Annotated in this window: 53 protein-coding genes (1 of these 53 only partly in view); 27 read left to right on the top strand and 26 right to left on the bottom strand. The window is 57.6% G+C overall.

The window, feature by feature from the left end; all coding sequences use genetic code 11:
- Window positions 1-18: 18 nt before the first annotated feature.
- Window positions 19-1,428, bottom strand: coding sequence for a flagellar filament capping protein FliD (fliD, locus tag ACX3YF_RS03405; RefSeq protein ID WP_458973413.1), 1,410 nt, complete (start codon window positions 1,426-1,428; stop codon window positions 19-21).
- A 192-nt stretch (window positions 1,429-1,620) separates the two neighbouring features.
- Window positions 1,621-1,941 carry a flagellar hook-basal body complex protein FliE gene (gene fliE / locus ACX3YF_RS03400; RefSeq protein ID WP_196584845.1) on the bottom strand — a complete coding sequence of 107 codons (321 nt, stop codon included), beginning with the start codon at window positions 1,939-1,941 and terminating at the stop codon, window positions 1,621-1,623.
- A gap of 260 nt (window positions 1,942-2,201) precedes the next feature.
- Between fliE and fliF the strand changes: the two genes are divergently transcribed.
- The 13 genes from fliF (at window position 2,202) to fliR (ending at window position 13,345) form a co-directional block, all read left to right on the top strand.
- Entirely contained in the window at window positions 2,202-3,941 is a 1,740-nt protein-coding gene (gene fliF / locus ACX3YF_RS03395; protein ID WP_196584843.1) for a flagellar basal-body MS-ring/collar protein FliF, read from the top strand.
- Entirely contained in the window at window positions 3,934-4,932 is a 999-nt protein-coding gene (gene fliG, locus ACX3YF_RS03390; protein WP_130203863.1) for a flagellar motor switch protein FliG, read from the top strand. Before fliF ends, fliG begins: the two co-directional genes overlap by 8 nt.
- Window positions 4,925-5,647 carry a flagellar assembly protein FliH gene (locus tag ACX3YF_RS03385; RefSeq protein ID WP_130203864.1) on the top strand — a complete coding sequence of 241 codons (723 nt, stop codon included), beginning with the start codon at window positions 4,925-4,927 and terminating at the stop codon, window positions 5,645-5,647. Before fliG ends, ACX3YF_RS03385 begins: the two co-directional genes overlap by 8 nt.
- An 11-nt stretch (window positions 5,648-5,658) precedes the next feature.
- Window positions 5,659-7,035, top strand: a complete 1,377-nt coding sequence (gene fliI, locus ACX3YF_RS03380) for a flagellar protein export ATPase FliI (protein ID WP_422625971.1) — start codon at window positions 5,659-5,661, stop codon at window positions 7,033-7,035.
- 30 nt (window positions 7,036-7,065) lie between these two features.
- Entirely contained in the window at window positions 7,066-7,536 is a 471-nt protein-coding gene (fliJ, locus tag ACX3YF_RS03375) for a flagellar export protein FliJ (RefSeq protein WP_130203866.1), read from the top strand.
- An 8-nt stretch (window positions 7,537-7,544) separates the two neighbouring features.
- A complete protein-coding gene (locus ACX3YF_RS03370) occupies window positions 7,545-8,948 on the top strand; it encodes a flagellar hook-length control protein FliK (RefSeq protein WP_458973412.1) in 1,404 nt (467 codons plus the stop codon).
- Between the two features lie 123 nt (window positions 8,949-9,071).
- Complete coding sequence (gene fliL, locus ACX3YF_RS03365) at window positions 9,072-9,545, top strand: flagellar basal body-associated protein FliL (protein WP_130203868.1); 474 nt, start codon at window positions 9,072-9,074, stop codon at window positions 9,543-9,545.
- Between the two features lie 3 nt (window positions 9,546-9,548).
- A complete protein-coding gene (gene fliM, locus ACX3YF_RS03360; protein WP_196584837.1) occupies window positions 9,549-10,601 on the top strand; it encodes a flagellar motor switch protein FliM in 1,053 nt (350 codons plus the stop codon).
- On the top strand, window positions 10,594-11,070 hold the full coding sequence (fliN, locus tag ACX3YF_RS03355) for a flagellar motor switch protein FliN (protein ID WP_196584835.1): 477 nt from the start codon (window positions 10,594-10,596) through the stop codon (window positions 11,068-11,070). Before fliM ends, fliN begins: the two co-directional genes overlap by 8 nt.
- Window positions 11,067-11,492, top strand: a complete 426-nt coding sequence (fliO, locus tag ACX3YF_RS03350; protein WP_458973411.1) for a flagellar biosynthetic protein FliO — start codon at window positions 11,067-11,069, stop codon at window positions 11,490-11,492. The genes fliN and fliO overlap by 4 nt, the downstream gene beginning before the upstream one ends.
- Window positions 11,489-12,256 carry a flagellar type III secretion system pore protein FliP gene (fliP, locus tag ACX3YF_RS03345; RefSeq protein ID WP_130203871.1) on the top strand — a complete coding sequence of 256 codons (768 nt, stop codon included), beginning with the start codon at window positions 11,489-11,491 and terminating at the stop codon, window positions 12,254-12,256. Before fliO ends, fliP begins: the two co-directional genes overlap by 4 nt.
- Window positions 12,257-12,281: 25 nt before the next feature.
- Complete coding sequence (fliQ, locus tag ACX3YF_RS03340; RefSeq protein WP_130203872.1) at window positions 12,282-12,551, top strand: flagellar biosynthesis protein FliQ; 270 nt, start codon at window positions 12,282-12,284, stop codon at window positions 12,549-12,551.
- Window positions 12,552-12,556: 5 nt separating this feature from the next.
- Window positions 12,557-13,345, top strand: coding sequence for a flagellar biosynthetic protein FliR (gene fliR, locus ACX3YF_RS03335; protein ID WP_458973410.1), 789 nt, complete (start codon window positions 12,557-12,559; stop codon window positions 13,343-13,345).
- 49 nt (window positions 13,346-13,394) lie between these two features.
- Here fliR and flgL read toward each other — a convergent pair whose 3' ends face one another.
- The 11 genes from flgL to flgB form a co-directional block, all read right to left on the bottom strand.
- Window positions 13,395-14,591, bottom strand: coding sequence for a flagellar hook-associated protein FlgL (gene flgL / locus ACX3YF_RS03330; protein WP_130203874.1), 1,197 nt, complete (start codon window positions 14,589-14,591; stop codon window positions 13,395-13,397).
- Between the two features lie 26 nt (window positions 14,592-14,617).
- Complete coding sequence (flgK, locus tag ACX3YF_RS03325) at window positions 14,618-16,222, bottom strand: flagellar hook-associated protein FlgK (RefSeq protein ID WP_130203875.1); 1,605 nt, start codon at window positions 16,220-16,222, stop codon at window positions 14,618-14,620.
- Between the two features lie 141 nt (window positions 16,223-16,363).
- A complete protein-coding gene (gene flgJ / locus ACX3YF_RS03320) occupies window positions 16,364-17,326 on the bottom strand; it encodes a flagellar assembly peptidoglycan hydrolase FlgJ (RefSeq protein WP_130203876.1) in 963 nt (320 codons plus the stop codon).
- Window positions 17,326-18,480 carry a flagellar basal body P-ring protein FlgI gene (locus tag ACX3YF_RS03315; RefSeq protein WP_448645783.1) on the bottom strand — a complete coding sequence of 385 codons (1,155 nt, stop codon included), beginning with the start codon at window positions 18,478-18,480 and terminating at the stop codon, window positions 17,326-17,328. Before ACX3YF_RS03315 ends, flgJ begins: the two co-directional genes overlap by 1 nt.
- A gap of 11 nt (window positions 18,481-18,491) precedes the next feature.
- Complete coding sequence (locus ACX3YF_RS03310) at window positions 18,492-19,172, bottom strand: flagellar basal body L-ring protein FlgH (RefSeq protein ID WP_130203878.1); 681 nt, start codon at window positions 19,170-19,172, stop codon at window positions 18,492-18,494.
- A 23-nt stretch (window positions 19,173-19,195) separates the two neighbouring features.
- Window positions 19,196-19,978, bottom strand: coding sequence for a flagellar basal-body rod protein FlgG (gene flgG, locus ACX3YF_RS03305; RefSeq protein WP_130203879.1), 783 nt, complete (start codon window positions 19,976-19,978; stop codon window positions 19,196-19,198).
- 31 nt (window positions 19,979-20,009) lie between these two features.
- Window positions 20,010-20,765, bottom strand: coding sequence for a flagellar basal body rod protein FlgF (locus ACX3YF_RS03300; RefSeq protein WP_130203880.1), 756 nt, complete (start codon window positions 20,763-20,765; stop codon window positions 20,010-20,012).
- A 3-nt stretch (window positions 20,766-20,768) separates the two neighbouring features.
- Complete coding sequence (flgE, locus tag ACX3YF_RS03295) at window positions 20,769-21,917, bottom strand: flagellar hook protein FlgE (RefSeq protein ID WP_130203881.1); 1,149 nt, start codon at window positions 21,915-21,917, stop codon at window positions 20,769-20,771.
- 87 nt (window positions 21,918-22,004) lie between these two features.
- The gene (locus ACX3YF_RS03290) at window positions 22,005-22,646 is read right to left on the bottom strand and encodes a flagellar hook assembly protein FlgD (RefSeq protein ID WP_239142509.1); all 642 of its coding nucleotides are present in this window, start codon (window positions 22,644-22,646) and stop codon (window positions 22,005-22,007) included.
- Window positions 22,647-22,685: 39 nt separating this feature from the next.
- Window positions 22,686-23,093, bottom strand: coding sequence for a flagellar basal body rod protein FlgC (flgC, locus tag ACX3YF_RS03285; protein WP_130203883.1), 408 nt, complete (start codon window positions 23,091-23,093; stop codon window positions 22,686-22,688).
- 16 nt (window positions 23,094-23,109) lie between these two features.
- Window positions 23,110-23,523, bottom strand: a complete 414-nt coding sequence (flgB, locus tag ACX3YF_RS03280; RefSeq protein WP_130203884.1) for a flagellar basal body rod protein FlgB — start codon at window positions 23,521-23,523, stop codon at window positions 23,110-23,112.
- A gap of 210 nt (window positions 23,524-23,733) precedes the next feature.
- On the opposite strand from flgB, the gene flgA reads away from it, so the two are divergent.
- The 3 genes from flgA to ACX3YF_RS03265 all read left to right on the top strand — a co-directional run bounded on the left by flgA (window position 23,734) and on the right by ACX3YF_RS03265 (window position 25,235).
- Window positions 23,734-24,381, top strand: a complete 648-nt coding sequence (flgA, locus tag ACX3YF_RS03275; protein WP_458973409.1) for a flagellar basal body P-ring formation chaperone FlgA — start codon at window positions 23,734-23,736, stop codon at window positions 24,379-24,381.
- A gap of 86 nt (window positions 24,382-24,467) precedes the next feature.
- Complete coding sequence (locus ACX3YF_RS03270; protein WP_196585166.1) at window positions 24,468-24,764, top strand: flagellar biosynthesis anti-sigma factor FlgM; 297 nt, start codon at window positions 24,468-24,470, stop codon at window positions 24,762-24,764.
- Between the two features lie 39 nt (window positions 24,765-24,803).
- Window positions 24,804-25,235 carry a flagella synthesis protein FlgN gene (locus ACX3YF_RS03265; protein ID WP_130203887.1) on the top strand — a complete coding sequence of 144 codons (432 nt, stop codon included), beginning with the start codon at window positions 24,804-24,806 and terminating at the stop codon, window positions 25,233-25,235.
- Between the two features lie 31 nt (window positions 25,236-25,266).
- Here the strand turns inward: ACX3YF_RS03265 and ACX3YF_RS03260 are convergent, their stop codons facing one another.
- The 3 genes from ACX3YF_RS03260 to ACX3YF_RS03250 all read right to left on the bottom strand — a co-directional run bounded on the left by ACX3YF_RS03260 (window position 25,267) and on the right by ACX3YF_RS03250 (window position 27,608).
- A complete protein-coding gene (locus tag ACX3YF_RS03260; protein WP_458973408.1) occupies window positions 25,267-25,800 on the bottom strand; it encodes a hypothetical protein in 534 nt (177 codons plus the stop codon).
- Window positions 25,801-25,825: 25 nt separating this feature from the next.
- Window positions 25,826-26,731 carry an aromatic amino acid exporter YddG gene (gene yddG / locus ACX3YF_RS03255; protein WP_458973407.1) on the bottom strand — a complete coding sequence of 302 codons (906 nt, stop codon included), beginning with the start codon at window positions 26,729-26,731 and terminating at the stop codon, window positions 25,826-25,828.
- Window positions 26,732-26,834: 103 nt separating this feature from the next.
- Window positions 26,835-27,608 (bottom strand): AraC family transcriptional regulator, encoded by a 774-nt coding sequence (locus ACX3YF_RS03250; protein ID WP_130203889.1) that lies wholly within the window; start codon window positions 27,606-27,608, stop codon window positions 26,835-26,837.
- A 430-nt stretch (window positions 27,609-28,038) separates the two neighbouring features.
- On the opposite strand from ACX3YF_RS03250, the gene ACX3YF_RS03245 reads away from it, so the two are divergent.
- Complete coding sequence (locus ACX3YF_RS03245) at window positions 28,039-29,172, top strand: MFS transporter (RefSeq protein ID WP_458973406.1); 1,134 nt, start codon at window positions 28,039-28,041, stop codon at window positions 29,170-29,172.
- Window positions 29,173-29,271: 99 nt separating this feature from the next.
- Here the strand turns inward: ACX3YF_RS03245 and ACX3YF_RS03240 are convergent, their stop codons facing one another.
- Window positions 29,272-30,195: a LysR family transcriptional regulator gene (locus ACX3YF_RS03240; RefSeq protein ID WP_448647685.1), complete on the bottom strand. Its 924-nt coding sequence runs from the start codon at window positions 30,193-30,195 to the stop codon at window positions 29,272-29,274.
- A 142-nt stretch (window positions 30,196-30,337) separates the two neighbouring features.
- On the opposite strand from ACX3YF_RS03240, the gene ACX3YF_RS03235 reads away from it, so the two are divergent.
- Window positions 30,338-31,903, top strand: a complete 1,566-nt coding sequence (locus tag ACX3YF_RS03235) for an MFS transporter (RefSeq protein WP_448645788.1) — start codon at window positions 30,338-30,340, stop codon at window positions 31,901-31,903.
- A 51-nt stretch (window positions 31,904-31,954) separates the two neighbouring features.
- On the opposite strand, the gene ACX3YF_RS03230 is transcribed toward ACX3YF_RS03235, so the two are convergent.
- Both ACX3YF_RS03230 and ACX3YF_RS03225 read right to left on the bottom strand, forming a co-directional pair.
- Window positions 31,955-32,152: an Arm DNA-binding domain-containing protein gene (locus ACX3YF_RS03230; protein WP_448645789.1), complete on the bottom strand. Its 198-nt coding sequence runs from the start codon at window positions 32,150-32,152 to the stop codon at window positions 31,955-31,957.
- Between the two features lie 280 nt (window positions 32,153-32,432).
- Window positions 32,433-33,254, bottom strand: coding sequence for a hypothetical protein (locus tag ACX3YF_RS03225; protein WP_458973405.1), 822 nt, complete (start codon window positions 33,252-33,254; stop codon window positions 32,433-32,435).
- 538 nt (window positions 33,255-33,792) lie between these two features.
- Between ACX3YF_RS03225 and ACX3YF_RS03220 the strand changes: the two genes are divergently transcribed.
- From ACX3YF_RS03220 to ACX3YF_RS03195, 6 genes are all read left to right on the top strand, one after another.
- Window positions 33,793-34,023, top strand: coding sequence for a helix-turn-helix transcriptional regulator (locus ACX3YF_RS03220; protein ID WP_458973404.1), 231 nt, complete (start codon window positions 33,793-33,795; stop codon window positions 34,021-34,023).
- Between the two features lie 508 nt (window positions 34,024-34,531).
- On the top strand, window positions 34,532-35,233 hold the full coding sequence (locus tag ACX3YF_RS03215) for an inovirus Gp2 family protein (RefSeq protein WP_458973403.1): 702 nt from the start codon (window positions 34,532-34,534) through the stop codon (window positions 35,231-35,233).
- 263 nt (window positions 35,234-35,496) lie between these two features.
- Window positions 35,497-36,408, top strand: coding sequence for a WYL domain-containing protein (locus tag ACX3YF_RS03210; RefSeq protein WP_458973402.1), 912 nt, complete (start codon window positions 35,497-35,499; stop codon window positions 36,406-36,408).
- Entirely contained in the window at window positions 36,405-39,329 is a 2,925-nt protein-coding gene (locus tag ACX3YF_RS03205) for an SNF2-related protein (protein WP_458973401.1), read from the top strand. Before ACX3YF_RS03210 ends, ACX3YF_RS03205 begins: the two co-directional genes overlap by 4 nt.
- A gap of 34 nt (window positions 39,330-39,363) precedes the next feature.
- A complete protein-coding gene (locus tag ACX3YF_RS03200; RefSeq protein ID WP_458973400.1) occupies window positions 39,364-41,325 on the top strand; it encodes a site-specific DNA-methyltransferase in 1,962 nt (653 codons plus the stop codon).
- An 11-nt stretch (window positions 41,326-41,336) separates the two neighbouring features.
- Entirely contained in the window at window positions 41,337-44,111 is a 2,775-nt protein-coding gene (locus ACX3YF_RS03195; protein ID WP_458973399.1) for a restriction endonuclease, read from the top strand.
- 300 nt (window positions 44,112-44,411) lie between these two features.
- On the opposite strand, the gene ACX3YF_RS03190 is transcribed toward ACX3YF_RS03195, so the two are convergent.
- Together ACX3YF_RS03190 and ACX3YF_RS03185 are read right to left on the bottom strand one after the other, a co-directional pair.
- The gene (locus ACX3YF_RS03190) at window positions 44,412-45,200 is read right to left on the bottom strand and encodes a hypothetical protein (protein ID WP_458973398.1); all 789 of its coding nucleotides are present in this window, start codon (window positions 45,198-45,200) and stop codon (window positions 44,412-44,414) included.
- A 49-nt stretch (window positions 45,201-45,249) separates the two neighbouring features.
- The gene (locus ACX3YF_RS03185; protein WP_458973397.1) at window positions 45,250-45,603 is read right to left on the bottom strand and encodes a hypothetical protein; all 354 of its coding nucleotides are present in this window, start codon (window positions 45,601-45,603) and stop codon (window positions 45,250-45,252) included.
- Between the two features lie 139 nt (window positions 45,604-45,742).
- Between ACX3YF_RS03185 and ACX3YF_RS03180 the strand changes: the two genes are divergently transcribed.
- On the top strand, window positions 45,743-46,090 hold the full coding sequence (locus ACX3YF_RS03180) for a helix-turn-helix domain-containing protein (protein ID WP_458973396.1): 348 nt from the start codon (window positions 45,743-45,745) through the stop codon (window positions 46,088-46,090).
- Between the two features lie 391 nt (window positions 46,091-46,481).
- Here ACX3YF_RS03180 and ACX3YF_RS03175 read toward each other — a convergent pair whose 3' ends face one another.
- The 5 genes from ACX3YF_RS03175 to ACX3YF_RS03155 form a co-directional block, all read right to left on the bottom strand.
- Complete coding sequence (locus tag ACX3YF_RS03175; RefSeq protein ID WP_458973395.1) at window positions 46,482-46,670, bottom strand: hypothetical protein; 189 nt, start codon at window positions 46,668-46,670, stop codon at window positions 46,482-46,484.
- A gap of 56 nt (window positions 46,671-46,726) precedes the next feature.
- A complete protein-coding gene (locus ACX3YF_RS03170; RefSeq protein ID WP_458974826.1) occupies window positions 46,727-47,620 on the bottom strand; it encodes a recombination directionality factor in 894 nt (297 codons plus the stop codon).
- 90 nt (window positions 47,621-47,710) lie between these two features.
- The gene (locus ACX3YF_RS03165; RefSeq protein ID WP_458973394.1) at window positions 47,711-48,712 is read right to left on the bottom strand and encodes a YqaJ viral recombinase family nuclease; all 1,002 of its coding nucleotides are present in this window, start codon (window positions 48,710-48,712) and stop codon (window positions 47,711-47,713) included.
- An 83-nt stretch (window positions 48,713-48,795) separates the two neighbouring features.
- Window positions 48,796-49,764: a DUF932 domain-containing protein gene (locus ACX3YF_RS03160; RefSeq protein ID WP_258695079.1), complete on the bottom strand. Its 969-nt coding sequence runs from the start codon at window positions 49,762-49,764 to the stop codon at window positions 48,796-48,798.
- 90 nt (window positions 49,765-49,854) lie between these two features.
- The gene (locus ACX3YF_RS03155; RefSeq protein WP_458974825.1) at window positions 49,855-50,184 is read right to left on the bottom strand and encodes a hypothetical protein; all 330 of its coding nucleotides are present in this window, start codon (window positions 50,182-50,184) and stop codon (window positions 49,855-49,857) included.
- Between the two features lie 237 nt (window positions 50,185-50,421).
- Here ACX3YF_RS03155 and recC point away from each other — a divergent pair, with 237 nt between their 5' ends.
- Together recC and recB are read left to right on the top strand one after the other, a co-directional pair.
- Window positions 50,422-53,892, top strand: coding sequence for an exodeoxyribonuclease V subunit gamma (gene recC, locus ACX3YF_RS03150; protein WP_458973393.1), 3,471 nt, complete (start codon window positions 50,422-50,424; stop codon window positions 53,890-53,892).
- Window positions 53,889-56,022: the 5' portion of an exodeoxyribonuclease V subunit beta gene (gene recB, locus ACX3YF_RS03145; RefSeq protein ID WP_458973392.1), read on the top strand. It continues 1,541 nt past the right edge of the window; 2,134 of the gene's 3,675 nt are visible here — the first part of the coding sequence; its start codon is at window positions 53,889-53,891; its stop codon lies beyond the right edge, outside the window. The genes recC and recB overlap by 4 nt, the downstream gene beginning before the upstream one ends.

The following is a 56,022-nucleotide window of genomic DNA, read 5'->3' as shown; positions in this document are numbered from 1 at the left end:
TGCTCCGCAGTAGGGTCGTCAATCATCGCTGTTAAGTGCATCAAACTGGGTCGTCAGATAATCGGCCGTCGAGTTCAGCTCGGATATCAAGGTATCAAGTTGGGTGAATTCGTCGGTCCAGCGTGCCATCTCGGAGTCGATCAGCGCCTGCTTCTCTACATAGCGCTCCTCCAGTTGCTCCAGTTTGGATTCCAGGCTGTCGGTTTTAGCGACGATCAAGCCGTCATCTTCGTCCAGGTAGTTGTCCAGGTCGGTCGACATCTGGGTAATAAAGCCTGTGGTGTCATCGGTGCCGATAAAGAATTCCGAAACAGCATCAATGTTGTCTTCGAGCGCGGTCGTCAGCGTGTCTTCGTCAATCGACAAGGTGCCATCGACTTGCAGGGAAATCCCCAGCTGCGAGAGGTAGCTATACGTCCCGCTGCCGATAGCGCTGTAGAGATCACTGCTCAATTCACTGCTGATTCGGCGGGTGGTCGAGTCTCCCAGCAACTCGCCTGCCGTATCCGTATCCGCGTCATAGGCGGTCAAGTCATCCACGGTCGTGACGTAATCGTTGTACGCATCGACGAACGTGGTAATGGCATCGAGGATGGCGTCGGTGTCCTGGGTAATCGTCAGAGTTTGCGAGCTGCCGGTTGTGGACAGGCTCAGGGTGACCCCTTCCAGGGCATCTTCGACGGTGTTGCTTTGGCTCGAAATAGAGATGCCGTTGATCGTGAGTTTTGCGTCCAGGGCTTCGACTGTTTCGGTCATGTTGCCTGTCGAGCCGTCGTAGCCAAACAGGCTCGACGCTTCATCGGTGCTGTCCGTGCCGGTGTAGGTCACGGTCATTTCCGATTCGGTGCCGGTGCTGTCGGATGTCAGCACCAGGCGGTACGGGGTGTCGCTGCCGTCACTGACGATCGAGGCGGTCACGCCGGCATCGGCCGCGTTGATTGCGTCGCGGATACCTTCCAGCGTGTTGTTGCTGCTGTCGAGGGTGATCGATACCGCCTCTTTTGTACCCACTTGCAGGGTCAGTGTGCCGGTGCCCAGCGCGGTGGTCTTGTCGGCGATGCCATCGGTGGTGAGGCTTTGTGCCTGGGCCAGTTGTGTCACTTCCAGCTGGTAGGTGCCGGCTTCGGCTTCGCTGGTGGTTGCCGCCGTCACGCCGGTGCCGGACAAGGTCGTGGTCAACGACTTGTAAAGGCTCTCATCGGCCAGGGCTTCAACCGCTGATTGCAGGGTGGTCAGGGTACTCGTCAACGTACCGTAGGCCGATATTTCGGCCTCCACCGAGTCCTCTTGTGCGGTGATCGGGTCCAGCAGGCTGGTCTCTTTCGAGTCTTCCAGACTTTCCAGAATGCTGTCCAGATCCAGCCCGGAGCCAACGCCCAGGGAGGTAACGGTTGCGGTCGAGCTGCTGGAGGTGGTGGTCGTTGTCATGTGGGGGCCTGTCTTGGTGAGTGCCTGGCCTTGCTCGTTGAGCAAGGTGTTGTGTTCACACTCAAAGGAGTGCGTTTGAACGCAACATCGGCAACGGGCAAACCCGTCTTTAGGGCTTGATCGCGTTTTTCAACGATCTCATCAGCAAGGCTGCCGAGCGCCGTGCCACGAAGCCCGCCGGGCTCCGCGACTTCAGACCTGCATGGCCATCACGTCTTTGTAGGCCGTGAGCAGGCGATTGCGCACTTGCACACCCATCTGGAAGGCAATGCTGGCTTTCTGTGAGTCGGCCATCACATCGCTGAGCGAAACCGCGGCACTGCCTGCCTGGAAGGCGTTGGATTGGTTGCTGGCGGTTTGTTGCAATTGGTTGATGCGCTGCAGCGAAACCTGCAATTCACCGGCGAAACCACTGGCGGGCCCGCTGCTGACGTTATGCATATTCGCGCCTTCGGCCTGCTCGGCGAGGAGCGTCAGTTGTTGCAAGGCATTGGTGAGGGCGGACGAATTCATGGCGCAAGACCTGTATGCAGCGATTAGGCCAGCAGATTACCAAGCCTGCCGGTCCGCACATTCGCTCAATTGACCACAAAACCGGCGGCTTTTCCGGCCTTTAGCTTCCGCCATTTTCGCCAGAATGAAGTCCTGCCGGCCGTCCCGATTCGCTGCGGTACCCCTGGGTGCTGCCTGAAACAGGAGGCTGATCGACTACTACTGCTACCGGACTCTGCAATGTCTTTCGTACAGGCCCTATCCTCGCTATCGAGGTGTTCGTGAGTACCGCAGTCCTGGCCAAAGGCGCGCAAAAAAACACTCTGACCCGCACTCCGGCCAAGCCGCTGGAGGCGTTGTCGACGCTGTTTCGCAGTCAGCCCCTGCTGCCTTTGCTGTTGGCGGGCGCGGCGGTCATTGCGGTCGTCGTGGCCCTGCTGCTGTGGGCGCGCGAACCGGAGTATCGCGTGCTGTTTTCCGGTCTCAGTGAAGCGGACGGCGGGCAGATCATCGGTGAGCTGGACAAGCGCGCCATTTCTTATCGGCTGGGCGAGGGTGGCAACACCATCATGGTGCCCAGCGACAAGATGAATGCGTTACGCCTGCAACTCGCCGAGCAAGGGTTGCCCAAGGGCGGCGGCATTGGTTTCGAGTTGCTGGACAAGCAGGCCTTCGGTGTCAGTCAGTTTGCCGAGCATTTGAATTATCAGCGCGGCCTTGAAGGTGAGTTGTCTCGCACCATCGAGTCCTTGGGACCGGTCGCCAAGGCGCGTGTTCATCTGGTCATGGCCAAGCAGTCGGTGTTTGTCCGCGACCGCGAAGCGGCGCGTGCGTCGGTCGTGTTGACCCTGCAACCCGGTCGAGAGCTGGGGCAGAGTCAGGCCAATGCGATTGTGCATCTGGTGACTTCCAGCGTGCCGGAACTGAACGTCGATGCCGTTACCGTGGTCGATCAGAACGGTCGTCTGTTGTCGCAGACCCATGGTGACAATCCCGGCCTGGATGGCTCGCAGCTCAATTATGTGCGTGAGGTCGAGCGCACTTACCAGCGTCGCATCGAAGACATCCTGACGCCGCTGCTGGGCAATCAGAACGTTCATGCGCAGGTGGTCGCGCAGATCGATTTTTCCAGTCGCGAAAGTACCGCCGAACGTTACGCCCCCAATCAGGACCCCAATGAAGCGGCGGTGCGCAGCCAGCAGACGTCCGAGCATGTATTGGAGGGCGACGACGCCGGTCGAGGCGTTCCGGGGGCGCTGACCAACTCGCCACCCAATACCCCCGCGCCGACGCGCGCCACCGCGCCAACGCCCGCGGCCAACGCCGCGAACACGACAGCCGCCAGTGCGGCCAACGCAGCTGACACCAAGGGCGGCAAGAACGAAAAGTCGCTGCAGAGCGAGCGGATGATCAACTACGAAGTCGACCGCAATGTCGAGCACGTCAAATCGAGCCTGGGCAACATCCAGCGCCTGACGACGGCAGTGGTGGTCAACTATCGCACGGTGCTCAAGGACGGCACGCCGACCCCTGAGCCCCTGAGCAAGGAAGAACTGGAAAACATCAACAATCTGGTTCGCCAGGCCATGGGCTTCACGGAAAGTCGGGGCGATGCGCTGCAAGTGATTAACAGCCCGTTTGTTGAAACAGAGATTGCCGTGGCTGAGCCCGCGTGGTGGAAAACCCCCGAGGCATACAACCTGTTGATGAGCGCCATGCGCTATCTACTGGTCGGCTTTGCCGCGCTGACGCTGTGGTGGCTGGTGCTCAGGCCGATGCAACGGCGCCATGGCGAGTTGAACCGGTTGGCGCTGGCGAGCGAGTCTGAGCCGGGGACGGCACTGGTCCCGACGGCCACGGGCACCGCTGTCATGATCGCCGGCCAGGACCCCGCGCCGCACACCCTGCCACGCAAGTCGGCCGTGTATGAGCAGAACATGCAGAGCTTGCAGCAGATCGCAGCCGAAGACCCGAGACTGGTCGCCATGATCGTGCGCGGATGGATGAAGAAAAATGACTAACAAAATGAGCGGGGCTCGCCGCAGCGCCATCCTGCTGCTGTCGCTCGATGCCGACAGTGCAGCCGAAGTGTTCAAATTCCTGCCGAGCACGGATGTCGAAGCCATCAGCATCGAGATGGCGCGACTGAGCCAGGTGTCCCATGAGGAAATGCGCCAGGTCCTTGAAGAGTTCATGGACGAGACCGATCAATATGCGGCCATCAATATCCAGACCAGTGATCATATTCGCGCGGTCTTGACCAAGGCTTTGGGCAGCGAACGCGCGGCCAGCCTGATCGACGATATTCTGGAGAGCACCAACACCGGTTCCGGCATCGACAAGTTGAACCTGATGGAAGCGTCGATGGTGGCCGAGATGATTCGTGACGAGCATCCACAGATCATCGCGACCATCCTCGTGCATCTGGAGCGTCATCAGGCTTCCGACATTCTCCAGTTGCTGCCCGACCGTCTGCGCAACGACATCATTCTGCGAATCGCGACCTTCAGCGGCGTACAACCGGTGGCGTTGCAGGAACTGACGGAAGTACTGGGTGTGATGCTCGATGGGCAAAGCCTCAAACGCAGCAAAATGGGCGGTGTCAGAACGGCGGCGGAAATCCTCAACTTGATGAGTTCCACGCACGAAGAGTCGGCCATCGAAACCGTGCGCCAGCACAACGAAGACCTGGCGCAGAAGATCCTCGACGAGATGTTCCTGTTCGAAAACCTTATCGAGGTGGATGATCGCGGCATTCAGACGCTGCTTCAGCAGGTCGAAAGCAACTCGCTGGCTATTGCTCTTAAAGGCGCACCGCCGGCCTTGCTGGAGCGCTTCCTCAACAACATGTCGCAGCGTGCCGCGCAATTGTTCCGAGAGGACATGGAGGCGCGCGGACCGATCCGCATGTCGCAGATCGAGTCTGAACAGAAGGCCATCCTGCAGGTGGTTCGACGCTTGTCCGACAGCGGTGAAATTGTGACTGCACGCGGTAATGACGCTTATGTCTGAGTCCTCTCCCGCACCCGACAGCGACCGTTGGCAACCCTGGCAGATGGACCCGCTGGGCTGCAATGAATTGCCTGCCCCTGATCCGGAGATGAGCCATCGGGAAAGGCTGCGCAAGCAAGCCTTTCAGCACCGGCTGGAAATGCAGGTGCTGCGCGAAAAGACCCTCAGCGAGGCGCAGCAGGTTGGCCATGCGCAAGGGGTGGAACAGGGGTATGCCCAAGGCCTGAGCGAGGGTCGTCAGGCCGCCGCCGTGGAGTTGCAGCAGCAGGTTGTGCACACCTTGCAACCGTTGCTGGAGTTGTGCCGAAACTTCGATCAGGCGCTCAAGCAGATGGACGGGCATATTGCCCGCCAGTTGGCCCGGATCGCGCTTGAGGCCGCGCAGCAATTGGCAGGAGAAGCCCTGACCGCCCAACCGGAGCAGGTGATCGTTATTGTGCAGAAGATGCTCAACAGCGACCCCGAGCTGAGTGGCAAGCCGCGCCTGTGGCTGAACCCCGATGACTTGCAGTTGGTTCAAGGCAGCCTGGGCGAACAGATTGGTGCGGCGGGTTGGGCCTTGCACGCCGACACCACGATGTTGCCTGGCGGCTGTCGAGTGGTCAGCGCCAGCGGTGAGTTGGACGCCACGCGCCAGTCACGCCTGGAGATGTTGAATCGCAGCATCGCGCGGGGGCTGGAGGACGCCGTGGCGATCCTCGGCGAGCAGCCATGATCCCGGGCAACCTGCATGTCGAACGCTGGAGCGGCGTGCTGGACACGTTTCAGGGCGAGTCGCTGAGGGTGGCGCACTACCTGCGCAGCGGGCGAATCACCCGCGCCACTGGCATGGTGCTGGAGGCGGTGGGCCTGCGTCTGCCGTTGGGTGGTGCCTGCCGCATCGAGTTGGCGGTGCTCAGTCACGCCCGCCCGGCCCCCGCTTATGCCGAGGCCGAAGTGGTGGGCTTTTCAGGGGATATCCTCTACCTGATGCCACTGGAAGAAATCCACGGTCTGCAACCGGGGGCGCGGGTCTTTGCCTCGGACGACGGCCTGACGGGCGCGGCCGGCGGTCGTTATTTTCCGCTGGGCCTGTCGCTGCTCGGCCGGGTGCTGGACAGCAGCGGGCAGCCGCTGGACGGCGGCGGACCGTTGCTGGGAGCCCATCACTCCAGCTTGCACACACAGCCGCTCAACCCTCTCAAGCGTGCCCCTATCGATCGTCAGATCGATGTCGGCATCCGTGCCATCAATGCTTTGCTGTGTGTCGGTCGTGGTCAGCGCCTGGGGCTGTTTGCCGGTTCAGGCGTCGGCAAATCGGTACTGCTCGGCATGATGGCCCGCTATACCCAGGCCGACGTCATCGTGGTTGGGCTGATCGGGGAGCGAGGCAGGGAAGTGCAGGATTTCATCGACAACATCCTGGGTGAAGAAGGCTTGCGCCGTTCTGTGGTTGTAGCGGCGCCGGCCGATACGTCCCCGCTGCAACGTTTGCAGGGCGCGGCATACGCGACGCGCCTGGCAGAGGATTTTCGCGATCAGGGCAAGGATGTTCTGCTGATCATGGACTCGTTGACCCGCTACGCCATGGCTCAACGCGAGATCGCGTTGGCCGTGGGCGAGCCGCCGGCGACCAAGGGCTATCCGCCATCCGTGTTTGCCAAGCTGCCCAAGCTCGTCGAGCGCACCGGCAATGGTCCGCCCGGCGGCGGGTCGATCACGGCGTTTTATACGGTGCTCAGCGAGGGCGACGATCAGCAGGATCCGATTGCCGATGCGGCGCGGGCGATCCTGGATGGGCACATTGTCCTGTCGCGTCATCTGGCCGAAAGCGGGCATTACCCGGCCATCGATATCGAAGCTTCGATCAGTCGGGCGATGACCGCCATCGTCAGTGAATCGCAGCAGCGCAAGGCGCAACAGCTCAAGCAGACCCTGTCCCGTTACCAGCGCAATCGCGACCTGATCAGTGTCGGCGCCTATGCGCCGGGACACGATCCCCAGCTCGACCGTGCCGTCGGTTTGTACCCGCACATCGAGCGGTTTCTGCAACAACGCATCAATGATCGCGCCAGCGTGGAAGAGACCCTGTCCGGGCTCAACCTCTTGTTCCCTGGCAAATGACTTTTTCCTGTCCCTGGCGAGTAATCACCCATGGCTAATCAATCGCTTGACCTGCTGATCGAGCTGACCGGCAAAGCGCGGGACGTTGCGGCGCGCGCTTTGGCGCAGAGCCGTCACGCCGAACAGCAGGTGGTCAATCAGCTGCGCACGCTTGACCAGTATCAACAGGAGTACCGCCAAAACCTGCAGCAGGAGTTGCTCAAGGATGGCATGAGCCCTTCTGCGCTCACGAACTACCGTGGCTTTCTCCATTCACTGGAAGAGGCCGTCGATCGCGCGCAAAAAAGTCTGGAGCGTCACCGCAAACAGGTGGCCCTGCACCAACAGAGCTGGCTGGAGCAATGGCGCAAGGTCAATGCGATAGAAGCGCTGTTGAGTCGTCGGGCCCAGCAGGAGCGGTTGCAGGCCGGGCGTGTGGAGCAGCGCCAAACCGATGAAATGGCCAGCCAGTTACGTCGGCGGCCTGGTCATTTTTCGTCCTCCATCGATAGCAGCCACTAAGGGACACCATGGATATCATCGCTTCGTTTGCCCCATCGTCCGCTGCGTCGACTCAGTCCAGTGCTTGCGGCCAGAAGCCAGGCACGACGAGTGAGTCGTTTTCGTCTGTGCTGAGTCAGGTGAGCGAGGCGCCGGCGAGCAAGGACTCGGCGAGCCCGACCGCTGCGATGGGGGACGCCAAGCCTCAAACAGAGGCGGCAGACCTGAGCGCCGAACCCGTGACGCCAACCTCTGTATCGTCGATCACCGACAGTACGGTGCAGACCGCAACCCGTGGCCCGGTCGAAGACGCCGACCTTGCGCCGACGTTGCCGTCCTCCGAAGTGGCAAGTGTCGTCCCCGAACCGGGCGAGCAGCCGGCTCCAGCCGTTTCGACATCAGCCATGCCCCCCCTGACCCCGCCACTGGCTTCCACTTCCGCCGAGCCGGATGCCTCGCTCACGGACGATGACCTTGGCCTGGATCTCTATGCCACGGCAGACGATCTTGCGAGCGATGCCGATCTGAGTGCCTCGGACAGTTCGAGTGCTGTCGACAGCTCGTTGGAGGACATTCGTCAGCGCATGGCGCTGATCGAAAGCGCAGGCCAACCCGATATCTCTTCGATGGTCGTTGCGCCAGCGGTTGCTCTACCCGCCGAGATCCCCGCTCAGGGCGCTGTGCCCGCGGACCCCGATACGTTGATCAGCGCCAACAGCAAACTGCCGGCCGAGCATCTGACGTTGGTCGACTCAGGCGTTGATGCCGGTCAGGACACGTCCGATCCGATCGACAGGCAGGACACGTCGCAGACGCTGACCGGACCCGTTACCGATGTGCTGCAAGATCTGCGCGCGCAAACCGACAACACACCGGTCGACAGCCAGGCCGATGGCTCCGTCAGTAGCGATGCCCAGAGTAGCTTTAGCCTGGCATCGCTGACATTGAGCTCTGTCGGCCTGACTGGCAGCGACAAAGTCATCAGCAATGGTCTGGTGCTCGCGACCGCTGTTGGCACGTCCGAATGGCAGGACGGCCTCGGTCAGCAGGTGTTCGACATGATCACGCGGGGCGAGCAGCAGGTCGACTTGCAACTCAATCCCGTCGAGCTCGGCCCGCTGTCGATCAGCCTCAATCTCAATGACGGCAGCACCCATGCGCAGTTCCAGTCGGCACATGCGTCGGTGCGTGCCGCGGTGGAGCAGGCATTGCCGCAGTTGCGCGAGGCCCTCGCATCCCAGGGTATTTCCCTGGGGCAGGCCTCGGTGAACGATGAGTCTGCGCGCCAGGCCTCTGGCGATCAGGCTCGGCGCGATTCGCCAGGCAATCGCGCAAACGCCCCGATGAGCAGCGCCGATGCCGTGCCGGACGTTGAGCAGGCGGCGGTGCAGCGTATCGTTGTGCGCAGTTCGGGTGTCGACCTGTACGTCTGAATGGCAAATCAAAACCGCGAGATACCGCCGTTACCCTGGTCTTATCGCCCCATGGGAAGACCAGGGGGCTGGTCATACTTGAGCCCTGCCTAACCGTTCTCCTTCATTGCATGGTTCCAGCCAATGACCACCACCCGCAAATTTCCCTGGCTCCTGATTCTGTTGATGGCGCTGGTCGCCGCGGCAGCCAGTTCCGGCGGCATGTACTTCTACATGAGCAAAACAGCAGTGCATGCAGATGCAGCGGCGAAGGTTGAAACCGTCGAGAACACTCCCCAGGCGCCACGGCTGGTGACGATTGCACCGATGACGGTCAATCTTCAAAACGAACGCGATGAGCAAAGCCTGCTGTATGTGGGGTTTGCACTGGAAGTCGGAAACGATGCGACGCAAAAGCTCATGCAGCAGTACATGCCGCAGATTCGCAGCCAGCTTCTGACACTGCTGAGCGGGCAAAACAGCACGCAGCTGGTCAACCCTCAGGGCAAGGAAATCCTGGCGGCGAAAATTCTCGAAACACTCAAAAAATCCCTGGCGGCACAGCAGCCTGAACTCTCGGTGCTGAACGTTCTTTACACCGACTTTATCGTGCAGTAACCCATGGCCATTGACGATTTGCTCTCCCAGGACGAGATCGACATGTTGCTTCGTGGGGGCGACGACGATGCTCCGGATGACGATGTCGGGATGCTCAAGGATGCCCAGGTCCGTCCGTACGACCCGGCGACTCAGCACCGGGTGATCCACGAGCGCTTGCACGCGCTGGATATCATCAACGAGCGTTTCGCGCGCTACTTCCGCATGGGCTTGTTCAATTTGATCAGGCGCAGCATCGACATCACGGTCAAAAGCGTGCGCTATCAAAGTTACAGCGACTTTTCCCTGCACATGCCGATGCCCACCAACATCAACCTGTTGGCGATGAAGCCGCTGCGAGGTACTGCGTTGGTGGTGTTTCCGCCGAGCGTGGTGTTCATGGTGGTGGACAATCTGTTTGGCGGTGACGGCCGCTTTGTGACCAAGTCCGAAGGGCGGGAATTTACGCATACCGAGCAGCGCATCATCCAGCGTTTGCTGGGGTTGTCGGTGGACGCTTACAAAAATGCCTGGAAGTCCGTTTACCCGCTGGAAATCGAATATTTGCGTTCCGAGATGCAGGCCAAGTTCGCCAATATCACCAGTTCGCCCAATGAAATCGTAGTGAATGCGACCTTCCATCTGGAGGTCGGCAACCTGTCCAGCGACTTCAACATCGTCATCCCCTACCTGATGATCGAGCCGATGCGTCAGTTGCTCAACGGCCCGCTCACCGATACCAATCCAGAAGAGGAGCGGCATTGGAACAAGCGCATGGCCGGCGAGATCACCCATTCCCAGATTGAGCTGATCGCTGACTTTGTCGAAATGGATGCCCGGGTAGGGCAGGTCATGGCGCTGAAAGTCGGCGACGTTTTACCCATCGAACTGCCCGATATCGTCTGTGCGCGCGTCGACGGCGTGCCTGTCATGAGTTGCGAATATGGCAGCCAGAACGGGATGCGTGCGTTGCTCGTCAAGGAACTGGTCGATCACTCCCTGAGCCTTGCCTCCTCTTCTACCAGCCGATTCGTGAAGGGCCACGTGTCCACTGCCAAGGAATCCGACCATGACTGATTCAAACACTACCGAGCCGCAAGTGGCCGATGACTGGGCTGACGCGCTGGCCGAGCAGGGCGCCGGGGCGGATGCTGAGGATCCCTGGGCCATCGCCCTGGCCGAACAGAGCGAGGCCGAGGCCGAGGCGACGGCCGACAGCCCTGCACCGAGCGTCGGCACCAGCCTGTTCAAGCCGTTGACCGCGCCGCAGCCCACGGCAGCAGCACGCGAGCTGGAAATGATCATGGATATTCCGGTCAAGCTGAGCGTAGAGCTGGGCCGCACGCGGATTACCATCAAGCAGTTGCTGGAACTGGCCCAGGGTTCGGTGCTGGCACTCGACGGCCTGGCGGGGGAGCCGATGGACATCTTGATCAACAGCTACCTGATAGCCCAGGGCGAGGTGGTGGTCGTGGACGACAAGTACGGTATCCGAATCACGGAAATCATCACGCCTTCCGAACGCGTTCAAAAACTCAACCGATGAGCCTCGTCAGTCAGACTCCGCCGCCCGTGGCCCTCGGCGTCCCTTCGGACAGCCTGATGAACCTGGCATTGCTCGGCAAGACGGCATTGGCGCTGGCGCTAGTGGTTGCTTGTGTTTTGCTCTGTGGCTGGATCGTGCGGCGTGTCGGTGTGCGTCCGCTGTCCCCCGGGAAATTGATGCGTGTCGTCAGCAGCACAAGCCTGGGCCAGCGCGAGAAAGTGGTGATCGTCGAGGTACGGGGCCAGTGGCTGGTGCTGGGTGTCACCGCGCAACAGGTCAGTGCACTGTCGCAGATGGATGCACCGCCCGCCGATCCCGAGGGCAGCGCTGTCATGCTCGGTGACGGTTTTGCCGAACGCCTGGCCGGTGCTCTGAAGCGCAGTGTCCAGCGTACTGGCGAGGGTCCGGGGAGCCCGTCATGAGTGCGCCGGTTTTTGTTCGACGCGGGTTGAAACGGACGCTGTCGGCTGTATTGCTGTTCGCGTGCTTGACCGATGCTCAGGCCGAACCGGCGATTCAAGGGCTGGCGGCCTTCACCGGGCAGGCGGGTGGTCAGCAGTGGTCGTTGAGCCTGCAAACCCTGTTGCTGCTCAGTGCCATGGCGTTCTTGCCTGCGGTGCTGCTGATGATGACCGGGTTTACCCGCATCATCATTGTCCTGGGTTTGCTTCGCACCGCCATTGGCACCACGTCGGCACCGCCGAACCAGGTGTTGTTGGGGTTGTCGCTGTTCCTGACTTTTTTCGTCATGTCACCGACCCTCGATCAGGCGTACGAAAAAGCCTGGCTACCGTTCTCCAAAGACGAGATCACGGTCGAGCAGTTTCTCGACAAGGCGAGTCAGCCGTTTCGCAAATTCATGCTGACCCAAACGCGCCAGGGCGACCTCGCATTGTTTGCGCGGCTGGCCCAGATCGAGGACTTGCAGGGCCCTGAGGATGTACCGATGCGGGTATTGTTGCCGGCCTTTGTGACCAGCGAGCTGAAGACTGCTTTTCAGGCCGGCTTCACCATCTTCATTCCGTTTTTGATCATCGACCTGGTGGTGGCGAGTGTGTTGATGGCGCTGGGCATGATGATGGTGCCGCCGTCCACGATCTCGCTGCCGTTCAAGTTGATGCTGTTTGTGCTGGTCGATGGCTGGCAGTTGCTGCTCGGCTCGCTGGCGCAAAGTTTTTACACCTGATGAAGTGGCTTCGAGGACGTAGACAATGACACCGGAAATGGTCATGGACCTGGCTTACAAAGGCATGCGCATGAGCATGATCGTGGCCGCGCCCGTGCTGCTCGTGACGCTGTTTATCGGGCTGTTGGTGAGCCTGTTTCAGGCCGCGACGCAGATCAACGAATCCACCCTGTCGTTCATCCCCAAAATTGTCGGGGTGTGCGTGGTGCTGGTGCTGGCAGGTCCGCTGATCATGGAGATGCTGGTGGACTACACACGCGCATTGTTCAGCAATTTGCCCATGCTGATCGGCTGACGCCCGTGATCGAAGTCAGTTCGGCACAGTTGCAGCTCTGGGTGACCGGCTTCTTCTGGCCGTTTTGCCGAGTGCTGGCGTATCTGATGAGCGACCCGATTCTCGGTCATAAAAACGTCTCGAGTCAGGTGAAGGTGGGCCTGGCGATGCTCCTTGCTTTCCTGCTCGCGCCCAATCTGCCGCCCTTGCCGGATGTCGCCCTGTTCTCGTGGGCGGGGCTTGGGGTGATTGTGGAGCAAGTGTTGATCGGGATGTCCCTGGGCATGGTCATGCGTATCACGCTGGCGGTGGTCGAGATGACCGGCGACATTTGCGGCATGCAAATGGGCCTGGCGTTCGCCACCTTTTTTTCCGCCGATACCAGCACCAACAGCATGGTACTGTCGCGCTTTCTGGGCATGATCACGATCCTGATGTTTCTCGCGCTGAACGGGCACCTGATGGTGCTTGAGCTGCTGGCGAGCACCTTCAAGACCTTGCCGATCGGCAACCTGCATTTCGACCCCAATGCCTGGAATCTGATAGCCCGCTATGGCAGCACGATCTTCCTCACCGGTCTTTTATTGGCACTGCCCATGGTCGGCACGCTGCTGATCATCAACCTGGCCATGGGCATTCTGAACCGCGTCTCGCCACAGTTGACGGTGTTCTCCGTGGGTTTCCCGGCGACGTTGAGCGTGGGGTTGGTTTTGCTGATGGTGGTGATGGGCGATCTGGGGCAGTTTCTCGAAAGATTGATGACCAGCACACTGCAATTCATGCAGTACCTGATCGACAACATGGCGCGGCCCTGAATCGCTCCTGCGACCGCCAGGTCGTCCGGGCGGCGCAGGGGCCGAGGGCTCAGATGTACTCGAACAGCGACATCTTCTGAATGCTGACGAAGGTTTGCTGGGCGGCCTGTAGCGCCACTTGCAGCGCGGTGTATTCGGTGACCGACTCGGTGTAGTCGGCATCGACCAGGCCGGAAAGACGTTCGGTGTAGCTGAGTGCCAGGTCATCGCCGATGGTGTCGAGCACTTCCAACTGATTAAGCCGTGAACCGACGGATGTCTGGACGGTGAGCACCGTGTCCTGGGCGTTACTCAATTCGCGGCTGGCCGTGGACAGGGTGTTACTCAGGTTGGCCTGATCGGCCTCGGTATCCACTGGTGTCTGCAACACCGAGATCAGGTTTTTCAACGTTGCGAACAGGTCCGGATCGGCATCGGCGGCGGCACTGACCGTGATGGTGTCGCCGTCGGCCGGGGTACCGCTTAGGGTCAGGGACAAGCCGTTGACTTCAAGGGTGTCGCCCGAGGAATAGGCAACCGGATCGGCGCCATCAATGCTGTATTGGGCAGTGCCGTCGGTGGCGGTGCTGAAGGTCACGACAAAGCCTGTTCCGTAATTCGCATCCTGTGTGTCCGTGATGTCGGGGCCGTCGTAGGTCACGCTGCCGGTGTTGTCGCCGGCTTCGGCGATGAAATCTGCGGAGCTGCTGACCGACAGGAAGATCGTTGCGCCGGTATCGCCGCTGGCCATGGTCTGGGTGGAGCTGACTTGCTGCGTGACGACGTTGTTGTCGCCCTGATAGACCAGCTCGCCATTGGCATTTTCGGCAAACGCCGGGCTCTGGCTCTGATAGCCGGAAAACAGGTAGTTGCCGTTACTGTCGGTGGCGTTGGCCAACGTCACCAGCGTGTCGTAGACGCCCTGCAACGAGGTGGCGATCGACTCGCGGTCAGCGTCGCTCAAGGTGCCGTTGTTGGCCTGAACGAGCAGGGCCATGGCGCTGCTGATGGCATCGTTGATGCTGTCGAGGGTGCTTTCTTCCTGGGATAGCGAGGTGGTGATCGCGCTGCGCGAGTCGGCGTATTGCTCATTGGTCGAGATCGCCTGTCGGACGTTGACAGCCTGGGCGGCGGCCAGCGAGTCGTCGGAAGGGTTGACCACTCGGGTGCCACTGGCGACTTCCTGGGCAGCGTCCTGATAGGCGCTTTCCTGTGCGAGCATGGCGTTCAAGCTTTGGTTGTAAATCGTCGCAGTGCTGAGACGCATGGCGTGACGCTCCTTTCAGACGGTTATCAGCTGATGTCGAGAATGCTGTCGAGCACGGTAGTGCCTACTTCGACGATCTTCGCGCAGGCCTGGTAATACTGTTGATAGACAATCAGGTCGGCCGCCTCTTCATCCAGATTGACCCCCGATTCCGATTGCTGCAGCGTGGTCAGTTGCTCGGTCAGGCTCGATTGGGTTTCGAGTTGGCCAGCGACTTTACTGGCGGTGCTGCCCACGTCACTGACCAGTGTCGAGTACGTCTGGCTGAGGGTCGAAGTGCCGCCGACGAGGCTGTCGGTTTGCAGGTCGAGCATCGCCAGGGCGTTGGTGTTATCGCTGCTGCCGGTCGAGGTACCCGCAGCGATCAGGCTTCCGTCACTGGTCAGGGTGCTGAAACTGCTGGCGGCGTTGCGTGTCGGCAACACCAGAAAGCTGTCGCCGTCATCGGCGGTGCCACTGATGGTCACACTGATCCCGGCGAACGTCAGGGTGTCGGTGTCGTAGGTTGAATCCACACTGGCGCCGGTGTCATTGCGGGTCACGGTGTAGCCGTTGCTGGCGGAGTAACTGACGGTGTAGTCGCTGGCACTCAATGCGCTCACATCGTCGGTGAAAGTCGCGGTCAATATCGCGTCGCCGGTGTTGTTGGTATTGCCGTAAATGCTGGGGTCGTCGACCGAGAAGAAATCGGTTCCCGTATCGCCATTCAGGTCGATGCCCGAGGCCTGCAGGGTGTTGAAAGCTTGTGTCAATGTGACCGCCAGGATGCCCAACTGGTTTTGCGTTTCGGTCAGCGTGGTGTCGCGAAAATCCATCAGCCCACCCAGGGAGCCGCCTTCGAACGTTGAATCGTCAAGCACGGTGGTGTTGCCGGCGGCGTCCACGTAGGCGACCACCGTTTGGGTGGGGTCGCTGGCCGAGACGCTGGTTTGCAGTTCGAAACTGTCATTGCCGGACACCAGCGCAAGGCCGTTGCTCAGGGACACACTGTAACTGCCGTTGTCCTGCGTGGTGACATCGACATTGACCAATTCGCTGAGCTGACTGACCAGCAGATCCCGTTGATCGAGCAGGTCGTTGGAGGTTGTGCCCAGTGCGTCGGACAGGCTGATTTTTTTGTTGAGATCGGCAATTTGCCCGGTGAGATCGTTGACCTGCGTGACCTGATCATCGATCTGGCTGTTCACGTCGTCCGCCATCTCGTCCAGGTAGCTGCCCAACTGGGTGAACTGCGATGTCAGCGTTTCAGCCGCGCCTACGACTTCTTCCCGCGCTGCGGTGTCGCTGGCGTCGGAGGTCAGGGTCTGGATGGCTGAAAAGAAGCTTTGCAGCAGGGTATCGAGGCTGGCATCGCCATCGGCCAACAGGCTGTCGATCTGATCGACTTCGGTTTGATAGGTCGACAGCGCGCTTTCGGTGCTGATCGAACTGTTGAGTTGGGTGGTCACGAACTGGTTGTACTGGCGATCGACACTGGAAATCTGCACACCGCTGCCCGATGCGGATTCGGAGAAGTTGGCGACCTGCCGGGTATAGCCATCCGTATAGGCGTTGGTGGTGTTGTTACTGCTGGTACTGAGTGCGATCTGTGCGGCGGAGAGGCCGCTGACACCAATGGAAATAATATTCATCGAGAAGCTCCTACGCTACATAGTGCGCACTATCGGCTCCGCGAAAGTGCAACTTGACCGGTAACCCTGATTCTTTTCAAGAATTTTTTGTCGACAGGTCCATGACTGGCGCGATCGGGGCGCTCGGCATTGGGTTGTCCGTCACTTTTCCAGTTGCGCCACGGTAGGGACAGGTCGCAGCGGGCCGATGGTGGCCATGACTGAAATCAGTTTTTGGGCGTATCGCGGGTCGGTGGCGTACCCCCCCTGTTGCAACGCGATGGCCGCCTGTGGCGCGTCGGTGGCGTTGCGCACGGCGGCGTAACCGGGGCGGGTGCGAATCAATCGGGCGTAATCGTTGAAGGCCGCCTCATCGGTCGGGTAAACGCGGAAGCGCTCCACCTGTTTTTGCGCCTCACCTTCAGCGTATTCAGTGGTCATGACCTGCGTTGTCGCGCCTTGCCATTGGCTGCCGGCCTTGATCCCGAACAGGTTGTGGCTGTCGGCCCCATTCGGGGTGGTGATCTGGCGTCGTCCCCAATCGGTTTCCAGTGCTGCCTGGGCAAGGATCAGCTCGGCTGGCACGCCACTGCTGAGTGCGGCTTTTTGCGCCGGTTCGTTCAAGCGTGAAACGAACGCCAGCACATGCTCGGGTTGTTCGTTTTGCGCGCCGCTGACTTCGCGGCGTTTCCAGGCTTCAAACGCTTGAGTCTGATACGCCGTGTTCGCAAAGGGCGACGTGGTGCCGGTCGGGCGTGACGGCGGCAGATCGAGGAACAGGGCCGCTTGCGCATCGATGTCGGTGTTGGCATCGCTGTAGATGGCGGAATGACCGCTGAGCTGTCGGGTCAGTTGCTCGGCCAGGCCGATGCCTTTTCCCGACAGGCTCTGCGCCCACTGCTGATCGAGCATTTCGGTGTACATCTCGGTCTGCGAGTCACTGGACATTTCCGATTTCGGAATCGCGCCTCGCATACTTTTGAGCATCATCTGCAGGAACAGGGCTTCAAACTGTTTGCTGGCCTCTTTCAGCCCCCCGCTGGCGTCCTGATGCGAGCGTCGCTTGAGTTGCTCCAGGCCCTGGACATCAAGGGCAAAGCCATCGGTGCTGCCAGTACTGTTCATCAGATGATCTCGAGTTCGGCACGCAGGGAACCGGCGGCCTTGAGTGCCTGCAGAATGACCATCAGGTCTTGCGGCGTAGCCCCCAACGCGTTCAATCCCTTGATCACGTCCATCAAATTCGCTGTGCCTTCAAGCAAGTGCAGCGAACCACCCTGGGATTCGATGGAGATATTGCTTTGGGAAGTCACGGCTGTCTGGCCGCCACTGAGGGCGCCGGGTTGGCTGACGGTGTTGGTGGTGTCGATGACGACCGAGAGATTGCCGTGCGCGACTGCGGCGCGATACAGCTTCACCGAACTGTTGAGCACGATAGAGCCGGTGCGCGAATCAAGAATCACCTTGGGACGGGTCTGGATTGGCAATACCTCGATACTCTCGATGCGGGCCATGAAGTTGACTCGTTCATTGGGTGACAGCGGCCCCTGAATCTCGATCATCCCGCCATCCATGGCCGACGCCACCGTACGGTGCATTTCGGAATTGATGGCATAGACGACACGCTGGGCCGTGGCGGAGTCAGGCTCATGCATGTAGAGACTGAGCAAGCCGTTGTCGCTGCTCAGGCGCAACGGAACCGCGCGTTCGACGGTGGCGCCGCGACTGATACGCCCACCGGCCAGTTGGTTGATCTGCACGCTGCTGCCGTTCGCCGAAGCACCGGCTCCGCCGATCAGCAGGTTGCCTTGAGCCACCGCATAAACCTCGCCGTCGGCCCCTTTCATCGGCGTCATCAGCAAGGTGCCGCCGCGCAGGCTGCGCGCGTTACCGATCGATGACACGACCACGTCAATCTGCTGCCCCGGGCGCGAGAGTGCCGGCAGGTTGGCAGTCACGATGACTGCTGCAATATTGCGCATCTGCATGTTGGCGTCCGCAGGCAGGGTGACCCCCAGCTGCGACAGCATGTTGGTCAGGCCTTGTTCGGTGAAGGGACTCTGGGTGGTCTGGTCGCCGCTGCCATCCAGGCCGACCACCAGGCCATAGCCCACCAGGCTGTTGGGGCGTATCCCGGCAAAATCGGCAATGTCGCGTATCTGCTCGCCCTGTGCCGCGCCGCCGAGCGATAACGTGCCGGCGCACAACAGGGTGCAGAGCGCTTGAGCTGCGGATTTGGCTGCGCGCAAAAGAGATTGAATGAATACAGAGTCAGCCATGGTTCCCGTACTCAGAAAGGAGACACATTAAGGAGGATGCGATGGAGCCAGCCCATGCGCTGTGCTTCGTTGATGTAGCCATCACCGACGTACTCGATCCGGGCCTGTGAGACCTGGATCGACGACACCGTGTTTTCTCCGGTGATGGTTCTGGGATTGACTACGCCAGAGAAACGTATGAATTCGGTGCCCTGGTTGATTGCGATCTGCTTGTCGCCGCGCACCCGCAGGTTGCCATTGGGCATCACCTGCATGACCGTCACGGAAATTGTGCCGGTGAAGGAATTTCTCGCCTGGGAGCCGCCGCCGCCACTGAAGTCGTGGGTCGTCGAGGCATCCAGCCCAAAATTGTCGACCTGGGACGCACGACTGGAGGTGGTCGCCAGACTCAACCCCATGGAGCCGGCACGGTTGGCGTTGGAGGAAGAGGTCTTGCTGGCACTGACTTGTTCTTCCAGTTCGATGGTCAGCGTGTCGCCGACCATCCGCGGACGCCGATCCTCGAACAGGGGCTGCGATCCACGGCTGCTCTGGTAGATCGAGCCGTTGGCCAGGCGAGCCGGCAGGGCCGGCACCTGCATATCCTCGTCAGGCACGACGGGCTTGTGGGGCAGTTGATCGCAGCCTGCGGTCGCCAGCATGCCGGCCAGTGCCACGGACAGCGGCCATGCCGATGAGGGCTTGTGAGCCATTTTGTGTGTCTCGAACATAGCGGTCAGAGCTGGGTCAGACGCTGAAGCATTTCGTCCGAGCTCTCGACCGCCTTACTGTTGATTTCGTAAGCGCGCTGGGTCTGGATCATGCTTACCATTTCCTCCACCACGTTGACGTTGGAGGTTTCGACGTAACCCTGGGACAGCGTTCCGCCGCCGTTGAGGCCCGGTGTGGTTTCGGTCGGAGAGCCCGAGGCGTCGGTTTCCAGGTAGAGGTTCTGACCGATGCTTTGCAGGCCTGCCGGGTTGATGAACAGCGCCAGGTTCAGTTGGCCAACCTGGGTCGAAGTGGCGCTACTGGGCTGGGTCACCGAAACGATGCCGTCGGTACTGATCGAGATGGCCGTGGCGTTGGCCGGAATGGTGACCCCTGCCGATAGCTTGTAGCCGTTGGAAGTGACCATCTCGCCGTTCGAGTCGAGCTGGAAGCTGCCGTCACGGGTATAGGCGGTGGTGCCGTCCGGCATGTCCACCTGGAAAAAACCCAGGCCATTGATCGCCAGATCCTTGGAGTTGCTGGTCTCTTCCAGATTGCCTTGGGTATGCAGGCGTTCAGTGGCGACTTCACGCACGCCTGTGCCGACCTGCAAGCCAGATGGCAGTCGGGTATCGGTGCTGCTTTGCGCGCCCGGCTGGCGCACGTTCTGATACACCAGATCTTCAAATACCGCCCGCGACCGTTTGAAGCCATTGGTGCTGACGTTGGCCAGGTTGTTGGCAATCACGTCCATTTGGCCCTGCTGGGCTTCCAGGCCGGTTTTGGCCGTCCACAGTGATCTGATCATCGATCGGTTCCTTATTCATTCAACCGTGAGGTCAGCCCTGCAGGGAGAGCAGGCTATTGGCGGTCTTGGCGTTTTCGTCGGCGGTACTGATGGCTTTCATCTGCATGTCATAGCGTCGCGAGTTGTCGATCATCGCGACCATGGCGTTGGTCGGGCTGACGTTGCTGCCCTCCAGTGCTCCGGGTGTCACCCGCATGTTTTCGTCGGCAGGCAGTGGCTGCACGGTGCCGCTGGCATTGGGCTGTGGCCGGAATAGCCCGTCGGTGCCGGCCTGCAGCGTGCCGGGCAAGGCCGACACCATCTTCAGTCGACCGACCGGACTCAGGCCACGGGGCTCCATGCCCAGTTCACGGACGCTGATCGTGCCATCGCTGCCCAACGTGACTTCGCTGCCCAGCGGCACGGTGATCGGTCCCCCGTCACCGATGACCGGGCGCCCACCCACGGTCATTGCGCCGGTGCCATCGACCTGCAAATCACCTCGCCGGGTATAGGCCTCTTTGCCGTCTGCGGTCTGCACCGCCAACATGCCGTTTTCGCCGAGCGCGACATCCAGCGCCCGGTCGGTATGGGTGATCGGCCCTTCGGTCCAGTCGACACCCACGCCGTTGGCTGCGACCGAAACCCGTGTGGGCAAGCCCTCGCCCATGACTGGCGAGGACTGCATTTCGACCAGTTGCGAACGAAAGCCCGGAGTCACGATGTTGGCCAGGTTGTTGGCTACGACGGCTTGCTGCTCGAGCGCCTGATTGGCCCCGCTCATCGCCGTGAAAAGCATGCGGTCCATGGGTTAAGAACCGATGTTTACGGCTTGCTGAAGCACTTCGCTTTGCGCCGTCACCGACTTGGCATTCGCCTGGAAGTTGCGCTGGGCAATGATCAGGTTCACCAGTTCGGAGGTCAGGTCGACGTTGGAGTCCTCGGTCGTGCCACTCAGGATCGAGCCCAGAGAACCGCTGCTGGCAACACCCAGTAAGGCCTGGCCGGATTCGGAGGTGGCAAGCCAGGTGTTGTCACCGTTGGATTTCAGGCCGTTTTCATTGCTGAACGTGGCCAGCTGAATCTGGTCGATGCTCTGCGTCTGGTCGTTGGAATAGGTGGCAATGACCGTTCCGGTATCGTCGATGGTGAAACTCACCAGGCTGCCCGAGGTGTAGCCATTCTGAGAAATGTCGGACACCTCGGAGTCGTTACCGAACTGTGTCGTGCCCGTCAGATCCAATGCGATGGTCATGTCCGCGGCACCGTTGTCAGGGTCATAGGTGTAGGTGCCGGTCTCTCCGCTGGTGATCAGGCCGCTGGAGCTGAACGCCACGGTCTGCGTCTCGGTCAGCAGGTTGCCATCGATCGCGGTATGGACATCCCAGGTGTTCTCGGCGGTTTTGCTGAAATACAGCGTGCTGGTGTGGCTGGTGCCCAGGGAGTCGTAGAGGGTCGCGGTCGTTGAGTAGGAGTAAGTCGAGGAGTCCGTCTGGTCGAAGGTATCGGTAATGATGTCTTCACTGGCGTCCAGGTTCAGCTCGGCATCCAGATCGGTGCTGGCGCTGGCTTGCATGCCCGTGGTCGGGATCTGGATGACCCCCTTGGCCCCCAGCAATTTGTCGCCTGCGGCGTTTTCCAGATAACCATCGGCAGTCAGGGTCAACTGGCCGTTACGCGAGTACACGGTTTGCGTGCCGTCGGTGAACGTGAAGAAACCCTCACCGTTGATGGCGAGATCCAGCTCGTTATCGGTCGTCGTCAGACTGCCGGATGCGAAGTTCTGAACCACGCCGGAAACCGAGGTGCCCAACCCGACATCCGCATCGGCATACACGTCGGCGAACTGAGTCGTCGAGCTTTTGAAACCCACGGTCTGGGAGTTGGAAATGTTGTTGCTGACGACGTTGAGGTCGGTGGAAGCAGCAGCCAGACCACTAAGCGCTTGGGAAAAAGCCATGGTATTTCTCCTGGAATGCGAACGATGACTGAGCAGTCTTGGTGACTGCGAAGGATTGCCGGGTGTGAGTGGATGGTGCGTTTGCGGTCAAAGCACCAGGCTGATATCGCTTAGCCCGACGTTTTCGTTGACCCCCCCCAGATCCAGCGCGACTTCGTTGCTGCTGTCGGTGGTCACGCCGGTTACCAGTGCGTATTTCAGCGCTGTGGTTGTGACGGCTGCGTCGTCGGCGGTGGCGGCCACAGAGAAGGTGTAAGCGCCATCGGCTGCGGTCGTGCCGTCGTCCTGTAAACCATCCCAGGACAAGGCTTGGGTCCCGGCGCTCATGTCGCCTTCATCCAGGGTGCGAACCACCGTGCCGCTGCTGTCTTTGATGGTGACGGTGACGCTGTCTGCATCACTGGCCAGGGTGACGCCGAAGGTGGTGGCTGCACCGCTGGCGACCTGGATGGTGTTGCCGTCGACCAATACGCCGTTGCCGACCAGCGCCGAGGCTTGCAGGGTCTCGCTGGCGCTGATCTGGCTGGAGATGCCTTCCAGCGTGGTGGTCACATCCTCGATGCTGCTGATGGTGCTGATCTGTGCCAACTGCGTGACCATTTCGCTGTTGTCCATCGGATCGGTCGGATCCTGGTTCTGCAGTTCGGTCGTCAGTAGCGTCAGAAACTGATCTTGCAGTTCATCCGATGCCGAAGCGGTGCTTTCAGCGGTGGTAGTGCTGCTGTTCATGGTCGAAAGGACCGAGCTGGAAATCGTGCTAGCCATTGTTTACGCCTCACCTAAAGTCAACGTTTTCAGCATCATTTCTTTGCTGGTGGACATGACTTCGACGTTGGCCTGGTAGGAGCGCGAAGCGGAGATCATGTTGACCATTTCGCCCACGGGCTCGACGTTGGGCATGGTCACGTAGCCATCCTCGTTGGCCAGCGGGTCACCGGGCCGGTATTCCTGACGCATGGGAGAACCGTCTTCGACCACTTGGCTGACCCGTACCCCCCCAATGCGGCTGCCGCTCGGGTATTGCGACTCGAAGACCACCTGCCGTGCGCGATAGGCCTCGTTATCCGGGCCACTGGTGGTGTCGGCATTGGCCAGGTTACTGGCGGTTACGTTCATGCGCTGGGACTGGGCGCTGAGCGCGGAACCGGCGATATCGAAAATGCTGAACATCGACATAGTGTTTTTCCCTGCGTTATTCGGACTGCATGGCTGTCTTGAGCGACTGCAACCGGTTGCTCAGAAACGTCAGACTCGCCTGATACCGGACGGCGTTATCGGTGAACTGCGCACGCTCGCGATCCATGTCCACGGTGTTGCCATCGAGGCTCGGTTGGTCTGGCACGCGATAGAGCAGGGCACGGTTCGACAGGCTGTCGGAGGCAGCGTGAAGATGGCGATCCGAGGTGGTCGCCAGCGTCATGCCGCGCTCGTTGCCACGCCCGTTCTGCAGGGAGCTGGCCAGTTCGGCGGAGAAATCAAAGTCACGCGCCCGGAAGTTGGGGGTGTCGGCGTTGGCAATGTTGTTGGCCAATACCTGCTGGCGCTCAGCCCGCAAGCTCATTGCGTCCTGCTGGAAGCGCAGCTCGTTGTCGAGCTTGTCGATCATGTCTGCGGACCTGTGCTTCAAATAATTGAACGGCTCGCAGATTAGTCCCAAGGTCGTCGAGGCAAAGGCCGAAACAGGCCGCTATTTGGCGACCAATTCTGGCCTTGCCTCGTCGCCGGGGAGCCTAAAATTCACCGCTGGCTATCTCTGAGGATTGGCTCGATGACAGGGTTTTTCCGGCATCATTCGCGGTTCGGCGGATGGGCTCTGATGTGCTTGCTGCAGAGCGGCATCGCCGTGGCTCAGCCGGATGTGCTGCAAGATAAGGTGCGTCATTTGATTGCGTTGCGATTGCCGCCTCGCATCCAACAGTTGCAGATCGACATCGGTCAGCCGGCCGCACGGATATCGGCGTGCGAAAGTCCTCAGCCGTATCTGGTGCATCCTGAACAGAACGCGTTCGGCCGCGTGGCGGTAGGCGTGCGTTGTGAGGGTGAGGAGGGGGTGGCTGGCTATCTGCAGGTCAGCGTGGGTGTTGTCGGTGATTATGTGGTCAGTCGTCAGAGGATTGCGGCGGGTGACGTCATCAAAGCCAGCATGCTGGAAATCAAGCGTGGGCCATTGGAGCGTTTGCCCAAAGGCAGCGTACTCAAGCCAGAGCAAGTCATTGGTCGTCAGGCCAGCCGCAGTTTCAGCCGGGGCGCGGCCTTGGCGCTGAACAATTTCCGCGAGCGTTGGCTGGTGGAGCGCAATCAGCGGGTCATGCTACAGGCTCAAGGTGAGGGCTTCACGATCAGTCGCGATGGCAAGGCGCTGGACAATGGCAGCCTGGGGAGCAGTGTCCGGGTGTTGAGCAGTGACGGCAAGTTGCTGAACGCGCAAGTCGTTGGCCAGAATGAATTGTTACTGCGTTATTAATTTTTTTGTCGAATTCCGATCACTGGTCAAAGTTTGCCTTTTCGATTGCCGATAGTGACCCAACAACAGCCAATGAAGCCTCTAACGTGAAAATCATAAGCGCTAACCTGACCAATACCCTTCCGCCAACTGACAGCAAAGTGGCCGGCACCAGTTCGCAGCGAATCGAGCTGCAGACGCTGGAAACGACGTTCGATGATGGCGCGCAGGTCTCAAGCATCGGCGCCATTGCGGATGTTGAAAGTGCATCGGATGTTGATATGGAAAAAGTCGCAGCCTTGCGTCAGTCCATCGATAGCGGCACCTTTCAGATCAGCTCGGAATCCATCTATGAAGGTTTGGTGTCGAGTGTCCGAGAAACCCTCGGCAGCGACTCGGAATGAGCGATACGAAAGGCCGAAACCGATGAGCTTCAGATACCTATGAGCCTGACTAAACATTTGGAGTTGCAGCAGCAGGCCATCGTGCAGTTGGTCGAACTCTTGGAGCGGGAGCGTCGGGCCCTGGCTCAGGCCAGGGTTGACGGCGAAAAGCTGAGAGAGCTGACAGCGTGCAAACAGGCGGCGTTGCAGAAGCTGGAACAGTTGGAGGCGATCCGTTACGGAGCGCAGTTGAAGCTCGGCTATGGCCCTGGTCGCAAAGGGGCGCTCAAAGCGGCTCAAGACGCCGATTGCCTGGCGACCTGGCGGCAGTTGCAGGCGTTGGCGCTTCGGGCCAGGGAGATCAATGCCTCGAACGGAGGGGTGCTCAGCCAGCGCATGGCATGTAACCAGCGCATCCTCAGCTTTTTCAACAGTATCGTCGGCAACAAATTGTACGGCCCGGACGGTCGGACTCAGCGCAGCGACGCTTGAACGGTCATGATCATTCAAGGCGGTGGTGCCTTCAGAGCCATGAATCAGAGCTGATAAGCCCCCATGCATTGCCCCATTGCACGGTGTAGTGGCATTGGATGCCGACAATATCGGGCTGCGCGGTTTCGATGATCTCGCGCATCTGCGTATCGGTCAGGCCGTAGCGAATCAAATGCCCTTGGTCGACCTTGACCAGACTGTGTTCCTGGGACCAGCCGGCAAAGGGCGAATCGACAATCTGCACGTCATAACCGGCACGTCGGGCCACCGTGGCAATTCGCAACAGACCGATAGGCGTACCGGCACGTTTCATGACTTTGAAAGTGTCAATCCCGATGCGGGCAAATGCGCTGTCGTGTGGCATGGGCTCGATCAGGCGTGTGTATGGCGGGACGAACAGCAAGACACGCGGCGCCTCGCCATTGGCGCGACGGCGGATGCCGGTACGGCTGTTCAGCAACGATGGCTGTCCAAGATGACTGAGTACGGGCCGCGTGGGAGCGACCGAAAAACTCGGCCCGTTGCTCTCGATCCTCATGGTTCCCTGCGACGCTATCAAGTTCATTTTCCTGTCTCCTTAATGTTCGAGATCACCGTGAGGTATTGCGTGAGCGTGAAGTGGCAATGACAGCCCCCGTAATGATCAGCACCGCAGGAATCATCAGGATCGGCTTGGCGTCGCTTTGCCCCACCGCAATCAGCAGCAGCGTGGAGAACAGCGGCGCCAGATAAGACAGGGCGCCAAGCATCGCCAGATTTCCGTGCTTGGTCGCGTGATCCCAGGCGAAAAAAGCCAGACCTACCGGGCCCAACCCCAGGGCAATGATTGCCGCCCACTGGCCCGTGTCAGGCCGCACCGTGGTTTCGAAAGCCAAGTGGCAGAGCAATCCGGCCACTGCCACCAGGCCGCAAATGCCACCGATGATGCTGCTCGGTACATTGCTGAAACGCCGGTTGACGACCGAATAGATCGACCAGACCCAAGCACAGGCAAAGGCTGCGGCGTAACCGATGATCGGCATCGACGTGCTTTCACTCTGGGCCCGCTGCTGCATGATGAAAGCCGTCCCGGCAAGGCCGAGCAAGGCGCCCAGCAGTTGGCGCTTGCGCAATGACTCGCCGGTAGCAAAACTCGACAGCAGAACGATCAGCAGCGGCCACAGGTAGGCAATAAGGCTGGCTTCAGCCGCAGGCGCGGCCTTCAGGGCAAAGAAATACAAGGCGTGATAGACGAAGATGCCGACAAAACCCGTTGCCCACACATACCAAGGCTGGCGCCAGCTGCTGAACCCTGCAGCGCCGCGCAGGCCTAGCATGCACAAGCTGGACAAGAACGCGACCGCGAAGCTTGAAGCCAGCAACTGAAAGGCCGGGATCCCGGCGGTCAAGGTCGTCAGCAGCGCCAGGCACGCCCACAAAAACACGGCAATCACCCCGATCAGGGTGGCACTTGCGGCGGTCTTGGCGATGGTGTTTGATGCGTTGGAAGTGCTCATGCAAGCCCCGTCTGCGGATAATCCTCAAGCGGGAACAATAGAAAGGTTGCGAGAGCGAGTATTGATCAAGCCCGCCAAAGAATTGTTCGGGACTGCTATTTTTTCAGTGGTCTCGCACTCGTTTACGCACAAGGGCCGGAGTCAGATTGCGGGCTTTCTTCAGGGCATGGGTTAACGCACTCTGGTCGGCGTAACCGGCGCGATGCGCAATATCAATGATCGACAAAGGCGTTTGGCGCAGCAGGTCGATGGCCAGATTCAGGCGCAAGTTCGCTATATGAGAAAACGGGGTTGTTTTCAGGTGCTGCCCAAATAGCACATACAAGCGCCGCTCGCTGGTGCCCGCATTACGGGAGATGTCACGCACGGTCATTGGCGTACTCAGGTGCTGCTCAATATAGGCCAACGCCCTCGCGAGGATGAGCTGCCCAAGGTCGTTCGGCGCAATGTCGGGCTTTAGTAAAGAGCAGAGCAGCAACCGACTCCATGACTCGGCCATCGCGGGTGAACTGATCAAGCGTGCTCCGTTGCAGCTTGCGTAATCGAGCAAATGACGGATATCGGGCCTGACTGCAAAAAAGCGTGTGTCATTGAGTGGATCGAGTAACGCGGGGCTTTTCTGCTCCTCGGCACGGTGGGTCAACACGTCCAGCACCAGAAAACTGTTATAGGTGTTGGCAAGGAACGTATGTCGAGCGCCGGCGGCGATCACCACACCCTGACTCGCATCGACTTGACCACCTTGTCCGTCGACCTCAATTTCCATTGAGCCGGACTGAGGAAGGACTATTTGATGGAAGTCATGTTCGTGAAGCTCTACCTCACCTGAATAAGAGCGCAACGCCAGGGAAAACGATTGGGGGTCGGTAGCGCTCATCCATGACTCTCCTCGTGACGAGGCACTTATCCTACGATACCGGTCCACCCTGGGCCAGTCCGTTCCCAGTGGTAATTGCCGCCGGTTACTTATCGTTGAACTCTAATTCGCGGTTGGCGATCAACGCCGTCCTGGATCTTTGTACGCGTCGGATCGTGGGTTGGGCGCTGTCGGAAAAGCCAGACGCTGAGCTGGTGATAAAGGCGCTGGATATGGCCGACTTAAATGAATCGAGGCACGTCGGTTGGGCATGAACAACTGGCTCGCCGCGTATGATGTGTCTGTGGATATCTAACGTAGAAGGTGTCGACCCCCCCGTGCAGCGCCGGCGACGCGAGTGGGTTCACGATGACTCAGCAGTGAACAGGGATGGACATTACCGATGGTCAGCTCAGCCTTGCGGATATGGTGTGCAGTCAGTGTGCTGTGTATGGCCTCGTTCACGATGGTGACGTCCGAGTTCGCCCCCATTGGTTTGTTGTCGCAGATATCATCCGACCTGGGTCAAACCCCGTCTACCGTCGGACTGACGGTGACGTTGTACGCATGGATCGGGGCTGCCAGCGGCTTGTTATCCAACTGGCTGAACCGCTGGATTCCCCGCAAGACGCTGCTGATAGCGTTGATGCTGATACTGGCCGTATCCAACGGCCTGGCGGCGTTATCCCCCGAATTTTCGACGCTGCTCGGCGCCCGCGCCGTCGGCGCATTGGCCCATGGCGTGTTCTGGGCAATCGTGGCCGCCACTGCCGCACATATTGTGCCTGTGCATCGCATGGGGCTAGCCACCTCGATCGTGTTGGGCGGCATAACGATCGCCACGGTCATGGGCGTTCCGTTGATCAATCTGGTGGGCCAATACGATGGCTGGCGCACGGCCTTTGTTTGCCTGGCGTTGATGTGTGTTGCCAGCGCTGGTGCGATAGCACTGGTGCTTCCCTCCATGCAGATTCATTCGCTTGCCAGGGGGGTAGGTTTTGCATCGGTACTGCGGCGGAAGGACCTGTTGATCACTTACGTCATCACCGGGCTGACAGCGGCTGCGCATTTTGGTGCCTACACTTTCGTCGAACCGTTTATTGGCCAAGTACCTGGGATTACGGCGTACTTGATTGCTGTCTTGCTGTTCGCTTTCGGGGCCGCAGGTTTCCTGGGCAATCTGCTGAGTGCGCTCTTTATTGATCGCTACTTGAGCGCTTTCATTCTGATAGCGTTGATTGCGATGGCATTGGCCTTGGTGACCTTGGGCATTTACGGTCCTCTTCTGGGGATCGCGCCGGTGGTTATCTTGCTGGTGATCTGGGGTGTGGCCATTTCCGCTTTGTTTACCGGCCTGCAGACCTGGGTCTTGAGGATTGCCGGTGATCACACGGTACCGGCCACAGCAATCCATACAGCTGTACTGAATAGCGCGATCGGGCTGGGTGTGATTATCGGCGGTGGGGCGCTGAATATGGCCGGGTTCAAGGGGGCGATGCTATCGGCCAGTGTGGTGATTGTCCCTGCCATCGTCCTGATGATTTCCGCAGGAGTTCGCGCTCGGGAAGACCCAGTCTTTTTGTGAAACAGGAGGACGTGAATTTCTTTGGCTAATACCTCGGTTGCAAAGGCTTAGGCGGGCAGATTGTCCGTCAAATAAGGACGGCGCGGTCGCGACAGTGCTTCATGGGCGCGTTGCATCTGGGCTATCTACGGAGGGAGTGGCAAATAGATGCTCGGCGGCAAAGTCCACGAATACGCGGATTTTCGGTGAAAGATGGCGACTGGACGGCCAAAATGCCCAGAACTGCCCTTGATCTTCGCTGTGACCGTCGAGCACCGTTTCCAGGCGCCCCTGGGCGATAGCTTCGCGGGCCAGGAAGTCCGGGACAAATGCGATACCGTGCCCATCCACCACGGCCATCAGCATGGCTTCCATATTGTTCAATGTCAGAGCGGTTGGCAGGCGCAACTGCGTCAACTGGGGGGCCGAAGACATACTCCAGTCCATTATTTTACCCGTCGTGACAAATCGGTAACGCAAGCACTCGTGATGCTCGAGGTCACTGATAGTGACGGGCCGTCCCTTACGCCGCAGATAGTCAGGCGATGCGCACAGGACAAACTTAAAAGGCCCCAACTTTCGGGCCATCAGCTTGGAGTCGGCCTGGCCGCCGCTGCGAATTACTACGTCAAAGCCTTCATCGATCACATCCACCAACTGGTCGTTGAAGTCCAGTTCCAGCTCAATCTCCGGATAGGTTTTGCGGAACCGCGCCATATGGGGCAAGAGAAAGCGATAACCGATGGTGGGCAAGCTGACGCGTAACTTTCCACGGGGTTCCTGTGTGGCATGGGAAAGCATCGCCCGGGCATCTTGAAGATCGTCGAGGATCTTGCGGCAGCGTTCATAGAACAACTGTCCCTCCGCAGTCAGGCTGACTTTGCGGGTGCTGCGGTGCAATAACCGCACATTCAGCGAAGCCTCAAGTTTGGCGACGTTTTTGCCTACGGCCGAGGCAGAAATCCCCAACGCCTTGGCGGCGCTGATGAAACTGAGCGCTTCGGCGGTTTTTACGAATGAGATCATCCCACTAAGGCTGTCCACAACTCGATTACATCCTTTTGGTTCATTATAAGTGGAATAAAGCCCGTTTATCTTCAATTGTATCCTAACTAGAGTGTACGAACGATCGCGCGCCTCGGCCTGGACAGCACGGATACTTCATGGATATGCAGGGAATCACCTAATGAACTCAGCTACCGAACCGCTGCCGGCCCATGGCCGGCACTCCATATTGGCTGCAATATGCCTCGCCGCCTTGGTATTGCCCATGAGCTTTACCGGCGGGGCGGTGGCCACGCCGTTCATTGGTCAAACCTTTGATGCCCATCCCACGGAACTGGCCTGGATCACCAATGCCTTCATGCTTAGCTTCGGCAGCCTGCTGATGGCCGCCGGCACCCTCGCTGACCTCTACGGACGCAAGCGACTGTTCATGTGCGGCATGGCGTTGTTTGCACTGGTGTCGATCCTTTTGGCGGCGGTCCCCGATATTTTCTGGCTGGACCTGTTGCGTGGCGTGCAAGGCATTGCCGCGGCGGCAGCCCTGGCCAGCGGTTCGGCGGCACTGGCGCAGGAATTTGATGGGCATGCCAGAACTCGTGCTTTCAGCCTTCTGGGCACTACTTTCGGGGTTGGCCTGGCCTTCGGTCCGTTGTTATCGGGGTTGCTGATCGAGTACTTGGGCTGGCGCGCAATTTTCCTTTTCACGGCCCTGCTCGCCATCCTTTCCTTGATATTTGCCCTGCCGAAAATGCGCGAAAGCCGCGACCCGCAAGCACAGCGTCTGGATACGCCCGGCGTGCTGACGTTTTCCGGCCTGCTGATCATGTTTACCACGGCGGTGATCCTGGCACCTGAGCAAGGCTGGGGCTCGCCGGTCATCCATGCACTGCTTGGAACGTCGGCGGTCTTTTTGCTGCTGTTTATCATTGTTGAGAATCGGGCAAAACATCCGATGCTGGAACTGGGGCTATTTTTGTTTCCGCGCTTTGTCGGTGTACAGATCCTGCCGATCGGCACTTGCTATTGCTACATCGTCTTGATCGTATTGCTGCCGTTTAGGTTTATCGGCGTAGAAGGGGCCAGTGCCTTTGAAGCGGGGCTGATGATGTTGGCACTCTCTGCCGCGATGCTGATTGTCCCGATCATTGCCGCGTCGCTAACTCGCTGGTTGTCGGCGGGCGTACTCTGCGCAATCGGCTTCGTGATCGCAGCGGCCGGGCTCTACTGGCTGAGTACGATCCCGGTCGGCACGCACGCGCAGATCATCGCGGCCATGCTGCTGACCGGTATCGGTACAGGACTGCCCTGGGGCTTGATGGATGGTTTGTCGATCAGCGTGATCCCCAAGGAACGGGCGGGGATGGCCGCCGGTATTTTCAACACGACGCGGGTGGCCAGCGAGGGTGTCGCCCTGGCGATCACTGTTGCGGTGCTGACGGCTCTGGTCGCACACCATCTGAGCATCAGTACCTCGGTCAAACTGTCCGCCGTTGACTATTCAACTATCGCGCAACGCCTGGTAATGGGTGATATCCAGCACGCGAGCACCGACGCCAGCCAAATCCCGTTGACGATGCTGCGCTCGGCCTATACCGCCGGGTTCAACACCTTGTTGCAACTGCTGGCGATGTTCACGCTGTTCACTGCCGCCGTGGTCTTTCTATTCCTGGGACGCCAAAGCGAAGTCTGCGTCGGTGCCGAATCCACGCCCGATGTCGCCCAACACACACACACTTTACGCCGCTGATTCTGGCGGGCATTGCCTTACTGTGCGGCTTGTCGGTGGCCAATGTCGACTTCAACCAGGCACTGCTGCCGGTCTTCGACGATGCATTGGCGCGGCACAAGGCTCGCGGTAATTGAAATTCCACATCATTGAGCCGCTTGCGCGTACTCGAAGCTGCAAGCCATCGCCGTCGCTGAGAACGAAGTCTTTACCAGTTGCCTTGACTGCCTCGAGCTGGCGATCGGAGAGGCGGGTTGCATTAGTAGGCATAGGGCTACTTCCAGCACCGTTTTGGTGTCCTGAAAATAGCATTTGGTAGTCCGGGATACCAAAGCGCCTGGAATTCAGAAACCCTGCAAAGCCCCCAATAGCCCTAAAACTCCCCGTATTTACTGGATTTCAGGCACAAAAAAAGACGTCCGTGGACGTCTTTAGATGATCAATTGGTGGGCCGGGGTAATCTGAACAGGAAATGCAAATATATGATTTTATTGTAAAAATTGCGGTTGGATTTTTTCATGGAATACCGTTTGGAATACCATCCTCTGATCTAACGCTTCCGGAGAGTCTGACCAAGGTGCAGCCCTGTCTCTGCTTCGTTGAGAATGAGCCTCTCTAGGATTTTCGTCCTGGATATCTCATGCCCTTGGGCAAGCTTGTCGAGGGCGGTATTGACATCGTTGGTGAGTACAAAATTGTACTGCTTCTTAGTGGGCGAATTCTCCCGTGTCTTTCGAGTGCCCCACCACCGCTTTATTTTGGCAACGAAGAGCTCTTTTTCACTTGGGGTAATGTCTCGAAGGTCGAAAAAGTCCAGTAGCTCGCTATAGCACCCCAAAGGGGGGGCGCGCCGGGTAAGTTGAGGCTGGTATTTCTCCAGCCACTCCCAAGCCATTGAGCATTTTGCCTGCTCGTCCGCTCCCTTAAACCAGCTGAATAGCTTGTCGTGCTGTAGGTGTTCACGCCACTCATGCTCAAGATTACTCAAGAGCATTTTCTTGTCGCTTAAGCGGGCCTCCCAGATATCAATAATAGAAATGACTTGCTGCCGAATCAGCAGCGTTGCGATCGGCTGTGGAAGTCGAATTTTGCCTGTGGCTTGCAGGGCTTTTCGTACAAGCCAGGTCGGCTGTCTCCCGTCTTTATCGATCCATCGGAAGTCATCGTCGAGTAGAAACTGAGTGTCCTTGGCATGCTCAAAATTCCTCATTACCCCACGGGTCAGGTGCTTAGAAATCTGAAGGCGCATGACGGAGCTATTGAGGTGGCACTCATCGAAGCCAATTCCGTCATTAGCCAGCTCATGCCATAGCCAAGCAAGCTCCCTCACATTGAACCTAAGTGCCTGAATGATTTCGCTTTCGTCGTCCACGCATGCAACCTTGAATATAAATAGATGTTTTATAGAATGTTTATAGCATGTTAATAGATTTAAAAATAGATGCGCTATAGATGTAAAAAATATAGAAGTACCGCGCTTTTAGTGCTTTTCCCGTAGCTTGATGGTTCTGCCATGTGATGGACAGGCTATTCCGTTCAACGTGGACGCAGCTGCCGCAGCGACAACCTCGATCTTCTATAGCCATGTGAAGGCGACCGAGCTGATTAAATGGAGCGCTAAGGTGACCAGCCGAATGCGCAAAAACTGGCCGCAAGCCAAGCTAGTATCTCTGCTGGTGGGGGGGAGTGTTTGAGAGTGAAAGCGAAATCTGCCGGACTATACGATTCGGGGGCGAATCCGGAATAGGCTGGTGACGCACTTGAGTTTGTAGGTGTGCCGGCAGGAGCGTTGTCATGCGCGAGCCCTGTCTTTGTCGAGTCAGGAAGCTGGTGTTATTCGGAATCCACTGCTTCAGGTTTTTTCTAACTACCTCCGTAGATCCTCTGAACGAATACGAGGAGCCCCGTTCATGAGGATCATCCGTTTAAAAGAAGTCATCGACTCGACAGGTCTTGCCCGGTCGACCATATACAAATACATCTTGGAAGGTAGCTTCCCGAAACCGGTATCTCTCGGCGATCGCTGCGTCGGTTGGGTCGAGAGCGAGGTGCACGATTGGATCCTGGCGCGGATCGAAGAGCGTGACCTGGCTGAGGGAGCTGCAGTGCGGTCCACCGGCCACCTGAGTATGGCCAGCTAGAAACCACCATAAGCGCTATGACCGGCTATGGCTGGTCATCGCGCTTATAGCGAGTGGGCCTATGTATTTTTCGATAAGCAGAGCGGCGGTGTTTCTCATTGCTCGACTTGTTTGGGCTGCTATATCAGCGCATGCCGAAATGGTTTTTATCCAGAGTAACGGACTAGCAGAAATTACCCCTCTAGGCTGGAAAATTGAGGCTATGTTTCCCTAGCCAGTCGAGAGCGTCATTCTCGGTAAAAGTAATATGCTTTAAGCAGTGACAACTACCTGCACGGTTTCAGGATTACTCATCAGGCTACAGGCACTTGCATGGGCATGCGCCAGCAGGATTCGCAGGGTGCTGTTCCAGAGTGGAATACCACCTATGGGATACGTATAAGGGCCGGTGAATCTAAGCCTAGGTACCTATCATAAAAACGGTACATAGGTAGGCTAAGCCGCAGAGTCAACGGTTAAAAAATACTCAATGGGTACAGGTTATGAACCTAACCCAAGAGTAGTAACCATGCACCTTGATTCTCCCAAGACAAAACGCCCTCTGCTTCGTCATTCCGGTAACTCCAACCTTCACCTGCACGACTTGCCAACCTTCGATGGCTTACCCGTAATGCTGGCCGCAGGGCCGTTCATCCGAGAGTACCTCTCCCGTCTCAAGCAGACCATTGACCAAGCGCTGGAGCAGCACTCAAGGGTGCTGGCATTCCGAGTGGATCTGCGCCTGCCCTTGGGTATTGACCTGCCTGACTACGCTTACACCAACGAAGTTATCAGCCGGTTCATCGACTCATTCAAGGCCAAGATCGAGCACAACCGCGCCAAGGCACGTGAACGGAATCCGTACGCCCATGACAGCAAGGTGCGTTACGTCTGGGCAAGAGAAATTGGAGAGATGGGACGTCCGCATTACCACCTGCTGATCCTGCTCAATCAGGAGGCTTACTACACGCTTGGGTGGCTCAAATCTAAAGCCAGCAATATCAATAACCGCATGAATGAAGCTTGGGCCAGTGCTCTGCGGCTGTCAGTTGATGAAGTGAGAGGGCTGGTGAATATCCCGCCAAACGCTGAATACCGGATCGTGCGAAATGTTCGACCTGGTGATGTTGACGAATTGCCTGCGCTGTTCTACAGGGCGAGTTATTTCTGCAAGGCAGCTACGAAGTCCTACGGGGATCGTCAGCGAGGATTCGATACCAGTAGGGGTTAATGCCGCCATCGGTGCGTGATCTTTGGGGCTCGTTTAATTTATGAGCCCTGCTAGCGGTAACGGCGATTACTGATTTCCTGTCCGACGATACAGGCTGCTGTGTTGCGGCGGGCCTCTTCGGGTTTGCGTGATGAACCTTCTCAGTCCTGAATTTATAGCGATCAAAATGATCATAACTTTATTTGTTAAATGAAATCATGGACGTGCTTAAAGGCATGCCATAAGCTCTGCTAAATTATTTTCATCAAGAGTTGCAAAACCACATGACGCCCATGAACCCGCTTGCAGAGTTCGCTCAGCCACAGCGTGATCGCCTGGCTTTTATCGAGCTGCGCGTGCGCTTCGTTGGGGATATTCGTCGGCAGGATCTGGTCGAGCGCTTTGCTATTCAGTCTGCTGCAGCCACCCGAGATCTTGCGCTGTATAGGGAGCTAGCACCCGGCAACATTGATTATGACTCCAAGGGTAAAGCATATGTACTTGGCGCAGATTTCTGTGCGCTATTCAATTATCCGGCCGAAAGAGTCATGTCTTGGCTGGCGCAGGCCTTCGGCGATGGAGAACCGCTGCTGTTCAAAACCTGGGTGCCCTGTGAGATTCCCTTCAGGCTGACGAACCCCGATTTGGATGTGCTGGCGAGTGTGACTCGCTCCATCCATAAGGGCTGCCCCCTGGCTATCGAGTACCACTCTATTTCCAGCGGTAAGTCCAAACGCGAGATTGTGCCTTTCGCCTTGATCGATACAGGGCTGCGTTGGCATGTACGAGCCTTTGATCGCAAAAACCAAGAGTTTCGTGACTTTGTAATCACGCGAATCAAACGCCCGCGCTTGCTCAAAGAGGAGTCGCCGGCATCCCATGAGCTGAGCGATCAGGATATCCAGTGGACTCGCATTGTTGAGTTGGAGTTGGTGCCGCACCCGAATCAGCCGCACCCGGAAATTACCGAGATGGATTACGGCATGCATGGAGGCGTATTGCGAATGAAACTGCGTGCTGCAACGGTGGGCTATGTGTTGCACAAATGGAGCGTGGACTGTACCCCGAATCATAGCCTGCGAGGGCCAGAACACCGTCTTTGGCTAAAGGACTCATTGGCGATATACGGCGTTAAAAACGCTGTGCTAGCGCCAGGATATTCGGAGCCAGAGCGTACGGTCGGAGCAAAGAAATGATTTCTGCCTACCACGCCAAGTACTACGCGCACGAGTTAACGAGACGCCATGCTGCCGATGGCGTTGACCGACTGTCTCAGTCCCTATTCGACGCCAGTGTTGATCTGAACCCTCATCAGATCGAGGCCGCGCTTTTTGCTTTACGCAATCCCTTGCAGCAAGGAGTCTTGCTTGCTGATGAAGTTGGTTTGGGAAAAACCATCGAAGCGGCACTGGTTGTCTGTCAGTTATGGGCGGAGCGCAGCCGCCGGTTACTGATTATTGCTCCGGCCAGCCTGCGTAAACAGTGGGCGCAAGAGCTGTCAGAGAAGTTTGCCGTGCCCTGCACTGTGCTGGATGCCGTGGCACTCAAGAAGCAGTCATTCGGCAGCGCGCTTGAGACTTTGCAGCATCTTGCTGGCAAATCAGTCCTGATCATGTCCTACCAATTTGCTGCTCGTCTTGAGGCTGAACTGCGCGCCATTCCCTGGCATGTAGTAGTTCTCGACGAAGCTCACAAGCTTCGCAATGCTCATCGTCAGAGCAACCGAACCGGACAGGCCTTGCGCCGAGCGTTGGAAGGGCGCAAGAAATTGCTGTTAACCGCCACGCCGATGCAGAACTCGCTGATGGAGTTGTATGGGCTGTCTACCCTCATCGATGAGCATCTATTCGGCGATGAAAAAGCCTTTCGCAAGCAGTATCTGAATAACCCTGCTGGGCTGGAGGAGCTGCGGGGGCGGCTTGCTGGCTTCACTCAACGCACTTTGCGTAAGGATGTGTTGGAGTACATCCAGTACACCGAGCGCAAGGCTATAACCCAGCCATTCAGCCCCACGGATGATGAGCACGCGCTTTACGACCAGGTGTCTGATTTTCTGCTACGCGAACATTCTTTTGCGTTGCCCAAAAGTCAGCGTCATCTCACAGGTTTGATTCTGCGCAAATTGCTCGCTTCCAGCACTCCGGCCATTGTTGCTACGCTGATTACCGTCCGGGCTCGACTGGAACAAATGCTGGTAGACGAAGCCTCGGCAGAGCAGATCAACCTGCTGGAGCAATGGGTAGAAGAGGACGACCTCGAAACCGACTATCTCGAAGAAGAAGAAGAAGAAGAAGAAGAAGAGCCTGAGTCGGATGAACGGCTGCCCTCACAGCCGGTTGTGCAAAGCCCAGAGCATAAAAAACAGTTTATCCAGGCAGAAATAGATGAGCTGACGGCCATCATTGAGCTCGCACATGGGCTGCGTACTGATACCAAAGCTCAGTCCCTGCTCACTGCTTTGCAACTAGGCTTTGCCAGCATGGCTGAGCTAGGGGCCTCGCGTAAGGTCATCATATTCACCGAATCAAAACGTACTCAGGAGTACTTGCATCAGTTTCTGTCTGCAAGCGGTTATGACGGCAAGTTGGTGCTGTTCAGTGGCACGAACAACCATCCCGACTCCACCCTTGTCTACCAGCAATGGCTGACTGAACATAAAGGCACTGATCGGATAACCGGATCCCCCCAGGTAGACCGCCGCACTGCGCTGATTGATCACTTTCGCAAGATCGATGGCAGCGGTGCGGAAATCATGATCGCCACAGAGGCTGCTGCTGAAGGTGTGAACCTTCAGTTCTGCGCCTTGCTAATTAACTACGATCTCCCATGGAATCCACAGCGGGTCGAGCAGCGCATAGGTCGCTGCCACCGCTACGGTCAGAAATTCGATGTGGTAGTTATTAACTTCCTCAACACCCGCAATCAGGCAGATCAGCGCGTATTGGAGTTGCTGACTGAAAAATTCAGCCTGTTTTCTGGTGTGTTCGGTGCCAGTGATGAGGTGTTAGGCAGCATCGAAGGTGGCCTGGACTTCGAGAAACGCATACAGAAAATCTACGATACCTGTCGCCAGCCAGATCAGATAGAAGCTGCCTTTAATGCGTTGCAGACAGAGCTAGAAGAAGCGATCAATGATCGCATAAAGGACACCCAGTCCCAGCTGCTGGAGAACTTCGATGAGGATGTTCACGACCGCCTCAAGCTACGACTGGACGAAGCTGAAGCCCGGCTCGACAGACTAGGGCGCTGGTTCTGGGGGGTGACCCGCTATGCCCTGTGTGAGCGGGCACGCTTTGATGATCAAGCGTATGCCTTTTCGCTGACCAGCCCGCCAGATGTTGAGGCTCTGCAAATTGTGCCTGGCCGCTATCAGCTCATCCGCGGTGCCGCTCAACCCGATATGTTGGCGCACGCTTACCGACTCAGCCATCCGCTGGGCGAGTGGAGTATTGCCACAAGTCTCAACGCTTCTACTCCGATCGCCCTGCTTAAGCTCGATTACGCCAAGCACGGCACACGCATCTCAGTCATTGAAAAGCTCCTCGGCAAGTCCGGCTGGCTTACTTTGGTGCGACTCGAAGTTACAGCCTTTGAGACAACCGAGGCGCTGTTGTTCTCAGGCCAGACTGACGATGGTGAACTGCTTGATCAGGAAGTCTGCGAAAAACTGCTAACCATTCCTGCGGCTGGAAAGCCCTTAGCTATTAATGATGCAGCACCCAATGCCCTAGCGGCGAACAGTCAGCGCTTGGTGCAGGCCACCATTGCCAGCGTGCTGGAAGCCAACCAGCGACTGTTCAATGAAGAGCGTGACAAGCTGGAGCGTTGGGCAGATGACAAGCTCGTCGCTGCTGAGGAAGCGCTTAAGAACACCAAGGCACGCATCGCACAGTTGAAGCGCGACGCCCGTAAGGCCGCCACCCTGCAGGAGCAAGACAGTATCCAGCGCGAACTGTCTGAGCTGGAGCGCAAGCAACGCCGTCTGAGGCAGGAAATCTTCAATACTGAGGACGAGATCATTGCCAAGCGGGACGAGCTGATTGAAACGCTGCAACAGCGGATGCAGGAAAAAACCGAAATCCAAATACTTTTCACCCTGCGCTGGCAGTTGGTGTAAACGAAACAAATCTGAAGATCACAGGATGTTGCTTATGGAAAACAACAATACCGAACTGGGTTACAGCCCCGATGCGTTGGCCGAGCGCCAGGCTGAACTGCTGGCTCTGCTGCGCCAAACCGCGCCGGAAGTCATTAGCGACAACCAGCTCGACATTGAAAAGCTCAAAGAGCTGATCGGCCAAGAGCGCATTGCTCCGGCTGAACACTACGAGCTTTCATGGGCAGGCAAGGCCGCCGCCAGGCGCGAAATCCAGAAAACCACCAGCCACACCCTGCTGCCCGCCGCCAGCAACCCGCCCCATGCGCCGCACATGCTGATCGAAGGCGAAAACCTCGAAGTGCTGCGCGCGCTGCAAAAGTCCTACCACGGCAAGGTCAAGATGATTTACATCGACCCGCCGTACAACACTGGTAACGACAGCTTTGTGTATCCCGACGATTATTCCGAGACGCTGGACGAATACCAAAAGCGCACCGGTGAAAAGAACGAAGCGGGTTATCTGAACAAGCAAAGTTTGTGGAAAAAAAACAGCAAAGAAAGTGGTCAATATCACAGTGCGTGGTTGTCGATGATGTACCCGCGTTTGTATTTGGCGCGAAATTTATTGCGGGATGATGGGGTTGTTTTTATTAGTATTGATGATAACGAGCAATCGAACTTAAAGTTGCTTTGCGATGAGGTCTTTGGTGCGGAGAATTTTATAGGGCTCTTTGTTGTTAATGCGTCTCCAAGTGGTATCGATTATGGGCATATCGCAAAAACCCATGACTATGCATTTTTTTATGCTAAAAATATTTACGAAACATCTACGAATCAGCTTACTGAGGAGTCAAAGGAGTTTAAGTTTAAGGATGAGTATGGGGGTTTTAATATTTACCCACTTTACAATGGGAACGTTGCATTTAATCCCCAAACACGACCGAATCTTTACTATCCTTTTTATTTGAATCCTGAAAATAATATTTCAGACGATTTCTTTGAAATATCGCTAGAGAAAAAGGATGGTTGGACAGAGGTCTGGCCAGTTGTTTCGAGAAAAGAGGGAATTCCGCGCGTTTGGCGTTGGGGAAAAGTAAAAGCAAAATCTGGATTAAATACTGAAATAATTGGATATAGAAGTGAGTCTGGGGATTTTCGTATTGTACAGAAGTCTAGGCACACTACTAAGGTAATTAGATCTCTTGTGCTTGATAATGAGGTTTCGAGTCGAAGAGGTACGGGTGATTTTGAAAAGCTATTTGGCGGAAAATACTTCCCCTTCCCTAAGTCTGTAGAGTTAATAAGAAGGTTTGTTGAAGTAGGGGCATCTGACGGAGATATTATTTTAGATTTTTTTGCAGGCTCTGGATCTGCAGCTCAGGCGGTAATGGAAGAAAATATTAATGGTGGCAATCGCCAGTTTATTTGTGTGCAAATGCCTGAGTTATTGGAAGAAACCAGCGAAGCCTACAAAGCGGGCTATCGCACGATTGCCGATATTACTCGCGCTCGCATCGACAAGGTGATTGCCAAGCTCAAGGCCGAACATCCTGACAAAACCGCTGATCTGGCCTGTGCCCATTTCACCTTAGCGCCCTCCAATTTCAAAGTCTGGCGCGGAGATGTGGCTGATGAGGCCGCGCTGCGCGAAACGCTCAATCTGTTCCAGCGTGCGGAGAAAAATGGGCATTCACCTGAAGCGGCAGAGGCCCAGACGGCGATGCTCGCCGAGCTGTTGCTAAAGCATGGTTTGGGTGCGCTGGGTGTGCATGCGATCAGCAAGCCGGTTCAGCTTGCAGGAGTTACTGTGCATCGCGTGCTGATACACGACGACAAGCAGCTCTGGCTGTGTTTTGAGCCTTACTCCTCGGCCTTGAAAGAGGAAATATCCAAGGCTCGGCCGGCGCAGGTGGTGTTGCTGAATTCCTGCTTCGTGGGCGACAAGGCCGACGAGCTGCTCTCCAACCTGCAGCTGGAATTGGCAGGGCTGGATATTGGCCTGACAGTGATCTGAGGGGCCACACAATGACGCAAATCATGAAGTTACAGTTCTCGCATCAATCCTACCAGACCCGTGCGGTTGAGGCAGTCGTGCAGGTGTTTGATGGTCAGCCTTTGGCCAAGTCAGATTTCTCGCTGGCCGGGCAAGCCGCCAGTGTGGAATATGCTAACGACGGCAGTATTGGCAACGTGCTCAAGCTTTCGGACGAAGCCTTGCTGGCCAATGTACAGAAGGTGCAGCAAGCCAATGGCGTGGCGGTATCGAGCGAGCTGGTGAAGTCCGTGCCCGATAACGGCAAAGAAGAGTTTTGCCCACTGAACCTTACGCTGGAGATGGAAACCGGCACCGGCAAGACCTACACCTTCATCAAGACCATGTACGAACTGAACAAGGTGTATGGGTTCAGGAAGTTTGTGGTGGTGGTGCCCAGCGTGGCGATTCGCGAAGGCACGATGAAAAATCTGCAGATCACGCGCGAGCACTTCGCGCTGGATTACGCCAATGTGCCCTGTGTGCCGATGCTGTTTGACAGCAACAAGCTCAGCGACCTGCGACACTTTGCGCAGAGCGATGCGCTCAGCGTGCTGGTGATCAACATCGACAGCTTCACCAAAGACAGCAACAAGATCAACCAGAAGGGCGAGCGTGCTTTTGCGCCTATTGAATACATCAAGGCGGTGAATCCCATTGTGATCGTGGATGAGCCGCAGAACTTTGAAACTGACATCCGTCGCCGTGCCCTTATGGAGCTAAACCCTCTGTGTACGCTGCGCTACTCCGCTACCCATAAGAACCCTTACAACCTGCTGTATTCGCTGAACCCGGTGCAGGCTTACGACCTGGGCCTGGTCAAGCAGATCGAGGTGGACGGCGTGCTGGCCGACGAAAGCCACAATCAGGCCTTCATTCAGCTTGTCAGTATCGATGCGAAAGCCAAGGGCATCAGCGTCAAGGTGAGTATCGACGTCAACGAGAAGACTGGGGTGAAGCGCAAGGAACTCACCCTGAAGCTGGGCGAAGACCTGTTCGACAAATCCAAAGGCCGCGATGTGTATGCCGATGGCTACATCCTCAACGAAATCCGCGCAGAGGATGAAGAGATCGAGTTTTCGGGCGGGCGGGTGCTTAGCCTACACGCGCAGCAAGGCGGGCTTGAAGATGACGTGATGCTCTTTCAGATCGAGCGCACCGTCGCCGCGCACTTCGCTAAGTTGAAAAATCTGCAAGAGATTGGCGTCAAGGTGCTTAGCCTGTTCTTTATCGACAAGGTGGCCAACTATCGCGCATTTGATGCAGACGGCAATCCTGTGCCCGGCAAGTTCGCGGTGTGGTTTGAAGAGGCCTTCAATAAGTACGCCAGCAAGTCGCAGTACAAGGGCTTGATCTCCCATGCCGCCAGCGCCGTGCACAACGGTTATTTTTCTGGCGACAAAAAGGGAAAAGGCGCGGCCGCCAAGACTATCTGGGTGGATACCAAAGGCAATGTGGCAAAGGACGACGACACCTACGCCCTGATCATGAAAGAAAAAGAACGCTTGCTGAGTGTGGATGAGCCCTTGCAGTTTATCTTCAGTCACTCAGCCCTGCGCGAAGGTTGGGACAACCCGAATGTGTTCCAGATTTGCACGCTGAACGAAAGCCACAGTGTCCTGAAAAAGCGGCAGGAAATCGGTCGGGGTCTGCGCTTGTGTGTGAACCAGAAAGGCGAACGGGTACAGGACAAGCGCGTTAATGTGCTGACCGTGATTCCGAACGAAAGCTACGAAGCCTTTGCCAAAGCACTGCAGACCGAGATCGAGGAAGAAACCGGTGTGAGCTTTGACAACCGCGTGAAGAACGCACGTGCCAAGGCGCGGGTAAAACGCAAAAAACTCAGCGCAGAAGAGGAGGCGCTGTTCAAGGCGATCTGGCAAAAAATCAGCTATCAGACGCGCTACACCGTCAAACTCGATACCCCAGAGTTGATCAAGCAGTGCGTAGAATCGCTGGCGGATTTGAATCAGTACCCCAAGGTTCAGCCGGCAAAAATCCGTGCGCTAAAAGCGAAGATCGTCATGCGCAAGGATGGTGTGCATGGTGTCGAGACGGGCGTGGGCAGTTCCGATGCGCAAACGGAGCAAATTGTGGTACCGGACGTGTATGCCTACATCCAGAACCGCGTGCATTTATCCCGCTCATCCATATTCGCGATTTTGGATGGGGCGGGCAGGCTTTGCGAGTTGTTGATCAACCCACAGGCGTTTCTCGATACCGCCATTGCGGCGATCAAGAATTGCCTGCAAGCGCTGCTGGTGAAAGGAATCGAGTACCACCAGATCAATGGGCGGCGCTATGAAATGGCGCTGTTCGACGAAGAGCTGGAAACCTATCTGAGCAGCGTGTACCCGCCTGCAAATGACGAGCTGACGACGCCGATCCGCAAGACGCTGCTTGAGGCCCAGCCGGTTGATGAAGACAAGAACCCCTTGGGCGACGCCTTTACTTGCGTGCTGAGTGAAAGCGATCCGGAAAGCCAGTTCGCACACGATTGCAGTATCGACGAGCGGGTGAAGTTTTTCTTCAAACTGCCTGGTGAGTTCAAGATCGCAACCCCGCTGGGAAGCTATAACCCGGACTGGGCGGTGGTGTTTGAAAACGACACCCGTGTTTATTTCGTCGCGGAAACCAAGTCGAGCACAGTTACGGGTGAGCGAAGAAGCAAGGAGAACCTGAAGATTGAATGTGGCCGTGAGCACTTCAAGTTGGTGCCGGATGTGGTTTTCAAGGACGTTAAGACGCTGGAACAGCTTGTTGTCTAGTGAGTGAGCATGTACAGAAAAATCATGGCCATTTTCAAAAATGCTGAAGTCAAGTTCAGCATCCCGCTCGCCTCGATTCAATGTCATGCTCACAAGGCGAAGTTAGTGATACAGGATCTGTAGTCGGATGTTGAGGTGTTCTGGTCGACGGCGCGATCAGAACACTATGCCATTTCACCGATAAGTAAAAAAAGAGGGAAATCGTTATGCTCCCTCTATTAGTAATGCGGCTACCGAAGCAATGGGTGGGATAGTAATGGAGCTTCGCTGACGTTGATTGGTCCCCCGGCATAAAGTTTGTTATTGCAACAGATAGCCCATTGGCTGGTCATCTTTATCGAAGCAGAGGATGGTTTCACAGTGGCCACCTAACTGGTCGGCATTCGATTCGCTGATGTCCGGCAACCATTTACCCAGTTCAGATACTGACACCTTCTTGTTGTTGATATAGCAGTCATCGTCGGCACGTGGGTTACACCAGGCGGTTTTGACTTCTGGCCATTCGGACTGGGGAGCGGCAGGAGTGTTCGTTGCTGCGGATGCAGCTCCGCCCTTCTCCTGATTCCACGCTGCCCAACCACCGATGTAACGCTTATCGAAAGTCGAGGCCAGCTCATTGTCTGGAACACCTGCGTCAAGATAGAACCTCATCAAGAGGCTGCCAGCTTCAACGTACGATACTTGCCGAGACGCGTCGGTGCGGTAGGCGACTGGCTTGCCATCGGTGCTACTGCCTATGCGATACCAAATAGAGAGTTGAAATGGAGTGTTCTCCTTCCAGTGACCTACCTCTGCACCTTGGATTCGGCAGCTGCCACGCTGACACATGCCATTGACCTTATTGGTGATACGAACGCTTTGCTGGCGCTGAGCGTCCCAGATATCCACGTAGCGCGTGCTGGTGAGCCAAGTACAAAAGAGCATCGGTTGACCCGTCGCTGCTGGGCGGGTGACGCATGGAATTGCCTCCGGGAGGTTGTGCGTCGATTTCTCGTCGGGAAAGAAAGCCGCTGTACCTTGGTACGCGGAGATTTCAGCGTTGGCGTGAGCACAGGACGCGAGAAGAAGGATGCTGAGGATACGTTTCATGGTTTATTTCTTACTCTGAAGGGTTTGACGAGAGGGCTGAGCAAAGCTGCTATTTCTTGTAAACAACCTTGAGCCGCTTGTTGACGTAGTCCTTGATGATTTCGTAGTCGGGGTTGTAGGTAACGAGCGCATGACCTACGCCTGCTGCAGCCGTTAATGTCGCTATGGTCAATGTTGCAGGTGTTGTCAGGACGGTGAATACGGCGCCGAGTGCGCCGCCTTGTACCATTGCACTTTTCACATCGCTTTTGACTCGACACTTCTGCCCCTGGCTTTCAATCTTGGTTTCAACCAGTTTGATACCTGCCATGAAATTGCCCCTGAGACCATGGATCTCGAAGGACGCTTTACTTTTCACGAGACCTTCAATCTGCGCTTCATTCAGACCTGTTACGACGATCATGGGTTTTCTGAGCTCCCTGCAAGAGATAGTGGTTTTGAGAAAGGGTGCAATACCAACTTTTCAGGGTGAGTCTCGGTTTGATAAGTCCTTCATGTCAACAGGTTGATAGCCAACTATCCAGGTTGGACTGGAGGGTGGCATGTCAAAAACCGAATCGAAGCAGTTGGCGGAGCTTGTTGGCCAAGCAGTTGCTCGCCAGCGTGCTCGTTGCAAGCTGAGTCAGGAGCAGGTTGCGGAAAAGCTTGGGATTGGAAGCGAGGCCGTATCCCGTATCGAGCGAGGGATCGTTATGCCCAACATCGAGCGTTTGGTGGAGCTGGCAGCGGTTTTTCGTTGTGAAACGGCTGAACTGCTGACCGAGGGGAGTTCACGCCCTGAGGACCAGGCGCGCAGGCTCTATGACTTGCTGTCTAGGCTGGAGGCGCATGACCGCGACTTCGTCATGGACATGGTGGAGCGTCTTGTCACTAGGCTTGATCGCGACTGATGGGCTCAGTCACGGCGGTTGCTTTCTTGTTTCAGAGGATTCTTTTCCTCAGGCTCGTCGAACAGAGCACCACAGCGTAGGCACAACAGTTGAACCCCGCGAAGTGATATTTAGCGACATCCTCGGCTACGCGCAACGCCGATGGATACGCGGCAGTGATAGCGGCCAACCCATTGATGAGCAGATGGCTGCCTGGCGCTTAGGTATTCTCATTAGATTTCTGCGCTTCTCGCAGCGCGCTGTCAGCCAGGCCGAGTAACAGGGTGATGCCTTTGGCTGCTTCCCTAGTTAGGACGGCCTTGGAGTCGCAGATCAAGCAGTATCGAAGCATGATTCATTCTCCTGGTAAAAGCGGCCGTGTGCATGGCCGCTGACGGTTACTTGGAATATTTCAGGTGGGATTTCCCCGGCTGGGGGAAATTAGTCTGAGCAAGCGACTCAGGATCCAGCAGGCCAGCACCACGGCCAGTAACAGCGGTGGGAAGCGCAGCATGAGCAGAATACTCAGCACCAGCGCCCCGGCGGCTGCAAGCGCGCCGATGAATATGAACAAGCAGAGCAAAAATTGCACTAGCGACATGGCGGGTCTCCAAGATCTTGTGCCTGGCCGATGTACTCGGCACCGACAGGTTTGATTCAGTGGGCCTGCGAGGTGAGGGCTTCTAGTTTCCTCGCGAGGGAGTTAGGAGCTGGCTGCGATTCACCCTGGCTAGAGGTGCTGGCGGGCTCCGAGTTTATGAAGAACTCCTCGATCACGACGTGACTGTCCTCCTCGCTGTCCTCGAAGGCGCCGTTGCCGAAGCCTCGGCGAGCCGCGTCATCTAGAGCCCTCTGATCGAAACCTGCTGTTTGCCGCTGTGTATCCAGCTCGCTCGCCTTCTGCAGTGCTTCGCTCATATCCATGCCAGCGCGTATCGTGAGGTCGACATAGAAGATCGGCGTGCCATGGCTTTGCCGGGTGGATTTACCGCGTAGACGCAGCTCCAGCGGCAGGCAAGCCAGTCGATTACCCGAGATGGCCTGGAAGTAATGTAGTCGAGCGGCCAGGGTGCGGATGCTGTTGAATCCGGTGGTGCGGAACACAAAGCTACCCAACGAATCCTCATCACCGATAATCACATTCAGTCGCCCGTAAGGCTTGCAGGCACCGCCTTTGGCCAGTGGGCAGGCATCGGGCGAAGGGCAGGGCAGAGACTGTATGCCGTCCTGCGCAGCGCGCTTGCAGGTTTCACCATTGCCCACGCACAACGGTCGCCCGGACTGCCGGTCGAACAGGGTGTAATCGGCCCGGAAATTCAGCTCCGGTTCGTTGAACAATAGGCGCATAGGAATACTGCGCAGTTTGTCTTCCTTACACTGGCGCAGTTCGTCGTTGAGTGGATGTAGCAGCCAGCCATCCCTGCTTTGTACCTGGGATGTGATGGTGAACTGATCATCTTTTTCCGGCAGGCGTTTACCGTTTCTTTCAACGACTTTGCCGATAGAGATGCGTCCGAGCACGGGCGGAGTCAGTGCTAAGCCTTTCAACATGATGTTTCTCCTGGAAATGAAAAAAAGCCAGTCACGCAGCGCGAACTGCATGGACTGGCCAAGGGGAGGGAAAGGTGAAAGGGGTGGAAATCAGCCGACCAGGAAACGCCGTGCACCGGGTTTCAGCAGCGGGTACTTGGCCTGCAGGTAGGGCTTGTCCTGGAGCAGTTGAGCGACATCGAGACCGATGCTGTCCTTGGCCTTGCGCCAGGAGACGTAGCCGCTGGAGAACTCCGCCCGACTGGCATCGCCCATGGCCTGCTGCAGCATCTGCTTGAGCTCAGCCTCGCGCTTTTCCTTGTCGGCAATCGACTGGCGCACGGCCTTGAGCTCTAAGTAGGCCGCAGCCAATCCTGCATGGCCGCTGAAGTCGACGGTCTGACCGTTGTCCTCCGGGTACAAGCAGCGCAAAGCCGCCTCGGCCGATGCACTGCCGTCGGCTGGCGGCGGAGTATCGGTTTCCACGTAGTTCCAGAACTTACGCTCCAGTTCGATCAGGCGGGCGATCATCTGCTCATCTCGCTCGATACGATGGATCTCCAGGTGCTGACCGCCGAGCAGCACCGCTACATCTGCCGCCTGCTTGCCGGTGACTGCGAGTTGGTGCATCACTTGCAGTTCTACATACTCGGGTACACCTTCCTTCCAGAGACGTGCCCCGTTTATGCCGGCGGTCTTACATTCTAGGATCTGCACGTCGTCCGCGCCGATCACCTCACGGTCGATGTTGGCTAGCATCCAGGACATATCCGGATTCGGATGCTGCAATACGGCGTTGATACGTCGCACCTTATTCTTAGTACGCTTGCTGTAATGCCAGGCCACGATTGGTTCCAGCACGTTGCCCCAGTACATCGGACTTTCTTCATCATGTGGGTCGGCTTTTGGCAGAGTGGTGTCTCGACCGGTTTTCTCCAGCCACAGCTCCAACTGCGATTTGTAGGGATTTAGACCCACCGCAGCGCCGGCATCCGAGCTGCCGATGCCTTGCTTGCGCACCGCCAGCCAATCTTCACGAGGCAGTTCCTTGGTGCTGATCAGGCGCAGCGCTGGACGAGCCTTGCTAGTGCTGCGCAACGGAGTAGCGTTCATAGCGTTCACCTTGCAGAAATAGAAACGCCCGATCAGCCTCGTTGCTGATCGGGCGTTTTTTTGGGGGGGGAGGAAGTAACCGGTTAGGCGACAAGCTGCAGGGCGGTGTCCAGAGCACGTTGCTTGATCTGCGCCCCTTGGCCGAACCAGGCCGAGTCCATGCGGTACTCGTTGCTACGAGCTCGACGTTCATGGTCGACGTACTCGGTTACGGCGTTAAGCAGGCCCCAGGCGGTACCTCGAGCCGAGTCCAGCTGACTGCCTCGGCCGCGACCTTCGTACAGCTCCTGAACCTTTCGCAGGGCGCGTTCGTTGGGCAGTACCTCCGGCAGTGCGCCGGTTGGATTGGTCTCACACAGCACGGTCATGAAAAATCCCAGCGCCTCATGCCATTGCACCTTGCGTTCGGCAAGATGGCGCATGCGGTACATAAACTCGTCCCAACCGGAGACGGCTATGCCGAGTTGCTTCTTCACGGCCTTCGGATCAAAGCGGGTGTTGTGCGGCACCTTGATGGCGCGGCTGGTGCCGTCCAAGGCGATGGTCAAGGTGTTGTTGCAGACCACCCGTACGGTGGTGGGGGTTGCCGTGGTGGCAAGGGTGCCGTCGCAGGACGTTGCCAGCAGCAGGTAGCCGTTGACCTGATCGTTACCCTTGAGCGCAGCACCTTGCCCGGTACGCGCCAACGCCCAGAACTTGCGACCGCCCTTGAGTACTCCCGCAGTCTCCAGCTCGTAGCCGGAGACCTCGGTGAGATCCCGATAGAACTCCAGCACCTCACGCGGCTGAACGGTGTGATAGCGCTGCGAGACCACCGACAGTGGTGCCTTGGTATCTGATCGGTAGAGCACCTTCTGCTCGGGGAAGGAGTGGATGGTACCCAGGTGGCCGACAGCATCCGACTTAAAGTGAACTGGGCTTTCCTCGATTTTCCAGTTCATGCCGGCTTCGCGTTGCCAAACTTCGATGGGTTGTTTCTGCGAGAGGTGATTGCCAAGGCCGTGCCAGGGAGTTGCTCCAGTGTAGGCCATAGTTTCGACGAGATGAGTCATGGTTGTGATTCCTTTGGGTGCAATCCGGCATAAAGCGCTGCACCAGGTGCAGCACTTTCCGGACGTGATAAATGAGAGAGGAAAAATGGTTTAAGCAGGTAGGTTGAAGCGGTGGCCACAGAGCAGGCAGAGGTTGTGGGCTAGGACGTGGCGATCCAACTTTTCGCCAAGCTGGGCGCCGAGTGCGCAGCCGCTAACGCCGCCGGCGAGTCCACCGAGAATGGCGCCAGAGACTGAACCGATGGTGATACCGACAGGACCAGCGATAGCGCCAATGGCTGCACCAGCCTGACCGCCTGCTAATGCAGCGCTGATGCCACGAGCCGCGCCGCCAACAGTGCCTACTGCAGCGGTGATCTTCATGGCGTGATGGAATGACACGACTTTGGGAGAGTGACAGCGAGGGCACTGCAATGACATGGGGCGAAGCTCCTTGGTGGTGATGTCATAGCTGTTATGTAGGATTGAAATATTTTTGAGTTGAACCGTGTTACCTAGATTCAATCGAGACTTGTTTTTAGGTGTGCCTCCTATCCTCGGCTCCCAGAGGCGGTGCATCTTCGTAGAGATGGTGATGCATGGATATATCGGATTAAAGTGATAGCATTTTGCTGCTCTGTATCGCAGAGCTGAGCATTCAGACCTGAGGAAAGCGTTATGCAGGATGCGGATTCGTTGAAGTCTGGCTTCATGATTATTCACGGCAATCGCTTGGACGATTTACGTGAGCTAGCGGTGAGCTGGATGCAGCGCTACCCGTTGGCCCCTCTGGAAAACGAAGTCGTGCTGGTGCACAGCAACGGTATTGCTCAATGGTTGAAGCTGGCGCTGGCTGAAGATCCTGATATCGGTGGCTGCGGTATCGCAGCAGCGTTGGATGTGCAACTTCCTGCACGTTTCCTTTGGCAGACCTACAGGTTTGTATTGGGGGCTGAGACGACACCAGAGTCCTCCCCGCTGGACAAGGCGGCACTGAGTTGGCGACTCATGCGCTTGCTGCCTCGATTGCTCAGCAAAACCAATTTCAGCAGTTTGCGGCGATTCCTTCAGGAGGATGACGATCAGCGCAAGCTCTACCAACTCTCCGAGCGGCTGGCGGACCTGTTTGATCAGTATCAGGTCTATCGCGCAGATTGGCTGGAGGACTGGGCGGCCGGGCGTGATCAGCTAAAGCACATCAAAGGCGGTGTGAAGCCGCTGGATCCCGACAATCTGTGGCAAGCGGAGCTGTGGCGTGAAGTATTGGCGGATGTTGGCGAGGGTGCTCTTGAGCAGAGCCGTGCCGGTGTTCACAAGCGTTTTGTCGCACGCCTGCGTGAACCAGGGCGGACCCCGAATGGTTTACCTCGGCGTGTGGTGGTGTTTGGTATTTCATCTATGCCGGCACAGGTTCTGGAAGCCCTGGAGATACTCTCGCGCTACAGCCAGGTGTTGCTGTGTGTGCACAACCCTTGTCGCCATCACTGGGGCGATATCGTCGCTGACAAAGACTTGCTGGGCCATGCCTATCGCCGTCAGCCAAACAGAAGTGCCTCTATGGCGACGAGCCAACATGGTCAGCCGTTGCTCGCCGCGTGGGGCAAGCAAGGTCGCGACTACATCAATTTGCTCGACCACTATGACGAGCCGACTAGTTATCGACACCTGTTCGAGGGCCTGAACGGCGGACGTATCGACCTGTTCAATGACGAGCCACCTTCAAGCCTCCTAGGTCAATTGCAAAGCGACATTCTTGAATTGCGTCCTTTGGCTGAAACCCGCGAAGTATGGGGCCCTGTCGATGTTGCACAGGATCGTTCGGTACGCTTTCACGTGGTCCACAGTGCGCAACGTGAAGTGGAAGTGCTGCACGATCAGTTGCTCGCTCGCTTCAGTGCCAATCCTGAGCTAAGCCCGCGTGATGTGATTGTGATGGTGCCGGACATCAATGCGTATGCACCGCATATCGAGGCCGTGTTCGGTCAGGTGCCGCGTCATGACCCTCGTTATCTGCCCTTTACCCTGGCCGACCAGGGGCAGCGTGGCCGCCAGCCATTGCTGATCGCCCTCGAACACTTGCTCAAACTGCCCCATAGCCGCTTCGCCGTCAGCGATATTCTCGACCTGCTGGATGTGCCGGCGCTGCGGGCGCGCTTCGGCATCAAGGAAGCGGATGTGCCGATCCTGCAGCGCTGGATCGACGGTGCCGGCGTGCGCTGGGGCCTCGATGCGCAGCAGCGCGAAAGCCTGGACATGCCTGCGGGCCTGGAGCAAAACACTTGGCGCTTTGGTATGCGCCGCATGCTGTTGGGCTACGCGGCCGGCCAAGGGCCTGAACTGAATGGAATCGAGCCCTATGACGAGGTTTCCGGCCTGGAAGCCGCACTGGCGGGGCCTCTGTTGACCTTGCTCGATCACCTGGAAATTGCCCGGGAGGACCTGCAGCAGCCGGCCACGCCGGTACTCTGGGTCGAGCGCCTGCAATCGCTGTTGAAGGTGTTCTTCCGCCCGGTGGGGGATGCCGAAGAGTTGCTGGTCAACCAATTGCTCAAGCTGCTCGATGACTGGCTGTGCACTTGCGAGTCCGCGCAGTTCGCCGAGCCCTTGCCGTTGAGCGTGATGCATGAAACCTGGCTTTCCGGCATAGAGGAGGGCGGCTTGTCGCAGCGATTTCTCGCCGGTGCAGTGAACTTCTGCACGCTGATGCCTATGCGTGCGATCCCGTTCAAAGTGGTGTGCCTGCTGGGCATGAACGATGGTGACTACCCGCGTCAACAGTCGCCTGTCGACTTTGACCTGATGCGCAACGATTACCGCCCCGGTGACCGCTCCCGCCGTGAAGATGACCGCTACCTGTTGCTGGAGGCGCTATTGTCGGCCCGAGAGCAGCTTTACGTCAGCTGGGTTGGCCGCAACATCCGCGACAATAGCGAGCGCGTGCCCTCGGTGCTGATCGGTCAGCTGCGTGATCACCTGGCCAGTGGCTGGCGATCGGCGCCGCCTGGGTCGCTGCTGCATGCCTTGACCCAGGAACATCCGCTACAGCCTTTCAGCGCGGCCTACTTTGCCGACCAGCCCGGGCCTGATGGACTGTTTACCTATTCCCATGAGTGGCGTGAGGTGCATGAGTCGCGGGCGGAGGAACTCTCGGTCGACGTATTGCCAAAGCTCGCGCAAGACACGCCATTGACCCTGCGCCAACTGGCTGGGTTTGTACGCGACCCCGTGGGGGCATTCTTCCAGCAGCGGCTCAAGGTCAATTTCGACAATGACGAATTGACCAGCCGCGACGACGAAACCTTTCAGCTCGACGGCCTTGAGAACTGGCAACACCAGGACCGACTCAGCCAGGCGCTCAAGCGTTGGGTAGAAGAGGACTACCGACCTGAGGACGCGGTGGCCGAGCTTGATCTGCATGTGCAGCGTTTACAGCGTGAAGGCAAGTTGCCGCTGGGCGGCTTCGGCACGTTGAGCGCATCTGCATTGGCCGAGCCACTGCCAGACATGCTGGAGCGTTATCACGGGCAGTTGCAGGCGTGGCCGGAAATCGAGGAGGGCCAGACCGCCGCAACGATCGCGGCGCACGAACCGACCCCGGGATTGAGTGACTGGCTCGGTGGCATTCGCCGCAATGCCCAAGGTGAGCGAGCCTACTTGCAGCTGGACAGCAAGAAGCTATGCAACGACGACAGTTGGCGCTGGCACAACCTGGTTCGCCCCTGGGTACGGCATCTGGCGTTGCAGTTGAGCGAACCGGGCTGCACCACGATTCTGGTCAGCTTGAACGGGGATGTAGTGTTCCGGCCAATGCCAATGCAACAGGCACAAGAACAGTTGCAGTCGCTGCTCGACGCCTGGGTGGCGGGCATGCGTGAACCGCTGCCGGTCGCCTGCAAAAGCGCATTCGCCTGGCTCGAGGAAGTGGGGGAAGGCGGGGAAGACAACGACGCGACTTCCGAGAAAGCCCGCGAGACGTTCGAGGGGGGTTACATGCGCACTGGAGAGGCGGACAGCTCTTTCGCCTTGCGCCGTGCCTACGCTGACTTCGATCAGCTGTGCGCCTCCGGTCATTTCGCCTCATGGGCCACGCGCCTGTATGGCGGACTGTTCAATCATCTTTCTTCGAGCCGCGCAGGGAGCGACCAATGAAACCGTTGAATCTCAACCCCCTCGACTTTCCCTTGCATGGCAGCCGATTGATCGAGGCGAGTGCCGGTACTGGCAAAACCTTCACCATCGCCTTGTTGTACGTGCGTCTTGTGCTTGGTCATGGAGGTGAAGCCGCCTTCAAGGACCTGCTGACACCACCGCAGATTCTGGTCGTAACCTTCACTGATGCGGCGACTCAAGAACTGCGCGACCGTATTCGTGCGCGTTTGACCGAAGCGGCACAGTGCTTTCTGGAACCTGAGCGCGAACACGACAAGCTGCTGCAGCAACTGCGTGCCGAGTACCCGCCGCAGGAATGGCCCGATTGCGCGCGTCGGCTGCAACTGGCGGGTGAGTGGATGGATGAAGCGGCTGTCTCGACCATCCATGGCTGGTGCTATCGGATGTTGCGTGAGCATGCCTTCGACAGTGGCAGCCTGTTCACCCAGACACTGGAGACCGATCAGAGCGAATTGTTGGCCGAGCTGGTCAGGGACTATTGGCGTCGGCATTTCTATGAATTGCCGGTGGAGCAGGCCCGAGCCATCGGTGATTGTTTCAAAAGCCCGCAGGAACTGGGGGATGCACTTGGTTCGTTGCTGGCGCGACGGGATGCGACCTATCAATACAACACTCAGCCCCTTGAAGCCCCAGGCTCGTTGCAAGCGTTACTTCAAGAACCGGGTGAATGGTACGGAGCAGTCGGCGAACTGGAGCGTAACGCTCGAAAGCTTTGGCTTGAGCATCAGAACGAACTCGAGGAGGTGTTGCGCAGCATTCGTCCTCACATGAGTGGCAATACTTACAGAAAAATCAAACAGGATGACGTCTTCAACGGTCTCCTGAACAAACTGGCGCAGTGGTCCAGGGGGCAACCGGCACCGCACAACGTACACGCCTTCGGTCAGACAGGCATAACACTGAATGGAAAGGCCGTGGCACCTGAACATCAGGCGTTCAAGGCGATCGATCTATGGGTCGAACAGCGTGATGCGAAAGTCGATATTCGGGCTCAGTTGCTGCTGCACGCCTTGCATGAAGTGCGTGAGCGCTTTGATGAAGAAAAGCGCCGTCGTGCCGAAATCGGCTTCGAGGACCTGCTCAATCGTCTTGACCAAGCCTTGCAAGGCCCGTCCGGCGCTCGTCTGGCCGAGACCATTCGCAAGCAGTACCCGGTCGCCCTGATCGATGAATTCCAGGACACCGACCCGGTTCAATACCGGATCTTCGAAACCATTTACCGCATCCCGGACAACCTGGATGACTGCGGCCTGTTCATGATCGGCGACCCGAAACAGGCGATCTATTCCTTCCGTGGCGCGGACATCTACACTTACCTCCAGGCGCGCGAGGCGACGGCTGGCCGTCATTACACGCTGGGGACCAACTATCGCTCCACCAAGGCGATGGTCGACGCGGTCAACCACTGCTTCCGGTTCGCTGAAGCCCAGCCTCGCGGCGCATTTCGGTTTGCCACAGAAGACCAGGGCAACCCGGTCCCATTCAACAGCGTCCAGGCCAATGGGCGTGACGATGTGTTGCAGATCAAAGGGACGGATCAACCGGCCTTGACCTTCTGGCAGCTGGAAACCGAGGGCGTGGTCAATAACGCCACCTACTTGCGCAAAGCCGCTGAAGCCTCGGCATCGGCGATTCAGGCCTGGCTTGATCCCGCGGCAACCGAGCGTTCGGGTTTGCTGAAAGAGAATGGTGAATTCGTCGCCTTGCGGCCCGCCGATATCGCCATTCTGGTACGTAATCGCAAGGAAGCCGAAGCCATCCGCAAGGCCCTTGCGCATCGACAGCTGGCTAGTGTCTATCTCTCCGACAGGGACTCGGTCTTCGAAAGCGAAGAAGCCAGAGACCTGTTGTATATCCTGCGCGCGTGCGCTCAACCCACCAGCGACCGGCTGGTGCGTGCGGCCATGGCGACCCGAAGCGTCGGGCTGACATGGCAGACCCTGGAGCAATTGAATCAGGATGAGTTGTTCTGGGAACAACAGGTTTTGCTGTTCCGCGATTTTCGGGTGTTGTGGCAACAACAAGGCGTGCTGCCGATGCTGCGAAAGCTGCTTGCCACGTTCAAGGTGCCGGCCCGTTTACTTCTGGAAGATCAGGGTGAGCGGCGCT

Source organism: Pseudomonas fluorescens group sp. PF-69 (genome assembly GCF_054481235.1).
Note: the sequence above shows the minus strand (reverse complement) of the source record. Positions and strands in the feature narration are given on the sequence as shown.

What these genes read in the sequence shown, in the direction of transcription:
- fliD (WP_458973413.1), bottom strand. Translation starts at nt 1,428, where the DNA reads ATGACAACGACCACCACCTCCAGCAGCTCGACCGCAACCGTTACCTCC.
- fliE (WP_196584845.1), bottom strand. Translation starts at nt 1,941, where the DNA reads ATGAATTCGTCCGCCCTCACCAATGCCTTGCAACAACTGACGCTCCTC.
- fliG (WP_130203863.1), top strand. Translation starts at nt 3,934, where the DNA reads ATGACTAACAAAATGAGCGGGGCTCGCCGCAGCGCCATCCTGCTGCTG.
- ACX3YF_RS03385 (WP_130203864.1), top strand. Translation starts at nt 4,925, where the DNA reads ATGTCTGAGTCCTCTCCCGCACCCGACAGCGACCGTTGGCAACCCTGG.
- fliJ (WP_130203866.1), top strand. Translation starts at nt 7,066, where the DNA reads ATGGCTAATCAATCGCTTGACCTGCTGATCGAGCTGACCGGCAAAGCG.
- ACX3YF_RS03370 (WP_458973412.1), top strand. Translation starts at nt 7,545, where the DNA reads ATGGATATCATCGCTTCGTTTGCCCCATCGTCCGCTGCGTCGACTCAG.
- fliL (WP_130203868.1), top strand. Translation starts at nt 9,072, where the DNA reads ATGACCACCACCCGCAAATTTCCCTGGCTCCTGATTCTGTTGATGGCG.
- fliM (WP_196584837.1), top strand. Translation starts at nt 9,549, where the DNA reads ATGGCCATTGACGATTTGCTCTCCCAGGACGAGATCGACATGTTGCTT.
- fliN (WP_196584835.1), top strand. Translation starts at nt 10,594, where the DNA reads ATGACTGATTCAAACACTACCGAGCCGCAAGTGGCCGATGACTGGGCT.
- fliO (WP_458973411.1), top strand. Translation starts at nt 11,067, where the DNA reads ATGAGCCTCGTCAGTCAGACTCCGCCGCCCGTGGCCCTCGGCGTCCCT.
- fliP (WP_130203871.1), top strand. Translation starts at nt 11,489, where the DNA reads ATGAGTGCGCCGGTTTTTGTTCGACGCGGGTTGAAACGGACGCTGTCG.
- fliQ (WP_130203872.1), top strand. Translation starts at nt 12,282, where the DNA reads ATGACACCGGAAATGGTCATGGACCTGGCTTACAAAGGCATGCGCATG.
- flgL (WP_130203874.1), bottom strand. Translation starts at nt 14,591, where the DNA reads ATGCGTCTCAGCACTGCGACGATTTACAACCAAAGCTTGAACGCCATG.
- flgK (WP_130203875.1), bottom strand. Translation starts at nt 16,222, where the DNA reads ATGAATATTATTTCCATTGGTGTCAGCGGCCTCTCCGCCGCACAGATC.
- flgJ (WP_130203876.1), bottom strand. Translation starts at nt 17,326, where the DNA reads ATGAACAGTACTGGCAGCACCGATGGCTTTGCCCTTGATGTCCAGGGC.
- ACX3YF_RS03315 (WP_448645783.1), bottom strand. Translation starts at nt 18,480, where the DNA reads ATGGCTGACTCTGTATTCATTCAATCTCTTTTGCGCGCAGCCAAATCC.
- ACX3YF_RS03310 (WP_130203878.1), bottom strand. Translation starts at nt 19,172, where the DNA reads ATGGCTCACAAGCCCTCATCGGCATGGCCGCTGTCCGTGGCACTGGCC.
- flgG (WP_130203879.1), bottom strand. Translation starts at nt 19,978, where the DNA reads ATGATCAGATCACTGTGGACGGCCAAAACCGGCCTGGAAGCCCAGCAG.
- ACX3YF_RS03300 (WP_130203880.1), bottom strand. Translation starts at nt 20,765, where the DNA reads ATGGACCGCATGCTTTTCACGGCGATGAGCGGGGCCAATCAGGCGCTC.
- flgE (WP_130203881.1), bottom strand. Translation starts at nt 21,917, where the DNA reads ATGGCTTTTTCCCAAGCGCTTAGTGGTCTGGCTGCTGCTTCCACCGAC.
- ACX3YF_RS03290 (WP_239142509.1), bottom strand. Translation starts at nt 22,646, where the DNA reads ATGAACAGCAGCACTACCACCGCTGAAAGCACCGCTTCGGCATCGGAT.
- flgC (WP_130203883.1), bottom strand. Translation starts at nt 23,093, where the DNA reads ATGTCGATGTTCAGCATTTTCGATATCGCCGGTTCCGCGCTCAGCGCC.
- flgB (WP_130203884.1), bottom strand. Translation starts at nt 23,523, where the DNA reads ATGATCGACAAGCTCGACAACGAGCTGCGCTTCCAGCAGGACGCAATG.
- flgA (WP_458973409.1), top strand. Translation starts at nt 23,734, where the DNA reads ATGTGCTTGCTGCAGAGCGGCATCGCCGTGGCTCAGCCGGATGTGCTG.
- ACX3YF_RS03265 (WP_130203887.1), top strand. Translation starts at nt 24,804, where the DNA reads ATGAGCCTGACTAAACATTTGGAGTTGCAGCAGCAGGCCATCGTGCAG.
- ACX3YF_RS03260 (WP_458973408.1), bottom strand. Translation starts at nt 25,800, where the DNA reads ATGAACTTGATAGCGTCGCAGGGAACCATGAGGATCGAGAGCAACGGG.
- yddG (WP_458973407.1), bottom strand. Translation starts at nt 26,731, where the DNA reads ATGAGCACTTCCAACGCATCAAACACCATCGCCAAGACCGCCGCAAGT.
- ACX3YF_RS03250 (WP_130203889.1), bottom strand. Translation starts at nt 27,608, where the DNA reads ATGAGCGCTACCGACCCCCAATCGTTTTCCCTGGCGTTGCGCTCTTAT.
- ACX3YF_RS03245 (WP_458973406.1), top strand. Translation starts at nt 28,039, where the DNA reads ATGGCCTCGTTCACGATGGTGACGTCCGAGTTCGCCCCCATTGGTTTG.
- ACX3YF_RS03235 (WP_448645788.1), top strand. Translation starts at nt 30,338, where the DNA reads ATGAACTCAGCTACCGAACCGCTGCCGGCCCATGGCCGGCACTCCATA.
- ACX3YF_RS03230 (WP_448645789.1), bottom strand. Translation starts at nt 32,152, where the DNA reads ATGCCTACTAATGCAACCCGCCTCTCCGATCGCCAGCTCGAGGCAGTC.
- ACX3YF_RS03220 (WP_458973404.1), top strand. Translation starts at nt 33,793, where the DNA reads ATGAGGATCATCCGTTTAAAAGAAGTCATCGACTCGACAGGTCTTGCC.
- ACX3YF_RS03215 (WP_458973403.1), top strand. Translation starts at nt 34,532, where the DNA reads ATGCACCTTGATTCTCCCAAGACAAAACGCCCTCTGCTTCGTCATTCC.
- ACX3YF_RS03210 (WP_458973402.1), top strand. Translation starts at nt 35,497, where the DNA reads ATGACGCCCATGAACCCGCTTGCAGAGTTCGCTCAGCCACAGCGTGAT.
- ACX3YF_RS03205 (WP_458973401.1), top strand. Translation starts at nt 36,405, where the DNA reads ATGATTTCTGCCTACCACGCCAAGTACTACGCGCACGAGTTAACGAGA.
- ACX3YF_RS03200 (WP_458973400.1), top strand. Translation starts at nt 39,364, where the DNA reads ATGGAAAACAACAATACCGAACTGGGTTACAGCCCCGATGCGTTGGCC.
- ACX3YF_RS03195 (WP_458973399.1), top strand. Translation starts at nt 41,337, where the DNA reads ATGACGCAAATCATGAAGTTACAGTTCTCGCATCAATCCTACCAGACC.
- ACX3YF_RS03190 (WP_458973398.1), bottom strand. Translation starts at nt 45,200, where the DNA reads ATGAAACGTATCCTCAGCATCCTTCTTCTCGCGTCCTGTGCTCACGCC.
- ACX3YF_RS03185 (WP_458973397.1), bottom strand. Translation starts at nt 45,603, where the DNA reads ATGATCGTCGTAACAGGTCTGAATGAAGCGCAGATTGAAGGTCTCGTG.
- ACX3YF_RS03180 (WP_458973396.1), top strand. Translation starts at nt 45,743, where the DNA reads ATGTCAAAAACCGAATCGAAGCAGTTGGCGGAGCTTGTTGGCCAAGCA.
- ACX3YF_RS03175 (WP_458973395.1), bottom strand. Translation starts at nt 46,670, where the DNA reads ATGTCGCTAGTGCAATTTTTGCTCTGCTTGTTCATATTCATCGGCGCG.
- ACX3YF_RS03170 (WP_458974826.1), bottom strand. Translation starts at nt 47,620, where the DNA reads ATGTTGAAAGGCTTAGCACTGACTCCGCCCGTGCTCGGACGCATCTCT.
- ACX3YF_RS03165 (WP_458973394.1), bottom strand. Translation starts at nt 48,712, where the DNA reads ATGAACGCTACTCCGTTGCGCAGCACTAGCAAGGCTCGTCCAGCGCTG.
- ACX3YF_RS03160 (WP_258695079.1), bottom strand. Translation starts at nt 49,764, where the DNA reads ATGACTCATCTCGTCGAAACTATGGCCTACACTGGAGCAACTCCCTGG.
- ACX3YF_RS03155 (WP_458974825.1), bottom strand. Translation starts at nt 50,184, where the DNA reads ATGTCATTGCAGTGCCCTCGCTGTCACTCTCCCAAAGTCGTGTCATTC.
- recC (WP_458973393.1), top strand. Translation starts at nt 50,422, where the DNA reads ATGCAGGATGCGGATTCGTTGAAGTCTGGCTTCATGATTATTCACGGC.